52 protein-coding genes and 1 pseudogene (1 of these 53 only partly in view) are annotated in these 57,071 nt (G+C 67.4%); 24 read left to right on the top strand and 29 right to left on the bottom strand.

Annotated features, from left to right (window positions below; all coding sequences use genetic code 11):
* Positions 1-77, top strand: the end of a protein-coding gene (locus ACZ6DL_RS23400) for a carboxylesterase/lipase family protein (protein WP_466054138.1). Its footprint begins 1,531 nt before the window's first position; only the last 77 of its 1,608 coding nucleotides appear in the window; the start codon falls outside the window, past its left edge; its stop codon occupies positions 75-77.
* A 192-nt stretch (positions 78-269) separates the two neighbouring features.
* Here ACZ6DL_RS23400 and ACZ6DL_RS23395 read toward each other — a convergent pair whose 3' ends face one another.
* Positions 270-842 carry a TetR/AcrR family transcriptional regulator gene (locus ACZ6DL_RS23395; RefSeq protein WP_466054137.1) on the bottom strand — a complete coding sequence of 191 codons (573 nt, stop codon included), beginning with the start codon at positions 840-842 and terminating at the stop codon, positions 270-272.
* A 147-nt stretch (positions 843-989) separates the two neighbouring features.
* Here ACZ6DL_RS23395 and ACZ6DL_RS23390 point away from each other — a divergent pair, with 147 nt between their 5' ends.
* Both ACZ6DL_RS23390 and ACZ6DL_RS23385 read left to right on the top strand, forming a co-directional pair.
* Positions 990-3,464, top strand: a complete 2,475-nt coding sequence (locus ACZ6DL_RS23390) for a 2Fe-2S iron-sulfur cluster-binding protein (RefSeq protein WP_466054135.1) — start codon at positions 990-992, stop codon at positions 3,462-3,464.
* A gap of 174 nt (positions 3,465-3,638) precedes the next feature.
* A complete protein-coding gene (locus ACZ6DL_RS23385; RefSeq protein WP_466054134.1) occupies positions 3,639-4,325 on the top strand; it encodes a PAS and ANTAR domain-containing protein in 687 nt (228 codons plus the stop codon).
* Positions 4,326-4,338: 13 nt separating this feature from the next.
* Here ACZ6DL_RS23385 and ACZ6DL_RS23380 read toward each other — a convergent pair whose 3' ends face one another.
* Positions 4,339-5,415: a baeRF2 domain-containing protein gene (locus ACZ6DL_RS23380; protein WP_466054132.1), complete on the bottom strand. Its 1,077-nt coding sequence runs from the start codon at positions 5,413-5,415 to the stop codon at positions 4,339-4,341.
* A gap of 821 nt (positions 5,416-6,236) precedes the next feature.
* On the opposite strand from ACZ6DL_RS23380, the gene ACZ6DL_RS23375 reads away from it, so the two are divergent.
* Positions 6,237-6,395 carry a hypothetical protein gene (locus tag ACZ6DL_RS23375; protein WP_157106603.1) on the top strand — a complete coding sequence of 53 codons (159 nt, stop codon included), beginning with the start codon at positions 6,237-6,239 and terminating at the stop codon, positions 6,393-6,395.
* A gap of 517 nt (positions 6,396-6,912) precedes the next feature.
* Positions 6,913-9,633, top strand: a complete 2,721-nt coding sequence (locus tag ACZ6DL_RS23370; protein ID WP_466054131.1) for a hypothetical protein — start codon at positions 6,913-6,915, stop codon at positions 9,631-9,633.
* Here the strand turns inward: ACZ6DL_RS23370 and ACZ6DL_RS23365 are convergent.
* Positions 9,612-11,087: an MFS transporter gene (locus ACZ6DL_RS23365; RefSeq protein ID WP_466054129.1), complete on the bottom strand. Its 1,476-nt coding sequence runs from the start codon at positions 11,085-11,087 to the stop codon at positions 9,612-9,614. The two genes, ACZ6DL_RS23370 and ACZ6DL_RS23365, sit on opposite strands and share 22 nt — an antisense overlap.
* 111 nt (positions 11,088-11,198) lie before the next feature.
* Here ACZ6DL_RS23365 and ACZ6DL_RS23360 point away from each other — a divergent pair, with 111 nt between their 5' ends.
* A complete protein-coding gene (locus ACZ6DL_RS23360; protein ID WP_466054127.1) occupies positions 11,199-11,855 on the top strand; it encodes a hypothetical protein in 657 nt (218 codons plus the stop codon).
* Between the two features lie 5 nt (positions 11,856-11,860).
* Here the strand turns inward: ACZ6DL_RS23360 and ACZ6DL_RS23355 are convergent, their stop codons facing one another.
* Positions 11,861-12,739 (bottom strand): LysR family transcriptional regulator, encoded by an 879-nt coding sequence (locus tag ACZ6DL_RS23355; protein ID WP_466054125.1) that lies wholly within the window; start codon positions 12,737-12,739, stop codon positions 11,861-11,863.
* Between the two features lie 71 nt (positions 12,740-12,810).
* On the opposite strand from ACZ6DL_RS23355, the gene dapA reads away from it, so the two are divergent.
* Both dapA and ACZ6DL_RS23345 read left to right on the top strand, forming a co-directional pair.
* Positions 12,811-13,746 (top strand): 4-hydroxy-tetrahydrodipicolinate synthase, encoded by a 936-nt coding sequence (gene dapA / locus ACZ6DL_RS23350; protein WP_466054123.1) that lies wholly within the window; start codon positions 12,811-12,813, stop codon positions 13,744-13,746.
* Positions 13,743-15,281 (top strand): DHA2 family efflux MFS transporter permease subunit, encoded by a 1,539-nt coding sequence (locus ACZ6DL_RS23345; protein ID WP_466054121.1) that lies wholly within the window; start codon positions 13,743-13,745, stop codon positions 15,279-15,281. Before dapA ends, ACZ6DL_RS23345 begins: the two co-directional genes overlap by 4 nt.
* A gap of 213 nt (positions 15,282-15,494) precedes the next feature.
* Here the strand turns inward: ACZ6DL_RS23345 and ACZ6DL_RS23340 are convergent, their stop codons facing one another.
* Positions 15,495-16,049 (bottom strand): TetR/AcrR family transcriptional regulator, encoded by a 555-nt coding sequence (locus ACZ6DL_RS23340; protein WP_466054120.1) that lies wholly within the window; start codon positions 16,047-16,049, stop codon positions 15,495-15,497.
* An 85-nt stretch (positions 16,050-16,134) separates the two neighbouring features.
* Between ACZ6DL_RS23340 and ACZ6DL_RS23335 the strand changes: the two genes are divergently transcribed.
* A complete protein-coding gene (locus ACZ6DL_RS23335) occupies positions 16,135-16,851 on the top strand; it encodes an SDR family NAD(P)-dependent oxidoreductase (protein WP_466054118.1) in 717 nt (238 codons plus the stop codon).
* A gap of 9 nt (positions 16,852-16,860) precedes the next feature.
* Here ACZ6DL_RS23335 and ACZ6DL_RS23330 read toward each other — a convergent pair whose 3' ends face one another.
* Positions 16,861-17,292 (bottom strand): type II toxin-antitoxin system Rv0910 family toxin, encoded by a 432-nt coding sequence (locus ACZ6DL_RS23330; protein WP_466054116.1) that lies wholly within the window; start codon positions 17,290-17,292, stop codon positions 16,861-16,863.
* Between the two features lie 564 nt (positions 17,293-17,856).
* Between ACZ6DL_RS23330 and ACZ6DL_RS23325 the strand changes: the two genes are divergently transcribed.
* The 11 genes from ACZ6DL_RS23325 to ACZ6DL_RS23275 all read left to right on the top strand — a co-directional run bounded on the left by ACZ6DL_RS23325 (position 17,857) and on the right by ACZ6DL_RS23275 (position 29,754).
* A complete protein-coding gene (locus tag ACZ6DL_RS23325) occupies positions 17,857-19,227 on the top strand; it encodes an ATP-binding protein (RefSeq protein ID WP_357039499.1) in 1,371 nt (456 codons plus the stop codon).
* The gene (locus ACZ6DL_RS23320; RefSeq protein WP_357039496.1) at positions 19,227-19,652 is read left to right on the top strand and encodes a roadblock/LC7 domain-containing protein; all 426 of its coding nucleotides are present in this window, start codon (positions 19,227-19,229) and stop codon (positions 19,650-19,652) included. The genes ACZ6DL_RS23325 and ACZ6DL_RS23320 overlap by 1 nt, the downstream gene beginning before the upstream one ends.
* 73 nt (positions 19,653-19,725) lie before the next feature.
* Positions 19,726-20,076 (top strand): DUF742 domain-containing protein, encoded by a 351-nt coding sequence (locus ACZ6DL_RS23315; RefSeq protein WP_039805398.1) that lies wholly within the window; start codon positions 19,726-19,728, stop codon positions 20,074-20,076.
* Positions 20,051-20,656 carry a GTP-binding protein gene (locus tag ACZ6DL_RS23310; protein ID WP_040866287.1) on the top strand — a complete coding sequence of 202 codons (606 nt, stop codon included), beginning with the start codon at positions 20,051-20,053 and terminating at the stop codon, positions 20,654-20,656. The genes ACZ6DL_RS23315 and ACZ6DL_RS23310 overlap by 26 nt, the downstream gene beginning before the upstream one ends.
* Positions 20,653-21,924 (top strand): cytochrome P450, encoded by a 1,272-nt coding sequence (locus tag ACZ6DL_RS23305; RefSeq protein ID WP_466054113.1) that lies wholly within the window; start codon positions 20,653-20,655, stop codon positions 21,922-21,924. The genes ACZ6DL_RS23310 and ACZ6DL_RS23305 overlap by 4 nt, the downstream gene beginning before the upstream one ends.
* 14 nt (positions 21,925-21,938) lie before the next feature.
* Positions 21,939-23,168, top strand: coding sequence for a cytochrome P450 family protein (locus tag ACZ6DL_RS23300; RefSeq protein WP_466054111.1), 1,230 nt, complete (start codon positions 21,939-21,941; stop codon positions 23,166-23,168).
* A 292-nt stretch (positions 23,169-23,460) separates the two neighbouring features.
* Positions 23,461-24,753 (top strand): cytochrome P450, encoded by a 1,293-nt coding sequence (locus ACZ6DL_RS23295; protein WP_466054109.1) that lies wholly within the window; start codon positions 23,461-23,463, stop codon positions 24,751-24,753.
* Positions 24,754-24,957: 204 nt separating this feature from the next.
* Positions 24,958-26,220 carry a cytochrome P450 gene (locus tag ACZ6DL_RS23290; RefSeq protein ID WP_466054107.1) on the top strand — a complete coding sequence of 421 codons (1,263 nt, stop codon included), beginning with the start codon at positions 24,958-24,960 and terminating at the stop codon, positions 26,218-26,220.
* A gap of 10 nt (positions 26,221-26,230) precedes the next feature.
* Positions 26,231-27,460, top strand: coding sequence for a cytochrome P450 family protein (locus ACZ6DL_RS23285; RefSeq protein WP_466054105.1), 1,230 nt, complete (start codon positions 26,231-26,233; stop codon positions 27,458-27,460).
* Between the two features lie 123 nt (positions 27,461-27,583).
* Positions 27,584-28,912: an MFS transporter gene (locus ACZ6DL_RS23280; protein ID WP_393235828.1), complete on the top strand. Its 1,329-nt coding sequence runs from the start codon at positions 27,584-27,586 to the stop codon at positions 28,910-28,912.
* 341 nt (positions 28,913-29,253) lie between these two features.
* The gene (locus tag ACZ6DL_RS23275; RefSeq protein ID WP_040866291.1) at positions 29,254-29,754 is read left to right on the top strand and encodes a flavin reductase family protein; all 501 of its coding nucleotides are present in this window, start codon (positions 29,254-29,256) and stop codon (positions 29,752-29,754) included.
* A gap of 32 nt (positions 29,755-29,786) precedes the next feature.
* Here ACZ6DL_RS23275 and ACZ6DL_RS23270 read toward each other — a convergent pair whose 3' ends face one another.
* The 3 genes from ACZ6DL_RS23270 to ACZ6DL_RS23260 all read right to left on the bottom strand — a co-directional run bounded on the left by ACZ6DL_RS23270 (position 29,787) and on the right by ACZ6DL_RS23260 (position 31,988).
* Entirely contained in the window at positions 29,787-30,653 is an 867-nt protein-coding gene (locus tag ACZ6DL_RS23270) for a TIGR03619 family F420-dependent LLM class oxidoreductase (RefSeq protein WP_466054103.1), read from the bottom strand.
* Complete coding sequence (locus ACZ6DL_RS23265; protein ID WP_466054101.1) at positions 30,650-31,024, bottom strand: MerR family transcriptional regulator; 375 nt, start codon at positions 31,022-31,024, stop codon at positions 30,650-30,652. The genes ACZ6DL_RS23270 and ACZ6DL_RS23265 overlap by 4 nt, the downstream gene beginning before the upstream one ends.
* A 94-nt stretch (positions 31,025-31,118) precedes the next feature.
* Complete coding sequence (locus ACZ6DL_RS23260; RefSeq protein WP_466054099.1) at positions 31,119-31,988, bottom strand: alpha/beta fold hydrolase; 870 nt, start codon at positions 31,986-31,988, stop codon at positions 31,119-31,121.
* A gap of 52 nt (positions 31,989-32,040) precedes the next feature.
* On the opposite strand from ACZ6DL_RS23260, the gene ACZ6DL_RS23255 reads away from it, so the two are divergent.
* Positions 32,041-32,637 (top strand): TetR/AcrR family transcriptional regulator, encoded by a 597-nt coding sequence (locus tag ACZ6DL_RS23255; RefSeq protein WP_466054097.1) that lies wholly within the window; start codon positions 32,041-32,043, stop codon positions 32,635-32,637.
* Between the two features lie 63 nt (positions 32,638-32,700).
* Here ACZ6DL_RS23255 and ACZ6DL_RS23250 read toward each other — a convergent pair whose 3' ends face one another.
* From ACZ6DL_RS23250 to ACZ6DL_RS23235, 4 genes are all read right to left on the bottom strand, one after another.
* Positions 32,701-33,741 (bottom strand): 2-hydroxyacid dehydrogenase, encoded by a 1,041-nt coding sequence (locus tag ACZ6DL_RS23250; protein ID WP_466054095.1) that lies wholly within the window; start codon positions 33,739-33,741, stop codon positions 32,701-32,703.
* Positions 33,742-33,743: 2 nt separating this feature from the next.
* Positions 33,744-34,925, bottom strand: a complete 1,182-nt coding sequence (locus tag ACZ6DL_RS23245; RefSeq protein WP_466054093.1) for a pyridoxal phosphate-dependent aminotransferase — start codon at positions 34,923-34,925, stop codon at positions 33,744-33,746.
* Positions 34,926-35,040: 115 nt separating this feature from the next.
* On the bottom strand, positions 35,041-36,456 hold the full coding sequence (locus tag ACZ6DL_RS23240) for an MFS transporter (protein ID WP_466054091.1): 1,416 nt from the start codon (positions 36,454-36,456) through the stop codon (positions 35,041-35,043).
* Positions 36,457-36,675: 219 nt separating this feature from the next.
* Positions 36,676-38,466 (bottom strand): choline/carnitine O-acyltransferase, encoded by a 1,791-nt coding sequence (locus ACZ6DL_RS23235; RefSeq protein ID WP_466054089.1) that lies wholly within the window; start codon positions 38,464-38,466, stop codon positions 36,676-36,678.
* A 734-nt stretch (positions 38,467-39,200) separates the two neighbouring features.
* Between ACZ6DL_RS23235 and ACZ6DL_RS23230 the strand changes: the two genes are divergently transcribed.
* On the top strand, positions 39,201-39,938 hold the full coding sequence (locus ACZ6DL_RS23230) for an IPT/TIG domain-containing protein (RefSeq protein ID WP_466054087.1): 738 nt from the start codon (positions 39,201-39,203) through the stop codon (positions 39,936-39,938).
* Positions 39,939-40,141: 203 nt separating this feature from the next.
* Here ACZ6DL_RS23230 and ACZ6DL_RS23225 read toward each other — a convergent pair whose 3' ends face one another.
* From ACZ6DL_RS23225 to ACZ6DL_RS23210, 4 genes are all read right to left on the bottom strand, one after another.
* Positions 40,142-41,203: an NAD-dependent epimerase/dehydratase family protein gene (locus tag ACZ6DL_RS23225; RefSeq protein ID WP_466054085.1), complete on the bottom strand. Its 1,062-nt coding sequence runs from the start codon at positions 41,201-41,203 to the stop codon at positions 40,142-40,144.
* Between the two features lie 151 nt (positions 41,204-41,354).
* Entirely contained in the window at positions 41,355-41,597 is a 243-nt protein-coding gene (locus tag ACZ6DL_RS23220; RefSeq protein ID WP_062973520.1) for a hypothetical protein, read from the bottom strand.
* A 42-nt stretch (positions 41,598-41,639) separates the two neighbouring features.
* On the bottom strand, positions 41,640-41,966 hold the full coding sequence (locus ACZ6DL_RS23215; protein WP_357039447.1) for a plasmid stabilization protein: 327 nt from the start codon (positions 41,964-41,966) through the stop codon (positions 41,640-41,642).
* A gap of 142 nt (positions 41,967-42,108) precedes the next feature.
* A complete protein-coding gene (locus ACZ6DL_RS23210; RefSeq protein ID WP_466054083.1) occupies positions 42,109-43,305 on the bottom strand; it encodes a lipase family protein in 1,197 nt (398 codons plus the stop codon).
* Between the two features lie 403 nt (positions 43,306-43,708).
* On the opposite strand from ACZ6DL_RS23210, the gene ACZ6DL_RS23205 reads away from it, so the two are divergent.
* The gene (locus ACZ6DL_RS23205; protein ID WP_466054082.1) at positions 43,709-44,125 is read left to right on the top strand and encodes a hypothetical protein; all 417 of its coding nucleotides are present in this window, start codon (positions 43,709-43,711) and stop codon (positions 44,123-44,125) included.
* 251 nt (positions 44,126-44,376) lie between these two features.
* Here ACZ6DL_RS23205 and ACZ6DL_RS23200 read toward each other — a convergent pair whose 3' ends face one another.
* Both ACZ6DL_RS23200 and ACZ6DL_RS23195 read right to left on the bottom strand, forming a co-directional pair.
* Positions 44,377-44,775 (bottom strand): NUDIX hydrolase, encoded by a 399-nt coding sequence (locus ACZ6DL_RS23200; RefSeq protein WP_466054080.1) that lies wholly within the window; start codon positions 44,773-44,775, stop codon positions 44,377-44,379.
* Between the two features lie 62 nt (positions 44,776-44,837).
* Positions 44,838-45,473 carry a TetR/AcrR family transcriptional regulator gene (locus ACZ6DL_RS23195; RefSeq protein WP_466054078.1) on the bottom strand — a complete coding sequence of 212 codons (636 nt, stop codon included), beginning with the start codon at positions 45,471-45,473 and terminating at the stop codon, positions 44,838-44,840.
* 221 nt (positions 45,474-45,694) lie between these two features.
* Between ACZ6DL_RS23195 and ACZ6DL_RS23190 the strand changes: the two genes are divergently transcribed.
* Positions 45,695-46,687 carry an NAD-dependent epimerase/dehydratase family protein gene (locus ACZ6DL_RS23190; protein ID WP_466054076.1) on the top strand — a complete coding sequence of 331 codons (993 nt, stop codon included), beginning with the start codon at positions 45,695-45,697 and terminating at the stop codon, positions 46,685-46,687.
* Between the two features lie 15 nt (positions 46,688-46,702).
* On the opposite strand, the gene ACZ6DL_RS23185 is transcribed toward ACZ6DL_RS23190, so the two are convergent.
* The 10 genes and pseudogenes from ACZ6DL_RS23185 to ACZ6DL_RS23140 all read right to left on the bottom strand — a co-directional run bounded on the left by ACZ6DL_RS23185 (position 46,703) and on the right by ACZ6DL_RS23140 (position 56,842).
* Positions 46,703-46,993 carry an SDR family oxidoreductase gene (locus ACZ6DL_RS23185; protein WP_466054074.1) on the bottom strand — a complete coding sequence of 97 codons (291 nt, stop codon included), beginning with the start codon at positions 46,991-46,993 and terminating at the stop codon, positions 46,703-46,705.
* 213 nt (positions 46,994-47,206) lie between these two features.
* Positions 47,207-48,187, bottom strand: coding sequence for a hypothetical protein (locus ACZ6DL_RS23180; RefSeq protein ID WP_466054072.1), 981 nt, complete (start codon positions 48,185-48,187; stop codon positions 47,207-47,209).
* Positions 48,188-48,526: 339 nt separating this feature from the next.
* Complete coding sequence (locus ACZ6DL_RS23175) at positions 48,527-50,929, bottom strand: hypothetical protein (protein ID WP_466054070.1); 2,403 nt, start codon at positions 50,927-50,929, stop codon at positions 48,527-48,529.
* Between the two features lie 393 nt (positions 50,930-51,322).
* Positions 51,323-51,499, bottom strand: a pseudogene (locus ACZ6DL_RS23170) (transcriptional regulator); the annotation flags it as partial.
* Between the two features lie 27 nt (positions 51,500-51,526).
* Complete coding sequence (locus ACZ6DL_RS23165) at positions 51,527-52,762, bottom strand: cytochrome P450 family protein (protein ID WP_466054068.1); 1,236 nt, start codon at positions 52,760-52,762, stop codon at positions 51,527-51,529.
* Positions 52,759-54,030, bottom strand: a complete 1,272-nt coding sequence (locus ACZ6DL_RS23160) for a cytochrome P450 family protein (protein ID WP_466054066.1) — start codon at positions 54,028-54,030, stop codon at positions 52,759-52,761. The genes ACZ6DL_RS23165 and ACZ6DL_RS23160 overlap by 4 nt, the downstream gene beginning before the upstream one ends.
* Entirely contained in the window at positions 54,027-54,671 is a 645-nt protein-coding gene (locus ACZ6DL_RS23155) for a GTP-binding protein (RefSeq protein WP_466054064.1), read from the bottom strand. The genes ACZ6DL_RS23160 and ACZ6DL_RS23155 overlap by 4 nt, the downstream gene beginning before the upstream one ends.
* On the bottom strand, positions 54,652-55,017 hold the full coding sequence (locus ACZ6DL_RS23150; RefSeq protein ID WP_466054062.1) for a DUF742 domain-containing protein: 366 nt from the start codon (positions 55,015-55,017) through the stop codon (positions 54,652-54,654). The genes ACZ6DL_RS23155 and ACZ6DL_RS23150 overlap by 20 nt, the downstream gene beginning before the upstream one ends.
* Positions 55,014-55,430 (bottom strand): roadblock/LC7 domain-containing protein, encoded by a 417-nt coding sequence (locus ACZ6DL_RS23145; protein WP_040866307.1) that lies wholly within the window; start codon positions 55,428-55,430, stop codon positions 55,014-55,016. Before ACZ6DL_RS23145 ends, ACZ6DL_RS23150 begins: the two co-directional genes overlap by 4 nt.
* Positions 55,427-56,842 carry a sensor histidine kinase gene (locus ACZ6DL_RS23140; protein ID WP_466054060.1) on the bottom strand — a complete coding sequence of 472 codons (1,416 nt, stop codon included), beginning with the start codon at positions 56,840-56,842 and terminating at the stop codon, positions 55,427-55,429. The genes ACZ6DL_RS23145 and ACZ6DL_RS23140 overlap by 4 nt, the downstream gene beginning before the upstream one ends.
* Positions 56,843-57,071: the final 229 nt, after the last annotated feature.

Raw genomic sequence — 57,071 nt, 5'->3', positions numbered from 1 at the left:
GGGCGACCGGCAGCGTCGTGACGGAGGATTTCGCCGCCACGCACGACTGTGCGTTCTGGGCCGAACTCGACCGCTGACCTGTCGCCCGCGCGTCTGCGCCGCTGCTGAGCGGCCCCTGCCTTGGACGGAGTGAGAGCGCGGCTGTTGCTGGACTCGCCGAGTCGACGGCCCAGGGCGCTGCCGCCCGCCCGCAGGCAACGAAGCGCTCTCCGATGGGCGCGGGTCGCTGTGAGACTCGAAAGCGGTGAAGTCTCAGTCGGAATCAGCCGCTAAGCATCCTGCTCCCGGATGACTGCGCGGGCGACCGTGTCGGCTATCTGCTCGTCGGTGAGATTGCTGCGCTGGATGAGTGCGTGCGAGAGCACGGCGCGTACGACGACTTCGGCCGCCTGAACCGGCGACAGCGCGAGTGCCGAATCGTCGCGCGCCGCGATCAAGGGCGCCGCGATGGCGGCGACGGTTTCGACCAGGTTCAGCTCCGACCCGCCGTGCGTGATCGCGACATCGAGCAGACGCGCGGGCTCATGGCGGCGAATGTAGCTGAAAGCGGCGTGTTTCCGCAGGTAACGCAGCGCGAAGAGGGTGCAGGAGCGGGCTACCTCGGCAGCCGGTGCGAAAAGGTCGATCTCGCGGTAGGCGGCGGCGACCATCCGGCCGATCTCGTTACGCCCGACGGCGGAAACCAAGCCGTCTTTGTCGCCGAACTCCCGGTAGGCCGTAGCCCGGGAGACGCCTGCGCGCTCGGCCACCGCGCTGAGCGTCAGGTTGTCCAAGCCGCTGTCCGCGATCAGCGTGACTGCCGCGTCGAGCAGTGTTTCCGACGACCGGGTGGAGGAACTCATGGCTCTTTCTACCTCGATGTGGCAGCGGTCCGGCTTGCCGACTGTCGAACACTGAGACTAATCTAGCAAAAAATCTCAGTCCTCGACGTGATTCGACCACGGTGGCGGCTGCGGAAGACCTGGCACGGACGTCGGAGGGCAGCATCGGTGGTTCATGGACAGTCGGCCGACCACATCGGCCGCGGGCACGCCGTGGTGCTCGGAGCGAGCATGGGAGGGTTGCTCGCCGCGCGGATTCTCAGCGACTGCTTCGGGAAGGTCACGGTCGTCGAGCGCGACGACCTGTCCGCACCCGGCGACCGCCGTGGGGTGCCGCAGGGCAGGCATGTGCACGCGCTGCTCGCCCGCGGCAAGCAGATCTTCGAGGAGCTGTTTCCCGGCATCACGGACGAGCTGCTGGCCGACGGCGCCCTGGAATGCCGGTCGTTGACGGAGATGCGGATGACCGTCGCGGGGTACACCCTCCGGCAATCCGACGGCGGTTACTCGCTGTTGCAAGCCAGCAGGCCGTTGCTCGAATGGCGAGTACGCGAACGCGTACGCGCGCTGCCGAACGTCGAGGTGGCCGACCGTCGCACGGCCCTGGAACTGCTCTTCGACGCGAGCCGGAGCCGGGTGACCGGTGTACGGATCAGGCCGGACGGCGCGCCCGCGGCCGAGGAGCTGCGCGCCGATCTGGTCGTGAGCTGCCTGGGGCGGCACGGGCCGGTCGACCGGTGGCTCACCGATTCGGGTTACGAACGCCCCGTCGAGGAGGGGGTGCGGATCGACATGATGTACGCGAGCCGCCACGTGCGCCTTCCTGCCCGTGCCCTGGGCGAGAAGGAGATCGTGATCGCGAATCAGGATCCCGCGCGCGGATTGGCGCTGTTCGCCGTGGAGAACGGGACACACATCCTCACCCTGATCGGCTACGGCGACGATCGTCCACCGACCGATTCCGACGGCTTCTGGCGGTTCGCCGCCTCGGTCGCACCGCCGGACGTGCGCGCGGCGCTGCTGGACGCCGAACCGCTCAGCGAGGTCGGCACGTACCGATATCCGGCCAATCAGCGTCGCCGCTACGAGCGGCTGTCCCGATTTCCGCAGGGATTGCTGGTCTTCGGCGACGCGGTCTGTAGTTTCAGTCCGGCCTTCGGCCAGGGCATGACGGTCTCCGCGCTGCAGGCCGTGCACTTGCGCCGTGTGCTCGCGCGGGGCGACCACGATCTGGCTCGTCGCTACTTCCGCGCCGCCGCCAGGGCTGTCGACGACCCGTGGACGATCACGAAGCTGTTCGACACGGCCATGCCGCACGTCGACGGGGGAGGGGCGCGGACCCGTGCGCTCGGCGCGCTGGCGCGGCTGGCCATGGCGGTCGGTGCGCAGGACGCGGCGGTCGCACGACAGATCGCACGCATAGCCGGGCTCCTGGACCGCCCGGCGGCGGTGCTGCGTCCGGCCGTGGTGTTCGGTGCGGCCAGGGGGGCTGGGGCCGTCGGCGTCGAACAGTTGCGCGCGTTGGCTCGCGTCGCGGTCGACCCGGCCGGTGCGGAGATGTTCGACCCGATTCCGCACGGGCCCGCGCGCGGCTTTCATCGCCTGGCAGTGCGATCGGTGGTCCGCGGCAGCGCCGACAGCGTCGTGATCGAATTCGATGTCCCGGCCGAACTCGCCGACCGGTATGCCTTCCGGGCCGGCCAGCATGTCGTGGTACGTGGAACGAGTGGGGGCAGGCAGATCCGGCGTAGCTATTCGCTGTGTGACGCGGCGGGATCGGGCAAGGTGCGGATCGGCGTCAAGCGCAGGGACGGTGGAGCATTCTCCGGCTATGCGATCGACCGCCTGACCGCCGGAACGGTATTGCACGTATCCGAGCCGACCGGCCGATTCACCCCGGATCCGGGTCCCGAACGGCCACGGGCCTATGCCGCGGTAGCGGCGGGCAGTGGCATCACGCCCATCGCCTCGATCATCGCCACCATCCTCGAAACGGAACCGCACAGCACGTTCACGCTCCACTACGGCAGCCGGGACAGCGAACACATCATGCTCGCCGATCACCTCGCCGCGCTCACGGACCGATTCGCCGGACGGCTGCGCATCACCCACCACCTGTCGCGCCGGCTACCCGCGACACTGCCTCGCGCGGACTCGGGTGTTGCCTTTCGTCGCGGACGTGTCGGGGCGTCCGAGGTCGCCGAGCAAGATGCCGACCGGTGGTTCCTGTGCGGCCCCGCGGATCTGGTGGCCGACGTGGTGGCGGCGCTCGGCCACCGCGGCGTCGAGCGGTCCCGGATCATGGTCGAACTGTTCGAGACCGAGGAACCCACCGCGGCCGCGCCCGATGCCGACGCCCCGGTCAGCCGCGTCACGCTCACCGGGCACGGCGAAGACCTGCGGTTCGAGATGTCCCAGGGCCGCCCGGTTCTCGAAGCCGCGCTGCGCCATCGCGCGGACCTGCCCTATTCCTGCCTCGGCGGCTCGTGCGGAAGCTGCGTCGCCACGGTCGAGTCCGGTCGCGTCGACATGCCTTCCGATCCGCTGTCGGCCCTCACCGAAGACGAGATCAGCCGGGGCCGGGTGCTGGCCTGCCGCGCCGCCCCGCTCTCGAGCGAAGTGACTCTGCGCTTCGGTGAATGACGGCCGGGCTCGCCCGCCGCGCGAGGGCCGCTCGGGGCGCGATCGGCGAGACCGGGAAACCCGGCTCCCCAGGATTAGGATGATGATGTCACCGCGGGGGGTGCGCGGTCGGGACGTCTGCTTCGATCCGCAGGATCCACGGTGAAACGCCGCAGGTAGGAGCATACTGACGCGATGAACGAATCGGGCGACCGAATCGTGGACACGGCCGAGGGAGCGGTAGCCCGGGTGGTCGGCGCAGGCACACCGCAGACCACGGGGAGCTTCCGATTCTGGTTCGCCGATCAGCGGTGGGAGTGGTCGGACGAGGTCGCCGCGATGCACGGTTACGCGCCCGATTCGGTGACGCCGACGACCGAGTTGCTGCTCGCGCACAAGCACCCCGAGGACCGGGATCATGTCGCGGAGGCGATCGAGAAGTCGGTCCGCAACGCCGAACCGTTCTGCAGCCGCCACCGCATCATCGACACCGCGGGGGTGCTGCACCACGTCCTCGTGCTGGGCGACACCATGACCGACAAGGACGGCACCGTCGTCGGCACCGCGGGCTACTACGTCGACCTGACCACCACCATCGCCGAGGAACGCCAGGATCTGCTCGACGGCACGCTGCCGAAACTGTTCCGGGCGCGCGCGCTGATCGAGCAGGCGAAAGGCGTGCTGATGCGGGTCTACCGGATCAACGCCGAGCAGGCGTTCCACGTCTTGCAGTGGCGTTCGCAGGAGACCAACGTCAAGCTGCGTGACCTGGCCGCCCAGCTCATCGCCGAGATCGACCACCTGCCCCCGGCTCCCCCCGCGGTGCAGACCGCCTTCGACCACATGCTGCTGACACTGCACGAGCGCATCCCGAAATCGTGAGTTCCGCCGCGCCCTAGCGCCCCCGGAGCAGGGCACCGGCTCCATCGCGCAGCGCGGCCACGGCGTCGACCAGGACGATCTCGGCGCCGATCGCCAACGCGGCAACCGGAAGGGCTTCGTCGGCACGGCGCATCTCACCGGCCGCGGCGTTCGCCGCCGGGCCGAGCAACGGGTTCGGAGCGGTCCCGGCCAGCACCAAGCGATCGCCAAGCGCCGAACGGTCGAGCAGCAAGCGCTCCACGGTGGCGGCGCGCAACGCCGCTGTGGTCGCGGCCAGCCCGGCCACCGCCAGGCCGTCCGGACGGTCGATCTCGGCGGCGAAGCGGTCGAGCACCCGGCGGTGGCGCAGTGCCGCCACCCGGTGCAGGATCTTGCGGACTTCCGCGTCGAGCGCCTTCGGGTCCGACCCCGGCATCGGCGTGCCCGCTTCGGCCTCGACCACATCCCGGCCCTTCGCGTCGAACACCGCCCGCAGCTCCGTCCTGGCCCGGGTCTCTCCAGCGAGCACGACGACTTCCGCGTGCACGGTTTCGGCCAGCCGGTCCAGTTCCCCGGCGAACTCGCGGATGTCGCGTCGCGTGGTGTTCTCGACCCGCTCCCGGATCGTGCGATGCGTCCGGTCTTCGCGCCGGATCTCCGGCGCCGGATGGCCGATGTCGCGGAGGGTCTCCTCCGCTTCGCCGCCGTGGCCGTCGATTGCGTAGAGTTCCGAGCTCACCCGGTCCACGAACGCCACGACGTGCGGTATCTTCTCGGCCTGCGCTTCGATCAGCGGCAGCAGGTAGGGCAGGGGTGACACCCGGACGATCTGGGCGTGCGGCGGGCTCGGCAAGCGTTCGTCGGCGAGCACCTCGGTCTCGTCGGCGATGAGCAGCCTGCCGCAGCGCCCGCGCGGCGGGGGATGCAGTTCGATCGCCTGGGCAAGCAGCCGCCGGATCCGCGGGCGGGCTCCGCTGCGGTCCAATTCGGCGTCGATCGAGCGCCAGCGCGACTCGGTGCCACGCGCCGCGTCTTCGGTGTCGAATGAGGTATCGAAACAGACCGAGGCGAAGGGGCCGTGTCTTCGAATTATTCGGCGGAGATCGGCCATCGGTATCACCTGGTTTCCCTGGCTGTGGGCGCCTGCACCGAGACGGGCGGCGATAATCGGGCATCCTCCCGGTCGGAGGGCGTCGGTGCCCGGGTGAGCTCGTCGTGTGTGCCCACAGCTTCGGTTCGGCGAACCATAGTCGGCGGGTACCCGGGTGCCTCGGGCCGAATCAGCCACGACAGATCCTTGCGCGGCCCCTTCCCCGCATCGGCCACACTCATTGCGCGCGAGGGATTTCCGCCCTTTTCCGAGGCCGTTGACGGGCTCGGGCCCGCCGGTCCGCGCCTGATCGTCGCCGTTGTCGATGGTCACCGCACGATATCGACCTCCCCGGCCCGTTCGGAATCGCGCAGCAGGCGTGTTTGCGCGTTACGCGAGGTCGACGAGAGCGATCCGCCGATCCGAGCGCCCGCAGGTGCGGAGGCGCCGCCACACCGGCACCCGCCGGGCCCGGGTGCACAGCCACGGCCGTCGGTGAGAGGGATAGGTGATTTTTCGCTCGCTGGCCTTTTTCGGTTTCTTGTAAGAAAGCCGGTCGAACGCATGTTTTCACTGATCAGGGGGTTGAATTGTAACCAAGCGACCGCTTGGTGTCCGAATCGTGAACCGTAAAGATCGGTTTGTTTCAGGTGTGCTGTGGTAAATGTTGGAGGTATCGGTTCGACAGCGCGGTCGTCCCGATAAAAGGGGCGAGGAACCCGCGCTGCTCGATGTTCAGCCGATTCGACGCGCTCTGGCGCGAAACCACCGGCGCGCACGAACACGAGGGCTCTCCGCAAGTATGTGTGCGGCAACGTGCACCAGCGCAGAGGAACGTCATCGTGATCGAGAAACCCGAAGCGCCCGTCGCGGACGACGAAGAACGAGATCGGATCGTATGGCCCGACCCCAGCCCACTGAGCGGCTGGTGGGCCGAAGTCATGGCTCATCGCCGGATCACCCGGCCCCACACCTCCACCGCCGACCCGCGGCACAACTGACCGGACCGACGGGGTCGCCCGGCCTTCCGTGACATGCGGACGGCCGGACCCCGACGATCCCGTAGGCAACGCCGCCGTCGGCAAGCGCGCCGTAATTGCGGGGCCGTGCGCCGCTTTGCGGCGCCTCCGTTCGAATCGCGCCTGTGCAAAGTGTTTTCCCGGCGCGGCGAACGTGTCGGCGGTGTAAATAGCTTGTTTCGGCGGGTGACTCGCGCGCCGCGAAAATTCGCCGAGCTTTTGCGACAAGCGCTTCGAACCGCGCGAAATCGAAGGTTCGACCCGAGTTCCGCTGTACCGCCGGGATGGAACTCCTCGCCCCGACCTGCTCGCCCGCGAATTCCGGGCCGGTTCAGCGTGTCTGCCGCCGCACGGTTGCGTCCCTTGCCGCTGCCGGTTCGCGCCAAGACTCTCTGACTGCCAACGGGTTTGGCGTCTGCTTCAATGGGTGGTCACATTCGGCGGAGGACACGGGGGCGTGATGTCCGGCACCAGAGCTGTCTCCTTTCGGGGAGTCGATGTGCTCGAAGATCTGCTGCGTTCGTTGGTACGGCGGCCGCCGCGCGGCGAGCGGATGCTGCCGACGGTGGGTCTGTGCGGCGATCTCACCAATGTCGAAGCATGCCTGGACATGTTCGACGCGGCGCTCGGCGGCGCGGTGCACGTGACCGCGAACGTCGACGCTCTCGACCCCTTGCCCGACGGCAGCTCCTTGGTCGAGGACACCACGCCGGGGCTGACCGCACTGCGCCGACTGCTCTACAACCTCTGCAAGGGTTTGTCGGCGGACCGCTTCGGGCGCTTGCGCCCGTTGCCGTTCCGGCGCTATCGGTTGGCCGAGTGGTTGATGGCTCGCAAGCTGAGTTCCGACAACGAACTGGACGAGCTGGCGACATTGTTGCGCAGGGACTTCGGCCGGTGGGGCGAGGAATTGCTCGGTGAAGCCGAGGCCACGGTGGGCCCGGTGCAGCGAATCGTGCTGGGGCTGTTGCGCATCGTGCTGCCCCCGGCCGTGTTCCGGGCGCGCACCGGCGGCAGGATCCCCGGTGTGGGACGGGAGTTCCGGTGGTTCATGCGCCAGCAATACCTGGCCCCGGAACAGTCCAGCCAGTTCGTCGGATTCGCGCACCGTCTCACCGAGGGCGCCAGGCGCCACGAACACGCCGAGCATCTGGCCAAGCTGTTGGTGCACGCCTTCCTCGAAGACCTGCGCATCGCCTACCGCAGGCGCTGGTGGAGTCTCGGCGCGGCACGGCGCACCACCTATCCGGTCGCGATCCTGCGCGCGCTCGACGGCGAAGCCGGTCCCCGGCTGCTCGACCTGATCAACGACGTGCGCAACGAGACCGGCAAGGACGATCCGCTGCTGGTGGTGGCGGGCACCCGGACGCCACCACCGGGCGTCACCGCGCGCCCGGTGCACCGGGTGCGGCGGCTGTACGAGATCTGGGTGGAGGAGTTGCCCGTCGAGCGGCAGCGGCAGCGCCCCCGGGCCTGGCAGCTGTGGTTCGAGGTGCCCGCGACCGGCCCGAACGACGACGAGCCCGACCCGTTCCGGCGCATCCAGCCCCCCGATCCGCCGTGGTGGGCGCGGCGGGCGGTGTCGGCGACCGCGATGTTCCTGGTGGTGGTGCTGGCGGTGGCGGCGGCCGGATTCGCGACATGGCGCCCGTGGCGTGCGAGCGCGCCCGCGTGCGCGCCCGTCGCGGCCGACCGGTGGGTGCGCGTCGTTCCCGGTACGGACGGCAGTTGCGTCGGTTTCAGCGCCTACGATCCGGATGATCCCGCGGCGGGCGGACGGGGCTTCCTGTTCGCGAGCGACGAGCCCGGCAGCCGCCGCCTGGTCGAGGTGCAGCGGCGGGTGTACAAGCAGAATCTGCTGGCCGAGCAGCTGGCCGGGGAGCAGCCGGCGCGTCCGCTGTTCACCCTGGTGTACTTCGGCCAGCTCGCCGGTGTTCCGGGCGACTACCCGGCGCAGAGCGAGGACATCGAGGGCTTGGCGCTGGCGCAGTACGGCGCGCTGGAATCGGTCGCCTCGTCCGACGCCCTCACGCCCGACACCGTCCCGCTGATCCGGCTGCTGCTGGCGAACACCGGTCCGGCCAACCTGCAGGGTCCGCAGGTCGTCGATCTGCTGAGACCGCTGATCCGCGCCGAGCCGGGCATCGTCGGGGCGATCGGACTCGATCAGAGCCGGACGGCGACGCTGAGCATGATCAATTCGCTCACCGGCCTCGGCATTCCGATGGTGGCGCCCAGTCTGTCGGCCGACGAGATGGTGCTGTCCTCGCCGCTGTACTTCCAGATCGCCCCGCCCAACCATGCGATCGCCGACATGATCGAGCAGTACCTGAATTCGCTTCCCGGGGCGGCCGGGCGCGGCGTACGGATCTTCCACCGGCCCGACCCGACCGATCTCTACACCACGAACATGGCCGCCGACCTGCACATCCTCGCCAGGGGCGGGCGAACGATCTGGGATGGCTCCTGGGACGTGCGCGAGGCATTCACCGGGGCGGACAACACCGACGCGTGTGACGAGGTGCTGTTCTTCGCGGGCCGGGATTCGGAATTCCCCGACTTCCTGCAGAGCCTCAACCGAGCATGTGGCGACCAGCGGGTGCTGTTGATCGCGGACGATTCGGTCAACCGGTTCATGGCCAGCGCGGACCGGCGCAGGGCGGCCAACAGCGCGCGCCCGCTGGTCTACGTGGCCAAAGCGAGCCTGGTGACCTGCCGGAACCGAGGCCAGGGCCGACGCAGCCGGGTCGAGTTCTACCATCTCGCCACCACCGTGGATCCGGACATCCCGAGCTGGAACGCGTGCGCCGAAGCCGACAGACCGCTCGGCGAGCGCGTCCAGTTGCATCCGCTGGGGGAGCGGGTCGCGCTGACCTACGACGCGGTCGGATTGTTCGTGCGCGCCGTGCAGTCGCTGGCCCCGGCCGTCTCGGGCGTGTGGACCGAGCCGATCCCGATCAGCGCGGCCGCGGTATGGGCCGCGCTGCGCGACCTACCGCGGCAACCGGCCATCGAATCCAGCAGCGGCGTGCTGGACTTCTCGGTCAGCCAGGGCGCCCACGCGGGGCGGGTGGCGCACGACAAGTGGGTCGGCATGCTCAGTGTGGAGCAGATCTGGGATCCGTCGAGCACCGCCGAGCCCGTGATGACCTACGGCTGTGGCCGGGCCACCGCCGACGACACCGCGCGGTGCCGTCCCTACCCGCTCGGCGGCGGCTGACCGGCCTCGACACGGTTCGGCTCCGAAGTCGCGCTGAGTGGCTCGGCCAACTCCTCCAGCGAACGGCCCTCGGCCCGCACGCCGTAGGCCAGTTCGACCAACCCGGCCGCGAACATGGCGAGCGCGCCGATGGCGAACGCCAAGGCGGTCTTCCCGGGCTCGCCATCCGCGGTCAGTTCGGCGAACACCAACGGCCCCGCGACGCCGCCCGCGACGGTTCCGATCGCGTAGAAGAAGGCGATGGCCATGGCGCGGGTCTCCATCGGGAAGATCTCGCTGACCGTCAGGTAGGCGGCGCTGGCGCCGCACGACGCGACGAACAGCACGGCGGTCCAGCAGGCGGTGAGGGTCGTCGCGGTCAGCTGCCCGCCCGCGAAAAGCCATGCGGTGCCGAGCAACAGCACGGCCGAACCGAGATAGCTGCCCGCGATCATCGGCTTGCGCCCGACCGTGTCGAACAGCTTGCCAAGCAGCAGCGGGCCGAGGAAGTTGCCGAAGCAGAGGACCGCGAAGTAGTAGCCGACCCGGTCGTCGGGGATATCGAAGGATTTGGACAAGATGAGCGCGTAGTTGAACGTGATGGCGTTATAGAGGAATGCCTGCCCGATGAACAGCGACAAACCGAGCACGCCGCGCCGTGGATAGCGCCGCACGATCACCTCGGCGATCTCGCGGAAGGAGATGGTCCGCCGCTGGCGGATCCGGATTCGCTGATCGGAGACGTCCGTCAGCGCGGCGCCCGCGTCGGCTCGGATGCGCTCCTCGATCGCGGTGACGGTGCGCTCCGCGTCGTCTTCGTGACCGTGGATGAACTGCCAGCGCGGACTCTCCGGGACATGCCTGCGCACCAGCAGGATGACCAGTCCGAACACGGCACCGAGCGCGAAGGTCAAGCGCCAGCCGACATCCGGGGCGAAGAGGTCGGTGTCGAGCGCGATTATGGACAGCAGCGCCCCGCCGACGGCGCCGAGCCAGTAGGTGCCGTTGATGACGATGTCGATGCGCCCGCGGTACTGCTTCGGAATCAGCTCGTCGATGGCGGAATTGATGGCCGCGTATTCGCCGCCGATGCCGAATCCGGTGAGGAACCGGAAGAAGACGAACCACCACATCGAGAACGACAGCGCCGTCATCGCGGTCGCGAACAGGTACACCGCCAGGGTGACCAAGAAGAGCTTCTTCCGGCCGAATCTGTCGGTCAGCCAACCGAAGAAGAGCGCGCCGGAGCCCGCGCCCGCGACGTACATGGCCGCGGCGAGACCGGAAACCTGTGCCGCCGTGATGTTCAGGCCACTGCCCGGTTCCGACAGCCGGGCGGCCACGCTGCCGACGACGGTCACTTCGAGCCCGTCGAGGATCCAGACGGAGCCGAGCCCGATCACGATCATCCAGTGCCACCGCGACCAAGGCAGACGATCCAGCCTGGCCGGGATGTCGGTCGATATGGTCCGCACGGATCACCCCTTCGGAAGACTGACGGTCGGATACCCCGAGCCGCCCCGGCCAACCGCGCCATGGACTAGGCTCGGATCCCGAGTGAAACGTGTTCTAGAAAGTGGTCCGCGATGAAGACGATCTACGCGCTGTGGGGCGTGCGCGACCTGCTCGCGGCGGATCCGGCGCCGCGACTGGCGGGGGCCGCGGCGGTGCAGGCGAACATCGCGGACGCGGCGGTCGAGGCGGCGATGTTGCGCATCACGACCTTCGACGCGCCGGTGCATGCCGTCGTCAGCGTCTGGTGGGACGGGACGCCGCGCCCGGACGCGGCGCAGCGAGCGCTGAGCGCCGTGGCCGAGCGGGTGGCGGGCTGGCACGTCGAGGAGGCGACTCCGATTCCGCCGCCGGTCACCGGCGTGGGCGAGCGGGCGCCGGGCCTGTCGAACATCGCCTTCCTACGCAAACCGGATGACCTGTCGCAAGCCGACTGGCTGGACCGCTGGCGCAACCACCACACCGCTGTCGCGATCGAGACCCAGGCGACATTCGGCTACGTCCAGAACGTCGTGACCGGTCCCGCCACGGCCGGTGCGCCGGACATCGCCGGAATCGTGGAGGAGCTGTTCCCGATCGAGGCGCTCACCGATCCGCACGCGTTCTACGGCAGCGGCGGCGACGCGGCGGAGCTGGCACGCCGCATCGAGCGGCTGATGACCAGCGTCGCGACCTTCGGCGGCGACCGCAACCTGGATGTCGTACCCACCAGCCGGTATCGGCTGCGCTGAGCGGTTCAGCGGCCAGGGGAACGTTCGGCCGATTCCCGAAGTGCGACTCGGGCGGCGCGCACGGCGGGATGGTTGCCCGCGCCGCGCCGATAGGCGAGGCGGGTTCGCCGTCGCGTCGGCAGCGCGCCGAGCGTGACGCCCGGCGGGCAATCCCGCGTGCCGAATTCCGGAACGAGGGCGACTCCTTGACCGGCGGCGACGAGCGCGAGGACCGTGCCGAAGTCGTCGGCGTGATGCCGGATCCGGGGCGTGAAGCCCGCCGCCTCGCACGCGCGCACGGTCATCGTGTGGCACAGGGTGCCGGGTGTGCTCGCGATCCAGGCATTTTCGCGGTGCGCGGCGAGTGGTTCGGCCGATCGCGCCGCGAGATAGACGATCTCCTCGAGCAGCGGCTCGCTGTGCAATGCGGGATCGGCGGGGACCGGCACGTAGTCGTACTCCTGGATCAGCGCGACATCGAGGGTCTCGGCGCGCAGCGCGTCGGGCGCCAGCGCCGGATCCAGTTCGGTCACACGCAGTTCCAGCCGGGGGTGCGCACTGCTCAGCGCGACGAGTGCGGGGGAGAGGATGGTCCGCACCGCGGTGGGGAACGCTCCGATGCGCAGCGTTCCGGTGAGCTCGGCGCGGGTCGTGGCCAGCTCGGCGCCGGCCTGTTCGAGCACCGCGAGAATCCGCTCGGTGTGCTGGACCAGGGCCACGGCCGCCGGGGTCAGCGTCACCCGCCGGCCGGTTCGCGTCAGCAGCGCCACGCCCGCCTCCCGTTCCAGGGCGGCGAGCTGCTGCGAGACCGCCGACGGTGTGTAGGCGAGGGCTTCCGCGACCGCGGCGATGGTCTCGCGACGCGACAGTTCCCGCAGCAGACGCAGTTTCCGGACATCGAGCATAAGTCGAGCTTATGGTCTGCGACAGAAACGTGAACTGGATCTGATGGTTCGGCGCGGTCAGGCTGGTCGTCATGACACTCGCAGGTCTTCTCGTCCCCTTGGTCACGCCGTTCACGGCCGACGGCGGGCTCGCCGCAGGCGCGCTGGAGCGGCTCGCGCACGAGGTGCTCGACGACGGAGCGGCCGGCATCGTCGCGCTCGGCACCACCGGGGAGCCCGCGACGCTGACGGCGCGGGAGCGGGCGCGAGTGGTCGACGTGTGCGCAGGCGTCTGCCGGGAACGCGACGCGCCGTTGCTGGTCGGCGTGGGATCGAACTCGACGGCGGCTTCCGTCGAGGCACTCGCCGGTCTCGATCCGGGCAGCACCGCGGCGCTCACCGTGGTCCCGTACTACACGCGACCGTCCGAGGCGGGCGTGCTCGCGCACTTCCGGGAGCTCGCCGCGGCGTCCCCGGTGCCGCTGGTCGTCTATCACATCCCGTATCGGACCGGGCTTTCCCTCGGCGCCGACACCTTGCTCGCGCTCGCGGATATTCCCGAGGTCATCGGCCTGAAGCATGCCGTCGGCGCCATCGATGAGGCAACCATCGCGCTGATGAGCGCGCGACCCGACGACTTCGCCGTGCTGGCGGGCGACGATCTGTTCGCCGCGCCGCTGCTGGCTCTCGGCGCCTCCGGTGCGATCGCGGCCTCGGCCGCCGTGCACACCTCGTCGTTCGCGGCCCTGGTCGCCGCGTGGCGCACCGGTCCGGTCGAGTTGGCGCGGTCGCTCGGTCACCGGCTGGCGGTACTGTCGGCGGCGCTGTTCGCCGAACCCAATCCCGCGGTGATCAAAGCCGTGCTCGCGGCGCAGGGCCGCATACCGAGCGCCGCGGTACGGCTGCCGTTGCTGCCCGCGAGCGAGGGAGCGACCCGGGCCGCCTTGTCCGTGCTCGATGAATTCCCGACATCAGGAACGGGCGATGACTGGTGTTGCGGCCGAGAAGGTGCCACGCTTAAGCGGTGACACAACCTCCGGATACCCAGGCGGCTGGGCCCGACCCGTCGGCCGACAAACTGGACGCGGCCGTCTTCAAGGTCGCGGGCGTGGTCGTGCTCGGCGCGATCATGTCGATTCTCGACATCACCGTCGTCAGCGTCGCGATCCCGACCTTCCAGCGCGAGTTCGACACGAGTTACGCCATCGCGGCGTGGACGATGACCGGCTACACGCTCGCGCTGGCCACCGTGATCCCGCTGACCGGGTGGGCGGCCGACCGCTTCGGCACCAAGCGGCTGTACATCATGGCTCTCACCTTCTTCGTGCTCGGCTCACTGCTGTGCAGCACGGCGTGGAACATCGAATCGCTGATCGCCTTCCGCGTGATCCAGGGCTTGGGCGGCGGCATGCTGATGCCGCTGGGCATGACGATCATGACCCATGCCGCCGGCCCGCAGCGGGTCGGCAGGGTGATGGCGGTGCTCGGCGTGCCGATGCTGCTCGGCCCGATCGGCGGCCCGATCCTGGGCGGCTGGCTGATCGAGAACTTCAGCTGGCACTGGATCTTCTTGATCAACCTGCCGATCGGCGTGGTCGCCTTGGCGCTCGCGATCATCTTGCTGCCCGGCGACAAGCCGGAGCCGTCGGAGTCGTTCGACTTCATCGGCATGCTGCTGGCCTCGCCCGGCCTCGCGCTGTTCCTGTTCGGCGTCTCCTCGATCCCCGGGGAAGGGACCGTGCTGGCGGCGAAGGTGCTGATTCCGGCCGCCGTGGGCGCGCTGCTGATGGCCGCGTTCGTGTTCCACGCGTTGCGCACCGAGCACCCGCTGATCGATCTGCACCTGTTCGGCAACCGGTCGCTGACCTTCGCGGTGCTCACGATGGTGCTGTTCGCCATCGCGTTCTTCGGAGCGGGCCTGCTGCTGCCGACCTATCTGCAACAGGTGCGCGGCGAGTCGGCGCTGCAAGCCGGTCTGCTGATCGCGCCGCAGGGCATCGGCGCGATGCTCAGCATGCCGATCGCGGGCCGTTTCGTGGACAAGATCGGCCCGGGCAAGATCGTGCTCGTCGGTATCGCGCTGATCTCGATCGGAACGGCGTATTTCATCCAGCTCGACGCCGACAGCTCGTACCTCCCCATGATCGGCGCCCTGGTCGTGATGGGCCTCGGCATGGGCTGCACCATGATGCCGATCATGACCGCGGCGATCCAGACCCTGACCCACCAGCAGGTGGCTCGCGGATCGACGCTGATGAACATCGTCAACCAGACCGCCGGTTCGATCGGCACGGCGACGATGTCGGTGGTGCTGACCAACCTGCTGAACAACCAGCCGCTCGCGCGTCCGGCGATCGCGTCGAACTTCGATCCCGGCCTGGCGAGCCAGCTTCCGCCAGGGGCCGTCGACACCGGTCTACAGCAGGCCGCGGAAGCGTTCAGCCACACCTATGTGGTGGCGCTGGTGCTGATCGTGCTCACCTTGATCCCGGCATCCTTCCTGCCACGCACGAAGCCGAAGAACCCGGAGGCGGTCGACGCAGCCACGGTGGTACACGCCTAGGTGTACGCGTCCCGAGATCGCCTGTCCTTCAGGCGATCTCGGGACAATGCCGGCCAGTTGTCGCCCGATCGCCCCGTGCATCCGCGCCGGGACGCGTTTGTGGCAGCCGGTCGGGTCCGGTCGAGGACGATCCGGACGACCGCGCCCCGTCACCCGATAGGCGAGGCGAATCCTGTCCGCTGCCGCTGCGTGCGGCACCTGTGCGCGTTCCGGTCACCGACGGCTTCGAAGGCCGTCGAACACGATCTCCGCGGCACGCCGCCACGACGGCGAGCCGGTGGTCTCCCCGAGCAGCGACAGCGCCCACACCAAGTTGACGACGTCCTCGTCCGTCGCGTCGGAGCGCAGCGCACCGTCTTCCCGGACGCGCGCGAGAACGGCGGACAGCTGCGACATTCCGCGGTGGCAGGCTTCCGCCAGCCGAGCCGCCGCCGGATGATCCCCGGTGAACGCCTCGAGCAACCCGCGATCGGCGGTCAGCCGGATGAGCAGGTCTTCCACGAATACGGTGAACGCCGTCCACGCGTCCGGCTCGGCCGCGGCGCGGGCGGCGATCTCGTCCACGGCCGCCAGGCGTGGCGGCAGGAGGGCGTCGATCAACGTGTCGCGGGTCGGGAAATGGTTGTAGAGCGTTCCGATGCTGACGCCCGCCCGCCGCGCGATCTCCTCCAGAGAGCCCTCGAGGCCCTGCTCGGTGAACACATCGGCCGCGTGCCGCAGCAATTTCTCGCGATTGCGGGCAGCGTCCCGGCGCAGCGGTCTGGTCACGCGGCCATTCTACAAAACTGAGGGAAGCCTCGATTTCATGCTACGGTGATAAATCGAGGGGGCCCTCAGATTCAAGGAGAGCGTTATGGCCGAGCAAGCAACCGCAGTGATCGTCGGCGTCGGGCCCGGCCTCGGGATGTCGATGGCCCGCCGTTTCGGCCGGGAGGGATTTCGCGTCGCGCTGGTCTCGCGCAGCGATGCGAGGCACGCGGCATATCTGGCCGACCTGGCGGCGCGCGGTATCGACGCCACCGCCCACGTCGCGGACGTCACCGATCGCCCGCGGCTCGGCGCGGTACTCGACGACATCCGCCGCGACGGCCCGATCGGAATGGTCTATTACGGGCCGGGGCCGACGCAGCAGCCGGTGCCGATCACCGATATCGACGCCGAGACGGCGCGATCGGCCTTCGAGTGGGTATGGCCTGCGGTGGACGTGGTGAGCGACGTGCTGCCCGGCATGCTCGACCGCGGAGACGGTGCGTTGCTCTTCGCCGGTGGCCTTTCCAGCGTTCGCCCCATGCCCATGCTCGGTCACCTCGCCCTCGCGACCGCCGCGCTGCGCAACTACGCGCTCACCCTCAACGCGGCCCTGGCCGGGCGCAACCTCTACGCGGGCACCCTCACCATCGGCGGTCTCGTGGAGCGCGGGGACATCCACGCCATGGTCACCGCCGACCCCGCGCGCTTCGGCAGCGTGGAAGGCCACACCCTCGATCCGGACGACTTGGCCGAGACCGCGTGGAACATGTATCGCACCCGCGACCGGGCCGAGGAGATCTTCGACGCCCTCGGCGGATGACGCTCCGGCTCAGCCGTAGAGCGCGATGAAGCGGTCCAGGGAGCGCTCGATATCGCCCTTGACCGCGCGGGCCACACCGGATCCGATCGGACCGAACAGCGGCGCGCCGCCGAGTTCGATGTCGACGGTGACCTCCGAACCTGAGCCTTTCGGCGCGACGAGCAGCTGCAGGCCCAGTTTGGTGCCGCCCTTGCCCGCGCCGGTCAGTTGCAGGCGGCGCGGGGGCTCGGCGGCGCGCACCGTCCAGGTGACCCGGTTGCGCAGGCCCTTCACCGAGGCGATGCCGACCAGCCGGGTGCCGACGGTCAACTCGGCGGGAACCGCACCGCGCCATGCTTCGTGCATGGTCAGCCATTTGTCGAGTTCGGCGAGGTTGGAGGTGTGCGTCCAGGCCTCCTCGGGCGAGATCGGGACGTCGACCGAGACCTTCAGCTTTGCCATGGGCGCATGGTATCCGGCCGGTGGCCCACCCGGTCGAATTCGAACACCCGCCAATACGTTTGTGGACAGGCCGGTGAACACCCATTCCGCCTGCTGAGTTCCGGCACCCGGCCGCTGCGGCCGCTGCGCCGCCGGTGCCGTTTCCGGTGCTCATCCCGGGTGCGGGCCCGTACGCGGGGCGAACGTCCGCGGGTTGCACCGCAGCCCAACATTATTGCGCAGCTATGTCGCGATCCCCGGCACGTATCGTCCCAGCTCCGGGAAAATGGAAAGTGTCGATGGGATCGGCAGAGACTTCGTTGGAATGCTGCTAATGTGCGTTTGGTCGGGTTCTGGTTACCGTTCGGATACGATCCGGGCGGTCGGCGATTGACGTGTAATCGCCTGTCCTGCGGGCACTGTGCGGTAGGCACTCTCGGTGAGTGCCGGTGCCGTCGCGGGGTTCCGGTACTCCGACGCGGACCCCACCGACCGGTCCGTTCATGGTCGGCAGGCGAGGGAAGGCGAGCGAAGCAGGATGGCAGTGGGCCGATTCCTCGAGACCAGTCAACGACGAAAGAACTGATGAATCAAGATATCGCCGTGGTGCTTTCATGGATCCTCGCCGCCGCTTTGGTGATCGCCGTAGCGGGGGCGTTGTACGCAGTGCAGTATGCCAGGGCTCAACGGGCCAAGCTCGAGGCTGTGAGCAGGGAACAGCGCGCGACGGAGGACACGCTCGAGCGGTTCGCCGCCACCACGCTGCCCGCGGTGGCCGAGTCGATCCGCCGGTTCGAGTCGCAGGTGCCCCCGGTCGAAGTCCAGGCGGGCATGGAGAATTCACGGCTCGCGCAGATCCTGCGGTGGATCTCCGAGCGGTACGCCGACGATCTGAGCCTGATGCGCTCGGAGACCAGGGACCTGACCAACAACGAGGCGCAGCAGGCGATCAAGGCCGCCGAGGAGTCCGCGCGCACCGAGGTCGCCTCGGCGTCGCGCCAGGCGACCAGCGCCGCGGTGCGCTCGTTCGGTACCTCCGTGGTCAGCCTCGGCGCGGATGTCAGCCAGGTGGTGAGCGCCGCGCTGCGTGAGCATCGCGACGACGCGGTGTACGAAACCCTCACCCGCATCGACCACACCGTGCAGCAGATGATCCGTCAGGCGCAGTCCTATGTGATCGTCTGCGGTGGTCTGCCCGGCCGTCGCTGGCCCGCGCAGACGCTGACCGACGTGGTCGGCGGCGCCATCGGCCGCGTCCGCGAATACCTGCGGGTGCGGCCCAACCAGCTCGATCGCGTCGTGATCAGCCGCGCGGTGGAACCGCTCGTGCACACGCTGGCGACCCTGCTGGACAACGCGTTGCGGTACTCCCCGCCGACTTCCTACGTGGACGTCAACTTCCAGGAGGGCCATCACGGCGTCACCGTCATCATCGATGACGCGGGCGTGCGGATGAACGCCGAGCAGATGGAGGAGGCCCGCCAGGTGCTCGCGCACGAGCGGCCCGTCGACATCCACCAGCTCGGCCCGTCGCCGAAGGTCGGCTTCCCGGGTATCGCCGCGCTGGCCCGTCGCTACGGTTTCACCGTCTACATCGACGGCCCGAACGTCTACGGCGGCATGCGCGCGATGGTCTACATCCCGGAGTCGCTGCTGGTCACCCCGCAGAACGTCCAGGAGGTCGCGCCCGTGGCCGAGGCCAAACCGGAGCCGGTGACGGTTCCCGCGCAGGACGCGCCGAGCGAGCAGCCCGGCGAGGACGAGCACTCGCTGACGGTGAGTGAGATCACCAGCGGCGGGTTACCCAAGCGACGACGCAGGACGGTCGCGCTCGCCCCGGTCGGGCCGCGCACCGAACCGGGCCTCGCTCGCCCCGAGGTCGCAGCAGCTTGGCATACCGGCTCCAAGAGCGGCCGCGCCGCCGCATCTGATGACACGGAAGGGATGACATCCTGATGGCCACACCCGTGACCGACAGCAGCAACAAACTGGGCTGGCTACTCGAAGATCTCAGCATCACGGGTGTGCGGTTCGCGGTGTTGCTGTCCGACGACGGCCTGCGGATCGCGCACTCCACGGGGATCGCGCGCGACGAGGCGGAGCGCTTCGCCGCGGCGGCCTCCGGCCTGCGCTCGCTCGGCAAGGCGCTCGGCGAGTTCTGTGGCGATTCCGCGAATGGCGTCCGGCAGAACATGACCGAGTACGACCAGGGGATGATCCTCATCACCGCGGCGGGCGAGGGGGCGTTACTCGGCGTCGCGACCACCAACGAGATCGATGTGGGCCTCGTCGCCCACCGGATGAACGAGTTGGCCGGCCGGGTCGGACGCGAGCTCGGCAGCCAGCCGCGTAGGCGCGTAGACGGCAGCGAAATGCCATGATCGAGCGCAGCGAGCGAGTCAAAGGTACTGCGCCGCTGCGCATCACGGAGCCGAGCGAAAGCGAGGCGACGTCATGAGCAAGCCGCGGCGCGATCCGGACCTGGTCCGGGCCTATGTGCGCACCGGAGGGCGTACGCGTCCCACTCGCGAGCTGGACCTGGTTACTTTGGTCCTGACCGCCAAAGATCCACTCCCCGGCGCGTCGCCCGATGCGCGCCGGGTCATGGCCCTGTGCAGCCGTCGGGGTGCGCTGTCGATCGCCGAGATCGCGGCGTATCTCGACCTCCCGCCGTCCGTCGTGAAGATCGTCGCGTCCGATCTCATGGACGGCGGGCACCTGGTCACTCCCACCCCGGCCGAGTCCCTGCCGGAGATCGCTCTGCTGGAGGAGGTACTCAATGGGCTCCGTGCTCTCGCCGTCTGATCGCGCCGTCGACTACGTGCCGGAGACCGTGACCCGCTCGGTGAAACTGCTGGTGGCCGGCAATTTCGGCGTCGGCAAGACCACGTTCGTGAGCAGCGTCTCGGAGATCAAGCCGCTGCGCACCGAGGAGACCATCACCGAAGCCAGCGTCGGCGTGGACGACATGGCCGGACTGCCCGGCAAATCGCAGACCACGGTCGCGATGGACTTCGGCCGCATCACCCTCAGTCCCAAACTCGCGCTCTACCTGTTCGGCACTCCGGGCCAGCAGCGTTTCGTCCCCTTGTGGGAGGAGCTGGCCCGCGGTGCCCTCGGCGCGCTCGTGCTGGTGGACACCCGCCGCATCGAGAAGTCCGACGAGGTCCTCTCGGTGCTCGAGGAACGCGGCGTTCCCTATTCCGTGGCGGTCAATCAGTTCGAAGGCGCGCGGCCTTACCCGTTGGAAGAGGTGCGCGATGCCCTCGACCTGGAACCCGGCACCCCGCTGACGTTACTGGACGCGCGTGATCGCGGCACATGCCTGCGTTCACTGATCACGCTTGTCGAATTCTTGTTCCACCGTTTGGAGTCGCGCATTTGACCACGCCACAGTCCTCGACCTACCCCTCACACCTGGCCACCGGCGCCTGCCCGGTCGCGCACGGATCGCCGATCGACGCCGACGGTCCCAGATTCCCGCTCTACGCGGAGGATTTCGCGGCCGACCCGCACGGGACCTACCGGGAGATGCGCAGGCGCCACGGATCGCTGGTCCCGATCGAGCTGTCGCCCGGTGTGCCCGCCACGCTGGTGATCGGCTATCAGGAAGCCGTGCGGATCCTCAACGATCCCGAGCACTTTCCCGCCGATCCCCGCGCCTGGCAGAAGAACATCCCCGAGGACTCGCCCATCCGTCCGATGATGGAGTGGTACCCGAACGCCCTGCGCAACAGCGGCGCCGCGCATGCCCGCTACCGGGGCGCCTACACCACGAGCATCGATGCCATCGACCTGCACGAGGTGCACTCGATGGTCGAGCGCATCGCGATTCCGCTGATCAATACCTTCATCGAGGTGGGATCCGCTGATCTGGTGACCCAGTACGCGTTCCCGCTCGTCTTCGAAGTGCTGAACCGGATCGTCGGCTGCTCGACGGAACTGGGTCAGCGGGTCGCCACCGGCATGGCGATGCTCTTCGACACCGTGGAGGCGGCCAAGGGGATGCAGATGCTCTCGGAGGCCTTGATGGAGTTGATCCACCAGCGCCGCGCGGAGCCGGGCGACGACGTCACGTCCGGGCTGGCGCATCACCCGGCCAATCTGAACGACGAGGAGATGCTCTCCAACCTGATCAGCCTCTACGGCGCCGGAATCGAGCCGCAGCAGAACCTGATCACCAACACGCTGCTGCTGATGCTCACCGACGACCGTTTCGGCGGCGACGTCCTCGGCGGCAGCCTGTCGACGCGCGACGCGCTGGACGAGGTGTTGTTCAACGACCCGCCGATGGCGAACTTCTGCATCACCTATCCGCGCCAGCCCATCCTGATCGACAACACCTGGTTGCCCGCGAATCAGCCGGTCATGGTCAGCCTGGCCGCCTGCAACAACGACCCGGCGATCCGCGGCGGTGACCGCACCGGCAACCGTTCGCACCTGGCGTGGGCCGTCGGACCGCACGCCTGTCCCGCCAAGTCGGTGGCGTCGGTGGTTGTCCAAGAAGCCATCGACCAGCTCCTCGACGCGCTTCCCGAAATGCAGTTGGCCGTACCCGCGGATCAAGTGGTCTGGCGGCCCGGCCCGTTCCACCGGGCGTTGGCGGCTTTGCCGGTCGTCTTCCCGAAGTCCCCTCCCTTGAACATCGTGTAAGGAGAAGCGTCCCGATGTCGCAAGAGCCGATAGTCTTGGATCTGACCGGTTCCGATATCCAAGGCGAGGCCGCGCGGCTGCGCGAGCGTGGGCCGGTGGCCCTGGTGGAATTGCCCGGCGGGGTGCCCGCGTGGTCGATCACCGATGCCGTCGTGCTCAAGACCCTGTTGGCCGACGCGCGCGTGTCGAAGGATCCCCGGCAGCACTGGGCGGCGTACATGAACGGCGAGATCACCCAGGAGTGGCCGCTGCACCCGTGGGTGGCGGTCGACAACATGTTCACCGCCTACGGAACCGAACATCGGCGGCTGCGCAAGCTGGTCGCACCGGCGTTCACGCACCGCCGCACGGTGGCGCTTCGACCGCGCATCGAAGCGATCACCGCCGACCTGCTCGACGGGCTGGCGGCGACTCCACGCGGTGCGGCCGTCGACCTGCGCGAGGGCTACGCCTATCCGGTGCCGATCCAAGTCATCACCGAGCTGATGGGCGTGCCCGACCATTTGGGCCCCGGCGTGCGGAAATGTGTCGACGGATTCTTCGACACCTCCTTCGGGCCGGAGGAGGCCCAGGCCAACTATCTCGAGATGTACCGGCTGATCAGCGAACTCGTGGCCTATCGGCGGGAGACGCCCGGCGATGACATCACCAGCGTGCTGATCGCCAGCCGGGACGAGGAGGACGGCTCACGGCTGACCGAGAAGGAACTCGTCGACACCCTGATGCTGGTCATCAACGCCGGGCACGAGACGACGGTGAACCTGCTCGACCAGGCCATCTTCGCGTTGCTCACCCACGCGGACCAGCGCGCCGACGTGTTGGCGGGCCGGATTCCGTGGTCGGACGTGGTGGAGGAGTCGCTGCGCTTCGAGGCGCCGGTGGCGCACCTGCCGCTGCGCTACGCCGTCGAGGACATCGACATCGCCGGTGTCCGTATTCCCAAGGGTGAGGCGATCCTGGCCTCCTATGTGGCGGCCAACCGCGATCCGAAACTGCACGGCGCCACCGCGGGCGAGTTCGACCTGCGGCGATCGACCAAGGAGCATCTGGCCTTCGGTTACGGCGCCCATCACTGCCTGGGCGCGCCGCTGGCCCGGCTGGAAGCCGAGATCGCCCTGCCTGCCATCTTCCGGCGCTTCCCCGACATGCGCCTCGCGACCGACCCGTCCGAGCTGGGCACCGTTCTCAGCTTCATCTCCAACGGTCATTCGGAGCTGCCGGTATTCCTGGAGGCAACGGAGTAGTCCGGTCCGCACCGATATCTCGATGACACCCGCCGGCATCGGGGCAGGCCGTCCCGTATCCGGACGCGGCGACCCGCGTATCCCCCGGGGATACGCGGGCGGAGGTGTTTCGGCGCCTGCTGATGCGAGACGCGATCGCGCCGACGTGGCGCACGAGATATGCTCTGCCCCGGCGAGATTCGGCGTTGTGTCGAATTCGCCACGCCTGCACGGCAATTCGCCTCCCCGCGACCCGGGGCACGTGTCGTGCGCACGCCCTGCTCGTCGAACGTTCCGACTTTGGAGTCACGGTTTGACCCACCCGCAGTCCTCATCATCGTCCTCCTCCAGCGGCTGCCCGGTCCGGCACGGTTCACCGGTCGGCGCCGACGGCCCCCGGGTCGCGCTGTACTCGGACGATTTCGCGGCGGACCCACATCACGCCTACCGGGAAATGCGCCCGCGGTACGGTTCGCTCGTTCCGATAGAACTGTCCCCCGGTGTACCCGCGACGCTGGTGATCGGATATCACACCGCGCTGCGCATCCTGAACGATCCCGACCATTTTCCCGCCGATTCGCGGACGTGGCAGAAGACCGTGCCCAGTGACTGCCCAGTCCTGCCGCTGCTCGAGTGGCGTCCGGCCGCGATCCGCAATTCCGGCCTCGAGCATGCCAGGTACCGGCAGGCCACGGTCGCGGCCATCGATGAGATCGACCAATTCGCACTGCACAACACGGTGGAGCAGATCGCCGTTCCCCTGATCAACACCTTCTGCGGCGACGGCTCCGCCGACCTGATCGCGCAGTACGCGTTTCCGCTGGCGTTCGCGGTGATCAACGCGATGCTCGGCTGCCCGGCGGACATCGGGCAGCGGGCCGCGATGGGACTGGCCGCGATGTTCGAAGGTGTGGAGGCCGAGAAGGGCAACGCGATGTTCAACGACGCGATGGCGGATCTGGTGGCACTGAAACGGTCCCAGCCCGGCGACGACATCGTCACCCGCATATTGCAGCACCCCGTCGACTTCGACGACACCGAGATGGTCCAGCAGGTGCTGATGCTGTACGGCGCGGGCATCGAGCCGCAGCAGAACCTGATCATCAACACCCTGCGGCTGATGCTCACCGACCAGCGGTTCGCGGGCGGCATCCTCGGTGGCAGCCTGTCGACCCGGGACGCGCTGGACGAGGTGTTGTTCACCGACCCACCGTTGTCGAATTACTGTGTCACCTTCCCGCGTCAGCCGATTCTGATCGACGGCGTCTGGCTACCGGCGCACCAGCCGGTGGTGATCAGCATGGCCGGATGCAACAACGACCCGGCGATCAGCACGGGGAAGTACACCGACAACCGGGCTCATCTGGCGTGGAGTGTCGGACCGCACGCCTGCCCGGCCCGGTCGGTGGCCTATATGATCGCCCAGGATGCCATCGACCAGCTGCTCGATGCGCTGCCCGAGATGCGGCTGGCCGTTCCCGCCGAGGAGCTGACCTGGCGACCGGGTCCGTTCCATCGATCGCTGACCGCCCTGCCGGTCCTCTTCCCGGAATCCCCGCCGCTCCCGGTCTTTTCGCATCAGCCGGAGGGAAGTTCGGCGTCGTAGCCGCGCTCCGTTCGGCGAGTTGACCCTGCCGCGTTCCGTCCCGAAGGAGGTTGCCGCTCAGAGGTCGTCGTGCACACAGCTGATGAGGGTGTGCGCCGGCCTGTCACCGATTTCCCCCCGCATAACGTCGACCTACGCCGTCGCGGCGCGCACGCGCCGGGCGATCGCCTGCGTCGAAATGTTCGTCCCTCTGGAGTTTCGTCTTTGACCACGCCACATTTCCCGCCGTCCACATTCGCGAACGGGTGCCCCGTCACGCACAGCTCGCCGATCGATAGCAGCGGCCCTCGCTACCCGTTGTATTCGCAGGAATACGCCGAGGATCCGCATCAGGCCTACCGCGAGATGCGGCGGCAGTACGGTCCGCTCGTCCCGGTCGAACTGTCGCCGAACCTGCCCGCCACGCTGGTGATCGGCTACCACACCGCGCTGCGTATCTTGAACGATCCCGACCACTTCCCGGCCGATCCGCGCACCTGGCAGAAGGACGTTCCCGGCGAGTGCCCGGTCCTGCCGATGCTGGAGTGGCGGCCGAACGCGCTGCGCAGTTCCGGCCTGGAACATCTGCGCTACCGGCAGGCGAACGTGGCGAGCATCGCCGGGGTCGATCTGCACGCGCTGCACGGAACCATCGAGCAGATCGCCATCCCGTTGATCAACGCGTTCTGCGAGGACGGTGCCGCCGATCTGATCAGCCAGTACGCGTTCCCGCTCAGCTTCGCGGTGCTCAACGCCATGATCGGCTGCCCGGCGGACATCGGCCAGCAGGTCGCGACCGGCATGGCCGCCATCTTCGAGGGCGTGAACGCGGACAAGGGCAACGCGATGCTCACCGACGCGCTGTTCGAACTCGTGCAGATGAAGCGCAAAGACCCCGGCGACGACATCACCTCGCGGCTGTTGCGGCACGAGGCGGGCCTGGACGACGTGGAGATGATCCACCAGCTGGTCACGCTCTACGGCGCCGGTATCGAACCGATGCAGAACCTGATCGTCAACACGCTGCTGCTGATGCTCACCGACGAACGGTTCGCGGGAGACTTTCTCGGTGGGAGCCTTTCGACCCGCGATGCCCTCGACGAGGTGTTGTTCAACGACCCGCCGATGGCGAACTACTGCGTCAGCTATCCCAAGCAGCCGATCCTCATCGATGATGTCTGGCTGCCGGCCCACCAGCCGGTGGTGATCAGCATGGCGGGCTGCAACAACGATCCCGCGATCGGTGTCGGTCAGCGCACCGACAGCCGCGCGCATCTGGCGTGGAGCGTGGGGCCGCATGCCTGCCCCGCCCGATCGGCCGCGTACCTGGTGGTCCAGGACGCTATCGATCAGATCCTCGACGCGTTGCCCGAGCTGCGCTTGGCCGTGCCGCCCAGCCAGTTGAACTGGCGGCCGGGCCCGTTCCACCGCGCGCTGGTGTCGCTGCCCGTGGTCTTTCCGAAATCCCCTCCGCTGACCGTCTTCTAAGGAGTTCCCGATGGACACACAGCCCCTAGTTCTCGACCCGACAGGCGCCGACATCCAGGGTGAATCCGCGCGAATCCGCGCGCGCGGGCCCGTGGCCCTCGTCGAATTGCCGGGCGGTGTGCGGGCGTGGTCGGTCACCGACGCCGATCTGCTCAAGCGGTTGCTGGCCGATCCCAGGGTGTCGAAAGACGGCAAGCAGCACTGGCCCGCGCTCGTCAACGGCGAGATACCCCAGGACTGGCCGCTGTTGCCGTGGGTCGCGGTGGACAACATGTTCACCGCGTACGGCGCGAACCACCGCAGACTGCGCAAACTCGTGGCGCCCGCGTTCACCCACCGCCGCACCCAGGCGATGCGCGCCATGATCGAGCAGATCACCGCGGACCTGCTGAGCGAACTGGCGGCCACACCCGCGGGCGAAGCGGTGGACCTCAGGGAAGGCTTCGCCTACCCGCTGCCGATCCAGGTGATCAGCGCGCTGATGGGCGTCCCGGAGTCCCTGAACGCCGGTCTGCGTACGTGCGTCGACGGTATCTTCGACACTTCGCTCGGGCCCGAACAGTCGCAGGCGAACTATCTGGAGATGTACCGGATCCTCGGTGAGCTCGTCGCCTACCGGCGTGAAACCCCCGGTGACGACATGACCAGCCTGCTGATCTCGCACCGGGACGAGGACGACGGCTCGCAGCTGGCCGAGCAGGAGTTGATCGACACGCTGCTGCTCGTCATCAGCGCCGGGCACGAAACCACGGTGAACCTGTTGGATCAGGCGGTTTTCGCCTTGCTGACCCACCCCGACCAGCTCGCCGAGGTGACCGACGGGCGGGCGACCTGGACCGACCTGATCGAGGAGGCGTTGCGCTACGAGGCGCCCGTGGCGCATCTTCCGCTGCGCTTCGCCGCCGACGACATCGAGATCGACGGACTGCGCATCGCCAAGGGCGAGCCGATTCTCGCGTCCTACGCCGGGGCCAACCGCGATCCGAAGCTGCACGGCGCCACCGCGGGCGAGTTCGACGTGCGGCGAGCGACCAAGGAGCACATGTCCTTCGGGTACGGGGCGCATCACTGCCTGGGTGCGCCGCTGGCCCGGTTGGAAGCCGAAATCGCCCTGCCCGCGCTCTTCCAGCGCTTCCCGAACATGCGCTTGGCGGCCGGACCCGATGAACTCGGCACCGTGTCCAGCTTCATCTCCAACGGACACGCCAGGCTCCCGGTGTACCTGGAGCCGGCCGAGTAGCGGCGGACACGCGCCCCCGGTCGCGGCCGGGGGCGCGCGGCGGCCGGTCTCGCGTGCTCGCGCGAGAGCGGTTCTCCCGCGGCGCACTTGACGAATCGGTGGTCCGGGGCCGAGAGTGCGCTGATGGTTTCCACCACCGAGGTGGCCGGCGCTACGCTGCGTAAGGTCACGATTCGCCTGGTGCCCTTTCTCGGGCTGCTGTACTTCGTCAACTACCTGGACCGGGTCAACATCGGGTTCGCCGGGCCCAGCGGTATGAAGGCCGACCTCGGTCTCACCGAGACCGCCTTCGGATTCGCCTCTGGCATCTTCTTCGTCGGATACCTCCTGCTCGAGGTGCCGAGCAACTTGGCGCTGCACCGGTTCGGCGCCCGGCGCTGGATCGCCCGGATCATGGTCACCTGGGGTCTGGTGGCCACGGCGATGGCGTTCGTGCCAGACGCCACCGTGCTGTACATCCTGCGGTTCCTGCTGGGTGTGGTGGAGGCGGGCTTCTTTCCCGGCATCCTGCTCTATCTGACCTACTGGTTCCCGCAGGCGCAACGGGCGCGGATCGTGGCGTTGTTCATGACCGCGGTGCCCATCTCCACCGCGCTGGGCGCGACGGTGTCGAGCCTGATCATCCAGTACGGCGACGGGGTCTTCGGGCTCAGCGGTTGGCGGTTCATGTTCTTGGTCGAGGGTCTGCCGGCCATCGCGCTGGCGGTGGTGACGTGGTTCTACCTGACCGACCGTCCCGAGCGGGCGACCTGGCTGGCCCCCGCGGAAAGGGAATGGCTCGCGGGCGAACTCGCCGCCGAGCAGGCCGCGCTGCGGAGCGCCGAGCACTGGACTCTGCGTCGTGCGCTGACCCATCCGCGGGTGCTCGGGCTCGCCTTGGTCTACGGCGGCATCGTCTACGGCCTCTACGCGCTCGGCTTCTTCCTGCCGACGATCATCGACGGCTTCCAGCAGCAGTACGGCACCCGGTATTCGGTGGTGCAGCGCGGGCTGATCAACGCGGTGCCCTACCTGATCGGGGCGATGGTGATGGTGTGGTGGGGGCGGCACGCCGACCGGACCGGCGAGCGCGTCTGGCACGTCGCGCTGCCCGCGCTGCTCGGCGGCCTCGCCATTCCGGCGGCCCTGTATCTCGGCGATCCGTTCGCCGCCATGATCGCGGTGACCGTCTGCGCGGTGGGCGTGCTCGCGGCGCTGCCGACGTTCTGGGCCCTGCCCGGCACCTTCCTGACGGGTGCCGCCGCGGCGGGCGGCATCGCGCTGATCAACTCGATCGGCAACGTCAGTGGTTTCGTGGCGCCGTACGTCACCGGTGGGCTGAGGGACGCGACGGGAAGCCAGCGCGCCGGGCTCTGGGTGGTGGGGCTGTGCATGATCGCCGCCGCCGCAGGCGTACTGACACTGCGAGGACGCGCAGGCGACGTTCCGGTGCGCCGGAAGCCGGAGCCATGATCTGCCGACAGCGGTGCTCACTGCCGGGTCCGGTACTGCTGAACCGGGGGCGACGGGGCATGTCGACCCCCGAGTGCACCGGTGCGCTCGCAATGTGGCGACCGCCACCATGCGTTTTCAGTGTCGGCGCGTAAGTCGTTGTGGTGGACTATCATCCACGGCATGTAGACCGGAATGAGCCGATCTACACGGGCCGTCACCCGGGCTTCCCACCCTTCCGGCTTCGCCGTCTCAGACGACCGGCCGCCGCGGTTGTAGGGTGAGCGCTGCCCGGTCCGGCATGTTTGCGCGACGGTCGCGCGGGCATCCGGGGAAGACGTTGCATCACGCTGGGAGGACCGATGGCTACCGAAGACCGGACCGCAGTGTTCGACGCGGTGGTCGCGGCGGCAGACTATCCCGTGCTGCTGGTCACCGCGCAGGCGGATGGCCGGCGCGCCGGTTGTCTCGTCGGATTCGCGACGCAGGTCAGCATCGAGCCGCGCCGGTTCCTGATCGGCCTGTCCAAGAAGAACCACACCTACCGGGTCGCGCAGCGCGCCGAGCGGCTCGCGGTACATTTGCTCGGCAGCGAACAGCTGTCGCTGGCGCGGCTTTTCGGCGGTGAGACCGGCGACGACATCGACAAGTTCGTGCACTGCGACTGGCACGCCGGTCCCGATGGCATTCCGGTGCTCAGCACGGTGCCCAGTTGGTTCAGCGCCCGCATCCGCGAGCGCTACGACTTCGGTGATCACGTCGGAATGCTGCTGGAACCCGAGGACGGCGACGTGCGGCGACCCGCCGCCGAGACCCTGCATTATCACTCGGTGGCGGATCTGGTTGCGGGCCACGCCGTCTGAGGAGGTTTCCGGCGCCCACGAGTGCGCGGTCGCTACGTCCGTGCGTTCGCAAGATCGAAGCGCGCTGCGAAGGCGGACAACTCGTCGCGGGCGCGCTCCGGGTCGCCCGTACTCGCGCTCACGACGATGCGCGTGACGCCCTGTTCGGCCATTCCCTCGACCCGCTCGGCGGGCATGTCGATCGATCCCCAGCGGGTGTATTCGAACGTGCCGGGGTCCCGGCCCGCCGCACCGGCCGCGGCATGGGCGATCTCCAGCTGGGTGGCGCGTTCGACCGGCCCGAGCACCCCGCCCGGGAAGTAGCCGTCGCCGCGGGATCCGGCCCGGCGCGCGGCGGCGCGGCTCGATCCGCCGACGTGGATCGGCAAAGTTCCGCCTCCGGTGGGTTTCGGGTAACTGCACAGGTTCTCGAACCGGAAGAACTCGCCTTCGAAGCTCACCCCGTCCGCGCCGCCGGACCACAGGAGCCGGAGCACGTCGATGGCCTCGTCGGCACGGCGGCCCCGGGTGGCGAAATCGACGCCCACGGCCCGCGCCTCGCCGGGCAGCGTGCCCAGGCCCACCGTGAGCAGGCGCATCCGTCCTCTGGACAGGACGTCGATCGTCGCCAGGCGTTTGGCGAGCACCACCGGATGGTGATAGGGCAGCAGCAGCACCGCGGTGCCGAGCAGAATCCGATCCGTTGCGGCGGCCACGAAACTCAGCGCGTCGAGCGGGTCGGCGAACGGCACCGTCGGCGTGAGTTCCATCGGCCCGATCGTCGCACCCGGGTACAGCGCGACGTGCTCGGGCAGGTAGATCGCCTCGAATCCACAGTGTTCGGCGTGCTGGGCGTAGGCGATCAGCCGATCCGGGTCGACGCCGAAGAAGGGGGTGCTGTAGCTGACCGCGAATCTCACTTCGGCTGCTCGATCCGGTCGAACTCGCAGGCCGCCGCGAGCCGGTCGTTCAGATGACGACGCACCTGCGCCAGCCGTTCCATATACGAATCGACCTCGGCCAGCTTGCGCCGCAACGTGGAGACCGAGTCCGGGCAGACGTCTCCGGAGCCATTGCCCGCGCGCAAGCAGGTGACGAACGGACGGATGTCGTCGAGGTCGAACCCGGCGCCGAGCAGTTCACGGATCTTCGCCACGATCCGCAACTCCGCGTCGTCGTAGGAGCGGTACCCGTTGGCCGCGCGGCGCGGCCGCACCAAACCGTGTTCCTCGTAGTACCGCAGGGCCCGGGTGCTCGTGCCCGCCCGCTGCGCCAGTTCGCCGATGCGCATCCGTCCTCCTTCGCCGCCGTCACCGCCACGCTAAACCTTCTCGTCGACGTCAAGGCAAGCGGCCGAGAGCGCTGCCCGGCGGGTCGCCCGAGCGCTACCGCGGTCCGCGAGTGTTCCGCTCCGGCGTGGTGTGGCGCTCGACCAGGAACGCCGACATCGCCTCGGCGACCGCGGCGGGCTGGTCGAGCATCGAGAGGACGTAGGCGTCATCGATTTCGACCAGACTCGCGCCGGGGATGAGTTCGGCGAGCCTGCGGCCGTGCTCGCGCGGCATCACCTTGCCCGCCGACGACCACAGGATCAGCGCGTCGCCCTGGAAGTCGCGCAGTGCCTCGGTATTCGCGATCAATTCCGGCTTGCGGAACCCCGACTTGGTGTAGGCGAGCAGGTCGCGCCGAATCGCGGCATCCCGCAGCCCCGGTTCGGTCCAGTCGCGCACCAGCGCGTCGGACAGGGGGCGCCGCGCCATCCAGCCGAACAGCAGCGGCGAGCGACGCAGCCATCGAACGCGTAATTGCCGCAGCGCCAGTGAAACACCGCCGGGCAGATAGGTGGCGACGGTGGCCATCTTGCCCGGCAGGCCGGGCGGGAAATTGTCGAACGCCTCGCACGGCAGCACGATGAGCCTGCCGACGCGTTCATCGAGCCCGTAGGCGGTGAGGAACAGCGCACCACCCCAATCGCTGTGCACGAGCGTGACATCCCGCAGATCCAATGCGGCGAGAAGATCGGCGACGAGTTGATTCAGGCCGCGCAAGCTCAGGTCCACACCCGGCCGCAGCGGTAGGGGATGTGCGCCGAGCGGCAGGTCCGGCAGCACGTACCGGAAGCCGTCGGGCAGGGCGTCGATGACCTCGTCCCACACCGTGTGGTTCATCAGCAGACCGTGCAGCAGAACGACCGGCGGTCCTTCGCCGCGCTCGACGTAGTGCACCCGGCCCACCGGTAGTTCGACAACGGGCATGTCCGCCTCCATTCGAGCGATCACTCTAGAGTAGTTGCTCTAGTCTGGAACGGTGACCGAAAAGATGTCAACCAGCACCCGGGAACGCCTCGTCACCGCGATGGCCGAGCTGATGCGGACGCAGGGCTACGCGGGCACCAGCGTCAAGCAGCTCACCGTCGCCGCGAGCGCGCCGATGGGGTCGCTCTATCACCACTTCCCCGAGGGGAAACCGCAGATCGCCGCCGCGGCGCTGCGCACGTCCGGAGCCGCGTACCTGCAGTTGCTCCCCCTGCTGTTCGACGCCGACGAAGACCTGTGCGAGGCGATCCCCGCCGCGTTCGCGTCGGCGGCCGAGCAGATCGAACAGACCGGCTGGATGAACATGTGCCCGGTCGGCACCGTCGCGGGTGAGGTCGCCGACAGCGAACCCGAGCTGCGCGAAGTCGCCGCCGAGGTCATCGCCTCTTGGATCGACGAGGGCGCCGACTACTTCGCCCGCCGCGGCTTGCCCGCACCGGACGCCCGCGAGCTGATCCTCGCCGTCCTCGCGGCGCTCGAGGGCGCTTTCGTGCTCAGCCGCACCCTTCGCTCGACCGAACCCTTGCACGCGGCCGGCCGGTCGTTGCGCGCCCGTATCGAGCAGATGCTGAACGGGGCGGGCGAATAGGGGATCAACAGTCCGCCATCATCCGAGTACCTCGCGGCGAATCCGGCGCGAACTGATTCGACATCATCGACGCGAGGGCCTGCGGCGCGCAGACGACCAACGGGCGTGATCGCGGAAGCCCGGGTTGACGACTCGCGGGTCTTCTCCGGTCTCGAGAATGTTCCCGATGGACTCGACATTAGCCGTGAGCATCGCGCGGAAGGACTCCTCGGTAGCGCCCGCCGCGTGCGGCGTGACGAGAAACCTGTTGTCGCCCAATGCCATCAACCCGAGGGGATCGTCTTCCGCGGAAGGCGCGGGCACGATGTAATAGCCGTCCATGGCAGCGGCCGCGAGGCGGCCGTCGAGCAGCGCGGCTCGCAACGCCGCTGGATCCACGAGCTCCGCTTCGGAAGTGTTGAGCAGAATCGCACCCGGCTTGACGGCAGCCAGTTGCGCGTCACCGATCATCCGGGCCGTCTGCGGGCCGTATGAAGCATGGAGACTGATGACATCGGACTCGGCGAGCAGTTCGGCCAGCTCGACCCGTCGAGCGGGGATGTGCTGTTCCAGTTCCGGTTTCGCTGTTCGGCTCACGTAGACCACGCGCATCCCGAACCCATCGGCCGCCATCCGGGCGACGATGGCGCCGATGGTCCCCATTCCGACGACGCCGAGCGTCTTCGCATGAAGGTTGCGTCCCTCGCTCCCGGGCCATCGGCCGGCCTTCGTTTCCCTCGTCAGGTCCGTGATCCGGCGCCACGCGTCGAGCATGAGACCGATCGTGAATTCCGCGACCGCACGTGCGTTGGCTCCTGGCGCGTTGGTCACCGCGATTCCTGCCGCGGTCGCCGCCGCGGTATCGACGTATGGCTGATACCCGACACCCATGAACGCTATGACTTCGAGGTCGTCGGCAGTGGACAACGCGGCGGCGGTCGCACGCTCTACGCCACCGAGAATGTATGCGTCCTTGCCGACCAGGGCGCGCGCCAATTCGGCTTCGGAGAGGTCGTAGCGACGAACATCGACTTCGAGATTCCGCCGACGCAACCATTCGATATCGGCCGGTGTCGGGTCGGCCCCGGTCAGCAAGGTGCGATAGCGGCTCGATCGAGCGCTCATCGTCATGCTTCTTTCGCGGTGAGCCGGGTGGCGGTGTCTCGCAGCAGCCGCGCGCCCTCCAGCACCAGCCGCGGGTCGCGGGCCAAGGCGACGCGGATGAACTCTCGCCCGCGCTCCGGCTGATTCCAGTAGAAGTTCGTTCCGGGTAGAACGTGGACCCCCTCCCGAATCGCCTCGTGGACGAAGCGCTCGCAATCGCATCCCTCCCGCAGGCGCAGCCAGTCCACCGAAACAGGCGACCGCAAGTCGGTGAGGAATTCTAATTCACCGTCCGGCAGAATCGACCGGAGGATATCGCGGTTCTGTAGTACGGAAGGAAGGATGCTACGCTCCACGCCATTCTTGCAGCTGTCCTCGATGAATTCCGTGAGCACCCGGAGATGGAAAGGGGAGACGCTCTGCAACAGGTCGTCGTGCAGCCGGTACATGTCTTTGTGCATATCCGGACTGCATGCCGTCAGTCCTACCTTGATTTCGCTGGTCGGCCAGGTCTTGCCCGTGTCTTCGAGGACGATATAAGAGATTCCCGATTCCTCCAGGATCTCGTACTGCGACCAACCGATGGGTTGAGGCGAGAAGAAGCGGAAGGAGGCGTCGAGGACCAGGGTGCAACGACGGTCGGCGCAACACTGGACCAGCGTTCTGAACTCCGCTTGCGACAGTGTCCATCCGGTGGGATTGTTGGGCGAGACCAACCAGATCACCGCAGGTTCGAGCCGGGCCATCGCCGCGGGCAGGCGTTCGACGGTGCAATCTTGTTCCGGCAGCGGTACGAGCTCGACATTCTCTCTGCGCAAGATCGATGAAATATTGTCGAAGACCGGCTCGATCAGGGCGACTCGCTTGCCCGCGCGAGCGCAATGACTTACCACCATCGTTATGGCGGACGATGCGGAATACGACAGCATATATCTGGACGCATCTCCGTGCATCGGCTCGCCGGCCAGACGCAGGAAAGCGGCGAGGAACGTTTCCTCCAGCTCGGATTGCGATTGCTCGCGCGCCTCGTGGAACAGCTCTGGGAACCGCTCGACGATGTTGTTCTGCGAGGCCGTCAGCGGTTGACGGCAATGGGCATCCGAAAGGTTTACGGCTCGATCGAGACTGCGTCGCTCATATGTAGTGCTGGTAGTGTGCCCGAGCGGGTTCGGTAGATTCGAACAGTGCGTACGAATAGATGTCACGGTTGATAAACCTTCGAGATGGTAGTTGCATGCGGGACGTGTAGTTTTTGGGCCGTATCGGATGCTCACTCGGCTGAAAGAAATCCGGACAGCCGGCAGTTGGCAAGTCCCGGAGTTAAACCGGGCGCCCGCTCCATGGCGAGTCTTTTCGCTCGTGCAGTGACGGAGTTTCGGTCCAAGGTGTCGGGAAGCGTTGCCCGGTCCGGACGGCGTCGACGGCTTCGGAATCCATGGATGGTACGGCCGCGATCTCCGTTCGGTTTCGGTGTCCGGGAACGGGAGGGTCCGCATTCTTCTCGGAGGTGTCGTTTCCGCCGGGCCGGGCGTCGAGGGAACCGTAGATATCGTCGCCGAGGACGGCGTCCACTATCCGCCTTGTCGTGGTGACGATGAGTTCTCGGCTCACTTCGTCGGGCGCCCCGGGCGTGGGCGCGGCACGCGCCGCGATCCGGCCCAGCCCGATCCCCGCCCCGATACCGATCGCGGTCGCGGAGAGGAAGCCGCCTGATGAACCGGCAAAGTCGACGGACTGGCTCGCCAGAATGCTTCCCATGGCCACGCCCACCCACATCAGGCTGAAATGAAAGCCGAGGGCTTCACCGAGTGCATCCTGGGAGACAACGGCATTCATCCGATCGGTGCTGGCCGGGAACACGGCACCGGCCAGCACACCGACGATGAAAACGGCTATGGCCAGCGAAACCGGCCCGGTTGCGAGGGCGCACGGCACCACGCCGATTCCGAGGCCCACCAGCAGGACATACGGCGAGATGGTTCTGGAGATCGCGCCGTAACCGTACCCACCGACCACCGCACCGGCTGCGCCTATGGCCAGCACCAGCCCGATCGACTTCTTGGCGTGGAAATCGTGCATGGACGTGATGACACTCAGTTCCTCCGCACACAGGACTGCGGCGGCCGCGGCGTATCCGATATTCGGCGCCACGAACCCGATCTGCAACCAGAATCGCTGCGGGGTACGGCGTGACACCCGGCTCGGACCGGTTCGCAGCGGTGGATTCTGTCGCAACAGCACGACCCCGCAACCCACGGCCACCAATCGGACCACGAGCAGCACTATGCCCGTGTCGCAGATACTCATCGCCGCGACACCCAGCGGCGGCCCGACCAGTAGCGAGATATCCGCGGTCACCTCGTACGCGGCGAGCGCCGGTCGCCGTTCGCGTTCGGTCGTGGCGACCGTAATGGCCTGTTTCGCGACGTTGATGATCGGTAGCTCGAACCATGCCGCCAACGCCGCCAGCAGCAGCAACAGCGGAAACGGGGCGAATGGTGCGACCAGCCAACAGATCCCGTTCACCACGATCGCGGGCGCCAGGGTGGGCCGCAGGCCCGAGCGATCCAGCCGCGGGCCGCGCTGTAGCTCGGTGCCCGCCATGCACAGGTAGACCACGGTGCTCAGGAGGCCCGCAGCGCCGTAGGAAAGATCCAACGTGTGCCGCACATGCATGACCAGCAACAGCGATTGGGAGTTGAGAACAGTCCGGAACAGCAGACTGAGCAAAATCATATTGCATACTGTTCGATTTGCCAGAAGCTCTCGGTAGGCTCTCACCCCCACTCACCTTTCGGGGCGGGAATCCTACTCTTGGAGGTGATCGGCACGGTTTCGCTCGGGCGAACGCTCTTCCCGTGTTCGCCACCACGCCTTCGTGATCTATACGCACCACGTCTTCGATTGTCGTGCGAGAACTGCCATATTCGACAAGTCATTCATCGACACGCAATGCTAGGCGACGGATGTCGTCTCGAGCAGATCGCACAACTCCGGGATGGCGACAGAGACAGCGTGCGCGAATCGGCGCAATGACTGTGCGGTGCCCTCGGCTGCGCTGAGGTGGATGTCGACACCGCCGGGTTGCACGAGGTAGCCGATTCCGATGCATCGATCGGCGGTCGGCCCGAAACCGAAGAATCGAACATTGACCGATGACACGGCACTTGTGCTGAGATAGTCATCGCGCAGAATTCGCCAACCGGGAGATTCGTGCAGCGCCAGCGGCTCACCGCCGTGGTGTCGCTGGATTCGCAGTAGCTCCGCGAGGTGCCGTTCGGGAGCACGCCCCGCCTGGCAGTCTCTGGTGTGAGCGACGTGTACCGCCGCGGCGGTGCGCAGCGCTTCGGCCCGAGCGGTGGCCGTGGCGGTCTCGTCGTTCATCAACGCGACGAAGCGAACGACTTCGGGGGTGACCACGCGGAGGGCTTCTGTGCGGCCGTGGCGGTAATGCCGCACGGCAACGGATTCATAGGTGGTGCCGAGCGATCCCCTGGAACGCTGATGAGCGAGTTGGTAAGCCATCTGTACCAACGCATCCGGTGATATTCCGAGCCGTTTGGCCGTGTCCGAGCCGAAGCCGTCGAGCGTGACAACCTCCGTGGCGGTCTCGCCCGCTTGCTCGGCGAAGTCGGCCGAGGCTTGCCGAATATTCTGCCGGACAGCCTCGTCGAGACGGAATTCGATCGGTGAGATCGCGGGCGCCTGTCCCGGCTTGTCCGCCGAGATGGCTGTCGCGCTCGTCAGAACCGCGTCGCACAAGCCGGCCACGGTGGTTCCGTCCAGGCCGGACTCCTCGATGTTGACGCCTGCGCGACCATCGGCGAACACGATGAATGTCAACGCTTTGTCGTACCAGCGGTTCCCGCCGTCGCCGTGCATGAGCTGGTTACAGGCAGCGAGTTCGTCTCGGGGCGCGAAGTCGTCCAGCGCGAGGCAGAACAGCGCCGTTTCGATCGTCTCGAATGCGGCGACGTTGTCCGGATCTTCCATAAGGGCATGGCGAGCCCTCGCCCAAGTGGTGCGTGGTCCGGTTGTCAGCGCACCCGGCGACACTTCCCCGGCCGGATCGGCTCTTCTGATCGCGTCCAACCCGGCGATCAGGTCCTCGATGGAATGCGGGGTGCCGTCCGCCGCGACGACGTCCATTCGGAACGCATGGCTTCGGAAGAAGACGACGATGTGCCGGGCCGTCGACGGGCCGGGCTCGGCGGCACTGTAGGCGGAGCGCACGGTGTCGCACTCGATGCCGGGGATTCTGGTGGTGGAGAACAGGCGCCTGTTCTGATGCATGGACAGTGGCCGGCCGCGCAGCAGCACAGGCGACACCGTCTCGGCGTCGAGTTCGAATTTGTACGCGGCGGTACGGAAGATCAGTTCGGCGGCACGTTCGAGTTGCCCATGTTCCGAGTCCGGGAACAAGAAGAAGGAATTCGCGTTGTACGCGATACTGTCCCGGTAGCCGAGATGGCGAGAGTTCCAGAATGCGTCGAGCCAACTATGGACGCCGGGTGTCCGATCGAATCGCTCGATTTCGCTTTGCCATGTCCGTGCCGCACTGTCCGGCGCGAGGAACTGCTCCACGGCCGCTTTCGTGGCAATGAGTTCCTCGTCGGTCAGCAACGGCGAGCACCTCTCGAGAAACAGTTCGCACGTTTCCTCCAACGTCGGGATCGGAAGCCGTGGCAATTGCTCGTCGTAATCGTATGTGCTGACGGGCATCTCGGTGGCGAGTTTCTCGGTCACCGTGAGAGTGTCTCATCGCCACCGCGGCGGCTGACTCCAACGGTGGGAATGCCGGAGGAGGCTTTTCCGCGGAAGGTACGCGGATCTTCGAGCTGGACTCACCGCGGTCGACCGGCTCGGCTCGAGCATCGAACCCTGATCCCCGCGCAGCCGCTGACCAGTGCGAACGCCACCGCAATGACCACCTTCGGCTCGTCGGTCGTTGCGGTGCCGCCGCCTTGCGAGCGCGGAGCGAACCTGCGGTGGCGGTGGCTCGGCCGGTGTCTGCAACCCTGCCGGTTCCCACCCTCGGGACAGCTCGGCGACTGCCACGAGACATGCTGCAGCACAACGAATCACGGTTGAGGTCACGAACCTGCCGGCACCGATGCCGGTAGCTGTCCATCGGCGGCGCGAACCATGTCGAGGGCCACCTCCTGGTCACGTATGCCGAAGCAGTTTGTCCGACAAGAAGATTCACACTATCGGATGGCTCGAATTGCGCGCTCCCCGCGAGTGGGAGCGCAACGGGCTGTTGTCTGCCTGCTTCCCGGGCAGCCGACATGGGACACAGTCTTATCGTTGTGTAGTCGAGCCGGTCATAAACCGGACGGAAGCGGACTAAAACAGACGAAAACGGATCGCGATATGCATTGCCGCAGCGCCTCTTTGGGCGCCTTAATGGTTACAGCCGGGCAACCAGCAGGTCGAGCACCCCCCGGTGCAGGTAATCAATTCTGAAAAGGGGTAATGCCATGCCTACTATCACTTCGGTATCGCCGACCACGGGCCCGACTTCGGGGGGTAACAGTGTGGTTATTACCGGATCCGGATTCACCGGGCCGACCACGGTGCGATTCGGCGCGACCGCAACGACTTTCACCCTGGATTCCGATACGCAGATCACGGCGATCGCTCCGCCCGGAGTCGGCACCGTGCAGGTCACCGTCGCCAATGCGGGCGGAACCAGCAATGGTTTTCCTTACACCTATTTCGTGCAGCCACCTGTGGTGGCCGCGGTGATTCCGAATTCCGGGCCGTCGACCGGTGGAACCCTGGTTTTGATCGTCGGAACCGGCTTCACCGGAGTTACTTCGGTCAATTTCGGTGCCACGCCGGCCACGTTCTTCTTCGGAGTCTCCAGCACGCTGATCATCGCGATCGCTCCGCCGGGAACGGGTACGGTGCCGGTCACCGTCACCACTCCGGCCGGTACAAGTCCGGGAGTGCCGTACACGTATGTCTCGGTGCCGACGCTGATTTCGGTCACGCCGAATACCGGGCCGGTGACCGGCGGTACCGCGGTCACGATCACCGGCACCGGATTCACCGGCGCCACCGGCGTGTTCTTCGGTTTCCTTCCGGCAGTGTCGTTCACGGTGAATTCCGACACGCAGATCACCGCGATCACCCCGGTGGGCTTCGGTCCGGTGCCGGTGACGGTCACCGGTCCGGGTGGCATCGCCACCGGCGTGTTCTTCATCTACAGCTGACGCCGCCGCCCGCAGGTGCCGAGCCTGAGGCGGTAGTACTGCGCAAGTGGCGGCATCCGAAGGCCGGAGGGGTCGACCCTGATGCACGGGTCGGCCCCTCCGGTCGTGGTGACGTCGACTCGGGGTCGTCGGACGACTCGAGTGTCGGCGGGCCGGAGACACCGGTACGGCGACCGCTGCGGCAACGCAGAGCGGCAGGCGAGCTAGCCGACACCCAGCTCTCGGCCACCCACCCCGGATGCGAATTCCCGCCAGCGCCAGGCCCCGCCCGCGTCGCGAGCCAGGGGTGGGGTGTCTTCCCCCGCGCCGGCGCGCAAACCGGAGAGCAGATGCCGGATGGCGTCGACCGCGGTGAATCGCGGCGTCCAGCCCAGCTCCGCCCGCGCGCGGCCGGTGTCCAGGATCGGTAGCCGCATCACCGCGTCGAACAGGTCCGGGGCCGCGGGCAGGGTCCGCGCGTGCCACCCCATGGCGAGTGCGGCGCGGACGAGTCCGGGCGGCACGGACACCACCCGGGCACCGAACAGCTCGGCCAGCCGGTCGCGGTCGATCACCGGTTCCGCGGCCAGATTGAACGGCCCACGCGCGTCGGTCGCGATAGCGAGGGCGTAGGCGCGACCCACGTCGTCACTGTGTACCGCTTGGAAGCGCAGGCCACGCGGAAGTGGCAAGATCGGCGGGAGGCCCGGCCGGATCAGGCGATTCGGCAGCAGCGGCCCGGCGAACAGCCGCCGCTGCTGGCTGGCGGTCTCCCGGCGGAAGATGAATGCCGGGCGCATCCGGACCACGCGGCGGTCCGGATTCTCGGCCTCGAACCGATCCAGCAGCCGTTCGACATAGGCCTTCTCACGGGTGTACGCGGCAGGCGGCCAGCCATCGGTCGGCCAGCTCTCCGGCACCGGCTCGTCGTCGTGGCACGGGGAGTAGGCGCCGACCGACGAGGCGTAGATGAAAGCCGGGACCTGCGCGGCGGCCACGGCACGCAGCACGCGCTCCGTGCCGCCCACATTCGCGCGCCAAGTGACCATGGGCTGATGGCTGGGCTGGAACAGCCATGCCAAATGCACCACCGCGTCGGCGCCGTGGAAGTGGGATTCCAGGTCGTCGGTTCGCACGTCCGCCCGCACCCATTCGACGCCATCCCAAGACTTGCTCGGGACGCGTCGCGCGATTCCCACGATCGAACCGACCCCCGCTTCGGCCGACAGGGTCTCCAGCAAGCTCGTCCCCACGTTTCCGGTGGCACCGACCACGACTACGCGCATATTTGCTCCTCGGCTCGGCGGCGAGATTCGAGAGCGATGTACCCAGCCTCCGGACGGCGACACCCGGCCATCCGTTCCAGCTGGATAAAGATGAAAACAGTCGGGGAGGACGGCCGCGCGGCCGTCCTCCCCGACTGTCGTCGGGAAAAGCTCAGATATCGGATTTGGCGAGGCGCTGGGACAGCAGCTCTTTACCCATCCGACCGCCTTTACGGCTGTCGGCCTGCGCCTTGCGGAAGAATTCCACCAGCTCGCTGTCTCCGTCGCGTTCCGCGTCCCGGATGAACGTATCCAGGCGCAGAGCATTCTCCAGGGACGCTTCGACGAACCAGATCAGGTTGTAATCCTTGTCCCTGGTGCCGGTAACGGTGCCCGTTTCCTGCTGCTCGGCCATCTCCACTCCTCTCGCTTCTTCGTCGTCGAGCGGCGCGCCTGCTCAGTCCCGTCCGAGCGCGTGCGCCAGCTCCTTCTTCGTCATCTTCGAGCGGCCTTCGACATTGCGTTTCTTGGCCTCGTTGTACAGCTGGTCGCGCGTCGGACCTTGTGCGCCGCTGTGCGAACGCTGTCCGCCGCGCTGTTGCGGCGACTTGTCGTCGGTCGAGGACTTGCTCGCGGTCTTGGACTGCCCGGACTGGGCGCGGTTCTTGTTGACCGTGCGAGCGGCGATCTCCTTCGCGCGATCGGTGCTCGCGCCGCGGGTTTTCGCGGAGTCCTTGATGTGCTCGTATTGGCGTTCCTGCTTGTCCGACCAAGCTTTCGGCATGTGATCACCTCCTGTGATGGCGGGTTACCCCGCAGATCGCCGCGCAATCCGGCTCGGGTCGGCCGCTTGCTGCCTCCGCTCCCCGAGCGCTCGACGTCTGCCGTGGTCGTAGCGACCGGCGGTCATCGAGCTGCTCGATTCGTCAGCAGTTGGAGGGCGCGGGCTCTCCGCGAACCCGGCCTTCGAGCCATGCCGCCACCGCAGGAGCGCCCACGGCCGCCGCGGACAGATGGTCGATCGCGGGCACGTGCACCATCTGAACCGGTACCCCGGCCCCGCACCACCGTCGGGCGGTGTTGTCGATGGCACTGATCGGAATCAGCGGGTCGGTCGGCGAATGCCATTCGAAGATCGGAGTTTCCGGAGCGCTGCCGTAGAGCTCGACGCTGTTCTCCTCCACCACCGACCAGGCCTCGGGCATGTTGAAGACCGAGGTGCTGTCGGTCATCTCGCGCGCGCTGCCGCCGGCGCCGATGGCAAGGATTTCGTTGGTGCAGCTGTTGGCCATGGCGTCACGGAGCGCGCGGCCGCGCCCGTTGAGATTCGAGCTGATCACCACGCGATCCGGGTACTCCCGCTCCAGGCCGATCGCCGCCGCCATGGCCAGACCGAAGGCCGGGTGCGGATTCAAACCCAGCCCCTCCGCCATCGCCACCAGGTTCATCGGAGCGCCGCCGAAGGCCGCGCCTGCCAGCCGCACGTCAGGTGCGTAGGACGGTTGGAGCGCGGCCGCCCAGGCCGTGGCGAGGCCGCCGCCGGAGTAGCCGGCCAGCGCCACTGGGCTCTGCTGAACGGCGAGTTCGGGCACTTGTCTCGCCGCCCGGATGCCGTCCAACGTGATCTGGCCGCCCAAACGTCCGGCTCCGAGTGCGAACTGCGGTCCGAGATGGTCCGGCAGCGCCAGGCTCCAGCCCTGTTGGACCAACACGTTCAGCATCGGCGTCGCCATCGTCAAATTGAAATCGTTCTCGTAGAGCAGGTGCGATACCGCGCAACCGGTACCGAGCGAATTGATGAAGTGCTGGTACGACAACAGTGGCATGCCGGGCCGCTGGAAGGCGGGGGTGACGATCGTGGTGGTGGCCGCGATCGGCACGCCGTGCGAATTGGTGGAACGGAACTCGACCAGCCGGACGGCGGCGCCCGGGAAGGACGCCAGCGGCGGCAAGGGCCGCACCGCGAGCACGTCACCTGGTCGGTGTGCCGCCAGATCGGCTGGGGCGGCGTAGAACGGGTCCGGATCGGGCAGCGGATATATCGGCTCCGCGGTTGCCGTCGTCGACAGCAGCAGGGTGAGTGCCATGCCGCCGACCGCACCGAGGGCACGGACCGAACCCATGCGCCCGCTGCCCAGGATACGAAGAAATGGACGAGTCACGACCGTTGACCTCCAAGGGTAGTTCGCCGCATTCGTCGATCAGCCGGCTGGGTTGATGTACCGCCAGCAAATTACCAGCGACACAGGGGGGTGAAACCGGAATCGGTTAGAAAGGCCGTTTTACGGGCGGTCGAACTCCGAATTCTTCGGATCTAACGCGGGTATTGTGATGCCCAGCAATCTGTTGGCCATTCTGGTTCGTCGCGTCGATTCGAAGTCGCCCGCGACATCCGCTCGACCGCGGCGCGCCCTGCGCGCGGTCGAGCGGCCCCGGCGAACGCCCGGGGGTTGCGACGAGGGGCGAGCACGGCTTGGCTGGATCACATACACAGTGACGAGGTGCAGGACGAAGGAAGGAGCGGTCATGTCCAAGACAGCAACCGAGAAGGTCCGCGCATCCGGCTCCCAGGCGCGGGAGACGGCACCGCCGGTGCCCGGCACCGAGACCGAATCGAAGGCCGAATCGAAGACCGGGTCGCGCCCCGCGCCCACCGCGCGCGTCAGGTTGCGCGTGCCGGTTCCCACGGTCGGCATGCGGATGGCCCGCATTCCGCTTCCGCCCGGGCCGCGCACCGTCGCGACCGGAGTTTCGTCGGCGACCACGGCGGTGCGCAATCGGGTACCGGATCGGGAGTCGTTGCTCTATTTCGGCGGGCTCGGGGCGGCGGCGGTCACCGGGCTGGTGTCGTGGCCGGTCGCCGGGGCGATCGGCGTCGGGGTCTGGGTGGCCGAGCATGCTCGTCGTGCTCCGGAGACCGTGCGGAGTGGGAGCGAAGGGTGATCTGATCGCGGCATCGCTCGCCGCGGCTCCCCGGCTTCGTCGTGCCGCCCGAGTGTGGCGGTTTGCGCGGTCCGGCCGCCGGATTGCGTAACCCGGTGCACGTCACGTCGTCGTGTGGCCGAATCCGGTTCCGCCACAGGACGCCCCGCTCTGCGTGACGAACGGAGCCGTCCGGCGCTACGGACGTAAGACTGTCGTTCACCACGAGCGCCAGCGGTGCAAGGACAGCGCCCCGGGCGGAGTTCGCGAGGCTACCAGTCGACCACGCCGAGCTCGTGGAGCTTGCGGAAGACCAGCATCGAACCGGGTGCCACGTGGTCCATCGCGGCGTACTCGCTCACGGTGAAGTAGCGCAGTTCGGCGATCTCGCTGGTGGGGCGCGGGTCGCCGTCGAGTTGCGCGGTGAAGCAGGTCATGTGCAGGCGGGTGCCGGGGGAGTGGCCGTACGCCTCGGCGTGGAACACCCCGAGTTCGTCGCAGGAGACCACGCCGACACCGAGTTCTTCGCGCACTTCGCGGTGCAGTGCCGCCTCGGGCGTTTCGCCGGGGTCGATCTTGCCGCCCGCCATGTAGAAGACGTCTTTGCCTGCCGAGCGCGCCTGCAGCAGGCGGCGATCCCGGATATGGGCCAGCGCGGACGTGCGAATCACCGGCCCACTGTACTGAGCGGCCCGGAGGGGACGTCAACCGGATTTCGCGCGGACCGGCCGGTTCAGCGCTCGTGGACGGCGCGGTGCAGCAGTTCGCCGATGCGCCGGTGGATCAGCGCGGTGTCGTCCCCGTCGGCGACGAACTCCAGGAACAGCGCCGCACCCGCCGCCAGTGCGATGACGGCCCTGGCGTCGAGTTCGGCCTGCCCGCGGGGTTCGGTGGCGCCCGGCCGGGCGGTCCCGCCACGGCGTCCGGCCGTGTCGCCCGCGGCGAAGAGCGCGGCCGCCGGTGTGCTGAACCCGGCCCACAGCCGGTGGCGCAAGTGCGGGTCGTGATCGAGCGCGGTCAACAGCCCCGGGACGGCGGCGCGAACATCGGCGCGCGCGAACAGTTCCCGGCTGCCGCGCAGCACCCACTCGATCCACCCGTACTGGTCGGTGCCCTCGAACGGGCCCAGGTCGGGTGTCTCACCCAGAACGGCGTGCAGCACCAGCTCCGCCTTCGATTGCCAGCGGCGACCGATGGAAGCCCGGCCGACTCCGGCGCGTGCCGCCACCGCCCGGACGCTCAACTCGTCCCATCCGACTTCGGCCAACATCTCCCGGACGGTCGCCAGCACACGCTGCTCGACCGACTCGTCCCGAGGCCGGCCGACGCTCCGGGGCCCCGACCGCGGGTCCTGTGCCGTTTCGCCCATGCCGCTTCCCGCCTTCTATTACGATGCCACTGGCATCGAATTTATGCCGATGCTCCGGGCAATTGTCGCGGCGCGCCGAAGTCGCCCCGTGGCCGACCCGGACAGGTGAGCTCAGGGTGACGAAGGAATGAGATGGGCGGACGAAACGGTCGACCGTGGACGGCGGCGCGGGGAACGGAAACGCGGGAGCGGTCGACCGGGAACGACAAGGGGTAGCCGGGATGCGAATCGCGGTCACCGGCGGCACCGGCTACCTGGGCGCGCATACCGTTTCCGCACTGCTGCGCGCGGGGCACAGCGTCGTGCTGCTGGTCCATCCGAGCGAATCGGTCCCAGCGGCGGTCGGCATGTTCGATGCCGGGCCCGAAGCGCTGTCGGTGCTGCCGGGCGACATCCGGGATCCGAAGGTGGTCGAGGCGTTGCTCGACGGATGCGACGCCGCCCTGCACGCGGCGGGCGTGGTCGGCACCGACAACCGGCGCGAGCAGTTGATGTGGGAGGTCAACGCCGACGCGACGGCCACCGTGCTGGCCCGCGCGACAGCGCTCGGACTGGACCCGATCGTGCACGTCGCCAGCTACAGCGCGCTTTTCCCCAGCCCCGATCCGGTCATCACGCCCGACAGCCCGACCGCGCCCGGCCGCAGCGCCTACGGCCGCACCAAGTCGGCCGCCGATCGGATCGCCCGGGCGTTGCAGGCCGCGGGTGCGCCGATCGTCATCACCTACCCCTCCAGCGTCGTCGGCCCTGGTCTCGGCGCGCAGGCCGGGATCACCTCCGACGGCTGGGGCGCGATTCTGCGGGCCCGGATCGCGCCGCGGATTCGCGGCGGGATGCAGATGATCGACGTCCGGGACGTGGCCGCCGTGCACGCCGCCGTCATGCGTCCCGGTCTCGGACCGCGGCGCTATCTGTGCGGCGGTCACCTGGTGGCGTTCGACGAGATCGTGGACATCCTGGAAAGCGCTGCCGGACAGCGGATCCGGCGGGTCCCGGTGCCGAAGGCCGCGCTGCTGGGACTCGGTCGGCTCACCGACGCGGCCGCCCGCTTCCTGCCGATCAGCGCCGGGCTCGGCTACGAGGCCGCGTGGTTGCTGACCACCGCCACGCCGACCGACGATTCCCGGACCCTGGCCGAGCTCGATCTGCGATGGCGGCCCATCCGGGACGCCATCGTCGAATCCGTGCGGCGCGAGAACGGTTCGCGCACGTGAGGGACCGCGAGCCGGTCAGATCAGCTCGCGGGATACGGCGGCGACGAGACCGCCGTCGATGATCAGATCCTGGCCGTTGACGTAGGACGCCTCGGCGGACGCGAGGAATGCCACGGCGTCGGCCACGTCGTCGGCGGTACCCAACCGGCGGCTCGCCACTTCGGCCAGCACGGCGGTGTGCGCGTCGGGGCTGACGTTGTCGTGGAACATCGGAGTCTCGATGTACCCGGGGCTCACGGAATTGACCCGGATTCCGCTGGGTCCCAGCTCCGCCGCGAGGGTACGGGCCAGGTTCACGCTCTGCATCGAATCCACGGTATCCCTCCGATTCAGGGCGGTCGGTCTACGAAGCACGAAGTCCGGGAAAGTCCGGGAAAAGTCCGGGTGCCGACATTGTTACGACCGGGGCTGTCACGTGAGGCTGATCACGGCACGCGCCGCCGGGTTGATCCGGTGCCCTCATCGCTCCCCGGCGGCGGGTGCACACCAGTACATCGAGCAGGGGAGGCGTTAGTGATTTCATCTGGACAGCTTGGGCATACACCGCTGTCTGCGTGTCATTTCTACCGGCAACCGAATGTCCTCCGGCAGGTCCGGGCCAGTGAGAAAGGTCCAGTGCTGCGAGCGCGGGTGTGTCAGTACCGGCCCGGTCTGCTGGCCGTGCTGGTGCATCCACGTTTTGACTTTCGAGCCGACGAACGCGGGCATCATCACCCCGCACACCCGCCCCGCCCGCATCGTGATCCGCCCCAGATGCGGCGGCTGGACCTCAGCGGGCAGATCGCATACCTTTCCGGCCTGATTACTCGATCCCGGTGGGAAACGGTAGCCGGTGAGAAGATTCCGGATAAAGTCCGCGAAGACCTGCGAAACATGGCATGTGATTTCGGTGACAAATTCCAGCACGTGATCATTTCTCGCGCTGACGCACTCCGTGCAATGCAACTCGGCCGGTCGCTGGTATCTCAGCAATTGGAGCTGATCCGGCCGTACGAGTTGAATCGCGCCGACCGAGCGCGGGAGCGGCTGGCGAAGATCCGCGAGATAGTGCGGGCGCAAGAGCGAGCCGAGAAATTCCGGAAGATGCAACAGTTCCGGGAAGCCGCCGCGCGCGGCCGGGCGGATGCCCCGCAGCAGGTCGAACGCGACCGGCAGGCCCGCGAGCAAGCCGAACGAGCCAGGCAAGCAGGCCGAACGCCGGAAACCGAGCAGGCGCGGGCGGAGCGGGAGGCAGCCGAACGGGTGGCACAGGAATTCCCGCCACCCAGTCAGTACCCCCAGCGGGAGGCCGCCGACGCTGGAGAACAAGCAGCCCGAGAAGCGGCCGACGCCGCCAGAGCGGAGCGGGGAGCAGCCGAGGCACGCACGGCAGCGAAAGAACGTGAAGCCGCCGCCTTGCAGGCCCTGAACGCGGCGCGGAACGCGGCGTTCAAGGAGCTGGACGAGAAAGGGCGTCTGTCGGAGGTCGAAAAAATCCTCTGGCTGGGGCAGGCGCAGCATCCACTAGCAGCGGTGAGACAGCCGCCTGGTTCTGCGCCGAGCGTTGAGCGTGGCGGCACCGGACAAGGACAGGAACGCTCACGCGGACTATCCCGCGAGCAATAGCCATCCGCGCTCGCTCGGCTCACCGTGCGGTCGGCCCATGGTTGGGGGTGGGGTTCGGGTCGCACGCTGGGTTGTGCGGCAGCAGCGCCAGCCCTTCGCGTCCGCTCGTCCTAGGGTGCAAAGGTGCATTTGGAATGGGGGTGGAACACGATCCACCCCCATTCCCAATCAGCCGGCATCAGTTCGCAGTCCTGCCACACCCCCAAATCGGAATCCTGCAGCTGTAGGGCTAGTTTAGCGCTTCAGCCGCCGCTCCGCCGCGCGAATTACACTCCTCTTAACTGTCTCAAGGGACCTACTCCATTCCTGACGGACCGCGGTCCACGAAAACGCAAGGGGCTCGTCGTCGAACGGCCAACAATCACCGAGGTAATCCATAAAAGACTCCGCGCGTACTATTCTGTCTGCAATATCTTGTACGTCGCGAATCTCGGCTCTCCTCGCTGGATCCACGATAGGTGTATCAACAACTACGGCATCAATGTAAGGAAAGTTGCTTACTAGGACTTTGTGCAAATATCCGCCAGCGGCGGTTACGCGAGCAAGACTGCCAGAGTCGCCATGGTCGACCATTTCGGCCAGATCAGCCCGAATGGCACGGTCTATGTGAAATGCGATCTGATTCGGCGTGTACCCCAGTCGCTGCAGTTGATCATAAAGATTACTAAGATCAGTAAATCCGCCGGATTGGCGCTCACCTCCGGATTGAATAACAGCCAGCAATATCGGGAGAAGGAAGTGCTCTCGAGGATCATTCGAAGATAGCGAGAACATGTTCGGAACGGGAGAGGTCTGGGGATCGTAATACTTATGGTCTCCGTAGAGAATTGCACGCACGAACTCGTGGATAGGAATAATGTAAGATCGACCCGACCTGTGCGCATCCAAAATTCTAGATGTTTGAACGTAGCCGCTGCCGACGAAGGTTGAGACAAAGTTGAGTGCGCGTCGAGTGTTTCCCGAGCTGAGATTATCGACAAGCTCGATCAATTGTATGTTGTTCTCGAATGCATCAATCAGGACGTCGATATATACAAGCAGGCTCTCAGAATCCAAAGTCAGACCTTCTGGAAACCCTGGCAGTCGCCCGAATTCCACTAACTCTTTCCGCGCAAATTCTAGCCGCTTAATGACTACTTGATCACTTCGTGGTGGCGAAACAGTAAATACTCGCGGTTGATAAGCCGCCAACGCACCAGACCGACGAGATTCATGAAATGTATCTGGCCTAAGTGACATAAAAACCGTAGTCGGCCAGGTCTCCGCCAGGGACTGTCCAGCGACGAAGATCTGCTCTTGAAAGGTAGACTGATGCTGGTCGACATTATCCAGGGCAATAACAAAGCTGTACCCTCGAGAGGACTGCAGGAACCCCAGGGACCGCTTCACGTGCTCGTACTCATTTGCCACGTGCTTATGTATCATCTCGATCTCGTGCCGACGATAATCCGCCGGGTCGTCCTGCTCCAGAGACCCGTAGATGCCGTTCCGGAATCGGTTGATTTCACGATTGTAGACAGATCTTACAAATTGACGTTCATTGATATCAACGTCATGGTCATCTTGCAAGCTTTCGGTAATTACACTGACAATACGATCCGGCACGTCATCAATGAGTCCTGAGTGCTGTAGAAAGTCAATATAGAATACAATCGTCTTTTTTAGAAGATCCTTCACGTCAATGCGGAATAAATGCTTCAGGAAAATGCTTTTGCCCACCCCCACATCGCCCAGCAGAATTATTGGGCGCTTAGTCATGGCGCTTGCAATCATATCGTCTTTAAGCTTGGGGTTGGTACCGCGCTTATCGGTGACGGATTCGGTTCGAACCTGTTCGCTGAGAATTGAATAGCGAGTCTTCAGGATTTCCCTGCTGACAACCGCGTACTGTGAAAGTGCACCACTAGAACAGTAGCATTCTGTCAGAAATTCGTCCGTGATACTCTCTTCGCGTACTACATCCTGAATGAATAGGTCGCCAAGTATTTTTAGATCCGTCTCCATTTCGGATCCGATTCTATATCCAGGGTAACCAACGATCCGGCTGGATAGAGGTAGCGGGGGAGGAGGGGCTGATCGGGCGGATGTCAGAGCAATTGTGAGATTTCCGCGGGCTGCTCCTTCCCTGGAGAAATAGTCCCAGAACTCGCCGATGTTACTCAAGACATCATCCAGACTGGCGTATAGCATCGCCTTTCCGTCTATCGGCTTCTTTCCGTCGGACCGACTGCCCAGAAAGCCAAGAAATTGGTGGCCATTGGACAAGAGTGCTATACCGATGCCAGCGGATTGACAGTATCGTAGAACTTGATCAATGGCCTCGCGATTCTGCTGCGAGTGATTTCGAACGGTAGAAATATCCACCTTACCGCTTAGAACGCCGGCAGGTACTTCAAAAATCTTACTACTTCGTTTTGCTTCGACAACTATCCGTCGCTCGGGCATCCCTAGGACGTAGTCGAGATAGTCGCCGTCGACATGTTCTTCGCAGTTTATTTGGTCGCTGGGCCAGTTTAGTACCTCATTCAGAACTACGTCTATCAGTCTAAGTCGCGTAGTTGCCTCATTTTCGTCAAGATTTATTCGCTCCGCGATAAGTAACTCAAGAGTCTTCTTCGCGCGCTCGAAAATTGTCATGAATCCGATCCCCGACCCTCGGCCCGACGTGTTCCGGATCGGAGAGAAGAGGGTCGATGCGATGATCCTATGGCGCAGCAGTCCGTCATTTGCTTTCCTGTCCTAACAGCGACCCGCCGAGTATCGACAATCGTGCAGTCTTCTTGTTGAAGCTTAAAATCCTACAGGATGTTGGACTTGTTCCCGTGCAATTTACCAGCGATCGGCCGCTTTTTTCCGTCGTCCGTCCGACCGAGAGCCAAACGCAGGGCCCCGGACACCCTCTACCCGGAAACTCCTATTTGTCTGCCGGGCCGGCGTGTCTGTCGCCCCCACCGCCACGTCTAGAGTGCTGCCGCTGCATCCATGCGAGATTGCTTGCCAGCGGACACTGTCGGATACGTTGAGGAGCGCGTACCGACACGTGACTCCGGCGAGCATCGCGACCTCCTCCCGGCGCAGGCCGGGTGTCCGCCGCCGGCCCACCGCGGCCAGGCCGACGTCGTGCGGGGTGAGCCGGGCCCTGCGGGTGCGGAGGAAGTCACGGAGCTGGGCGCGCCGGTGCGGCGCCGCCGAAGTTTCGCCGGTCATAGGCACGGCAACAACCGGCGGAACGGATCAGTTCCCGAGATACACCGGGAATGCTTCGAGGTCGTTCTGGGTGAGCACGGGGAGGTTGCGGATCTCTTCGACCGGCACGGCGAAGCGCAGGCCGGGGAAGCGGGCGAACAGGGCAGGCAGCGCGATCCCGGCTTCCAGGCGGGCAAGGGCCGCGCCGGGGCAGATATGCGGGCCGTATCCGAAAGCCAAGTGGCGGTTGGCGGTCGCTCGGGAGGCGTCGAAGTCGTCGGCGTCCGGGCCGTGCACGGCGAAATCCCGGCCGATCGCGCGGTAGGACATGACCACGCCCTCGCCCTTCTCGATGACGGTGTCGCCCACGGCGATGTCCTCGGTGGCGAAACGCATCAGCAAGTGCGTCACCGGGCTGTCCCAGCGCAGGGTCTCCTCCACCGCGGCCTCCCAGGTGAGGTCACCGGCGCGGATGGCGCTCAACTGTTCGGGCCGCCCCAGCAGGGCGCGCACGGCGTTGAGGATGAGGCCGATGGTGGTCTCGTGCCCGGCGGCCACCAGTGCCTTCAGGTTGCCCACCACCTCTTCTTCGGTGAGCGGCTCGGTGCCGTCGCCGCCGACGATGAAAGCGCTGGTCAGGTCGTCGGCCGGGTCGGCGGTCTTCTTGCGCACGAGGTCGGTGAAATAGAGGTCCAGCTCGTCGATCACCCGCAGTCGCTCCTCCTGCGGGGTCAGCAGGGAGAAGAACGCTTTGTACCGGTCGAGCAGCATCGGATGGTCGGCACGGTCCACGCCCATCAGCTCGCTGATGACCCGCATGGGCAGCGGATAGGCGAACACCGTCTTGAGGTCGGCCACCGCGCCCTCGCGGCCGGCCTCGGCGAGATCGTCGAGCAGCTCGGCGGTCATCCGCTCGATCGTCGGCCGCAGCGCGTCGAGCCTGCGCTTGGTCAGCGCCTGGGTGGTCTTGATCCGCAGCCTGCGGTGCTCGGCGCCGTCGACGGTGAACATGGAGCGGCCCGCGTCGATCATGCCGATCAGCGGCCACTGCCTGGTCACCGCGCCGGACTGCCACAGCGACCACGCGTTGATGTCCTTGACCAGCCGGGTGTCGACGAGCAGCTGCCTGGCGAGCGTGTGCTGGGTGACGGTCCAGGCGGGCACGCCGAGCAGTTCGATCCGGGCGAGCGGGCCTTCGGCGCGGAGCCGGCTGGTCTCCGCGCCCAGGTCGCCGACCATCGGATCGATGACAAGGGTGGCTGCGTGCGGGCATTCGGTGCTCACGGGGTACCTCCGACGGCGCGAACGGGTGTGAAGCGGACGGGCAGGGATGTCATGCCGCGCAGGAAGGCCGACGGTCGCCGGACCAGATTCCGGGCGGGTACCGCCAGATCGAGGTCGGGCAGCCGGTCGAGCAGGACCTCGATGCCGGTGCGCGCGATGACTTCGGCGATCTCCTGCGCGGGAAAGGGGCAGCGGTATTCGCCGTAGCTGAACGCGAAATGCGCGCTGTTGCCGGTGTGCGCGGGCTCGGCGCCGTCGGAGACGTGCTGGCGCACATGCGGATCGGCATTGGCCGCGGCCAGGCCGAGCAGCAGCATGTCCCCGGCGCGGATCACCTTGTCGCCCAGGCGCGTGTCGCGGGCGGCCCAGCGCCCGGCGAGGATCTGGGTCGGCGTGTCCTCCCACAGGACTTCGTTCATCGCCTGGCCAACGCTGTGGCGGCCGCCGCCGAGGGCGGCTGCGAACCGGTCGTCGGTGAGCATCAGCCGCACCGAGTTCCCGATCCAGTCGGCCGTGGGCAGATACCCCGCGGCGGTGATCGCCATCAGGTCGAGGACGTATTCCTGGTCGGTGAACGGACCGGGATGCGCGAGCATCCAGGACACCAGATCGGCGCCCCGCGCGGACTTCTTGCTCGCAAGCAGGCGCTGCATGTGCTCGGCGAACTGCTGATGCGCGGCCTGCGCATCGGACCCGCCGTCGGCGAGGGTCTTCATCGTCCACGCCACCTGCGGTCCGTCCTCGTCGGGGAAACCGAGGATCCGCGCGAGCGCGAGCACCGGCAGCGGCTCGGCGAAATCGGCGACCAGTTCCGCTTCACCCCGGCCGCAGAACGCGTCGATCAAGCGGTCGGCCAAATCCTCACAGGCGCGGCGCAATCCGAAGGTGTCGACCGCCTCCAGCGCCGGCTCCACCATCGCCACGTGCCTGCGGTGCTCCGCGCCCGCGGTGAAATAGATCGATGGCATCGGCTGCCCGACCATCGGCAGCAGCGGCCAGTCCGGCGGGATGTTCGGCCACTGGTTCCATCGGCCGACATCGCGCGGGAACAGTTCGGGATCGCTGGTCACCTGGTGCACTTCCCGGTAGCCGATGACCAGCCACGCGGGGACGCCGCCGGGCAACTCGACGGCGACCACCGGGCCGTGCTCGCGGCGCATCTCGTGGTAGAGCTGGTGCGGATCGGTATGGAAACGCGGGCCGCTCAACGTCACCGGGGCGGTGTGAACGGGGCAGCTGTCGGTGGAACTCGGCGCGGGCGTGGTCATGACGCGGCCTCCGGAGTCGGGAGCAGGGGGCGCCGGCCCGCCGGGGGCGGGGCGAGGGAGTAGAGGTGCTCGACGAGGGTGATGAGAACGCCCTTGCCGGACCCGCGGGAGCGGGCGTCGCAGTCGATCACCGGCACGTGCGGATCCAGGTCGAGCGCGTCGCGGACCTCGTCGGGGCGGTGGCCGCCGCCGAAGTCGTTGCAGGCGACGACGAACGGCGTCTTCTGGTGTTCCAGCCGGTCGACGGCGTACCAGGAATCGGCGATCCGGTGTGGGTCGACCAGCACGATCGCGCCGAGCGCCCCGGTGAACAGCCGGTCCCAGAGGAACCGGAACCGCTCCTGCCCCGGTGCGCCGAAGAGGTACAGCACGTGTTCGTCGTCGATGGTGATCCGGCCGAAGTCGAAGGCGACGGTCGTCGTCGACTTGCCGGGCGCGCCACTGGGATCGTCGATGCCAAGCCCCTCGTCGGTCATGATCGCCTCGGTGTCCAGCGGCCGGATCTCGCTGACCGCCCGGACCATCGTCGTCTTGCCCACGCCGAAACCGCCGACGATGACGATCTTCAGTCCCCGCGTGGTCGCACGATGCAGGGGCGCGTCGGCGCGGGCCGGGCGCGGGTCAGAGTTTGCGAAGTCCAACGAGCACCTTCTCCAGCGTCGTGGTGTCGGGCAGGGAGTGCCAGGGTGAGCCGGGCGGACCGGCCAGCGGCGGACGCACGGTGATCTTGCCCGCGTGCAGCAGGTCCGACAGCAGGATGGTGGCGATGCCGACCGGAATCCGCAGCTCCGCGGCGATTTCCACGACGGCGGTCGGGGCGCGGCACAGATCGAGGATCGCCACGTGCTCGGACTGCATGCCCGCGGTCGGCGCGCATTCGCTGACCACCAGGGTGACCAGATCGAAGGTGTCGGAGTCCGGCATGCTGCGGCCACCGGTCAGCGTGTAGAGCCGATCGGGGTCGTCGTCGCGGCCCGGCCTGGTCACGACACTCCCGCTCCCGGGAAGCGCGGCGCGGCCGCCAAATACTCACCCAGTTGCTCCACCAGTTCGCGCATGTTGTGGCCGACCAGTCCCGCGTCCGCGTCCTCGGCGGCGACGACCGCGATGTGCGCGCCCAGCCCGGCTTCGACGATGAACAGGATGCCGCCGTAGAACTCCGTCATCGACTGGCGCACCCCGGCCCGGCCGTCGCCGAACTCCACCGACGCGCCGTGTGAGAGGCTCTGGATGCCCGCCGCGATGGCGGCGAGCTGGTCGGCCCCGTCCACGGTGAGTTCGGGCGTGTGGCAGATCTTCAACCCGTCGCTGGACAGCAGCAGGGCATGCCTGGTGCGCGGGGTGCGGGTGAGCAGCTGTTCCAACAACCAGCTCAGCCGAGCGGTCTCGGAGGTCGTCATAGTTCGTTCTCCACGGAGCCGGAAGGGGCGGGGGTAGGGGTGGCGGTACGGCCGGTCGCGGGCCCGCTCACCGCGCGCTGGAACGCGCCGAGCGAGTCGGGGCGTGCCGCGGGGGGAGTCGGCGCGGCGGGCTCCGGTGCGGCGAGCCCGCCGGGATGGACGGCGGCCAGCGTGCTACCTCGGCGGCGCTTGGGCAGCGCGGGGCTCGCGCCGGCCGGAGCGTTCTCGGCGGTGGACGGCCGTGCCGAGGCGGATCGCGCGGGCGCCGGATCGGCGTTCGTGTGCTCCGGCGGCGCGGTGTTGCGGGTACGCGCGACGGGCAGCGTGCCGGTGACGGTGGACGCCTGCGGCCGCTGCGCGCGGGTGGTGAGATCCCGCGGGATGACCACGACCACGGCGGTGCCGCCGATGGCGGAGGGCCGGTAGGAGACAGTGAGCCCGTGCTTGCGCGCGAGGTTGCCCACCACGGCGAGGCCGAGCCGGGTCCCGGTCAGCGACGACAGGTCGACTCCGGCGCCGCGTGCGTCCGGACCGGTGGCCGCCACCGCCGCCTCGGCGCGGCGCAGCGCCGACTCGCTCATGACCAATCCGCTGTCCTCGATGGTGATGATGACGCCCGCCGGGACCTCGGCGGCGTAGACGTGCACCTCGGTGGTGGGCGGGGAGAAGTTGCAGGCGTTGTCGAGCAGCTCCGCCAGCGCGTGCATGACGCCTTCCGCGGCGTGGCCGGAGATCGCGATGTCGGCGACGGCGCGCAGCCGTACCCGTTGATAACCCGCCACGCGCCCCATCGCGCCGCGCAGAATCGATTCCATGGCAATCGGTTTGGCCCACCGGCGGCCGGATCGCGCGCCGCTGAGCACGGCGATGCTGTCGGCCAGCCTGCCCGCCTGGGCGGTGTGGTGATCCAGTTGCAGCAGATCGGCGAGCACGGTGGGATCGCCGTGCCGGTGCTCCATCTCGCGCAGCTCCGCGAGCATGCTGGTGGTCATCGCCTGCATGCGGCCCGCCGCGCCCGCGAACGCCGCCATGGCCGCGGCGCGGCGGTTCTCGCTGCTCTCGGCTCTGGCGTCGGACGCGGCGACCGCCTCGGTCGCGGCGGTGACCTCGGCTTGCGCGCCCGCGGCGGCGAGCGCGCGCCCGTCGCGGGCGCGGCGGGCATCCCGCCGGGCGTGCCGGGCTTCCCCGCGGAAGTGGACCGCCGCCGTCACGGCGGCGCACAGGGCGACGGCCGCGGCCGTGGCGCCCGCGGCGAGTGTTATCCGGAATTCGACGGGTGCGTAGTACACCGCCGCCGCGACGACGGCTGCGGTCGCGATAACGCAGGCCGACAATGTCGCGTACGGCGGTTTCGGTCGGCGAACAGGGTCTTCGCCGGACTCATTCGCCGCCGCATTCAACAACTCTGACAAGTTCAGTACTTCCGCGCTCGCGCTCACCGCCGGGAAATGGCATCGTTGCCCCCTACTGCGTGCCCCATCCCCCAAATACGCAGACCGACAAGCATTTTCGAAACTTCGCGGCCCGAGCATAGCGGGAGGGGCGGTGCGGCGCCACTCGGATGGATTCCGGGAGGCACGCGGTAAGAGCGTGAATTCGCGCTGCCGTGCCGATGCTCGGATTGCGCTGGCGACGGCCGAA

Source organism: Nocardia sp. NPDC041819 (genome assembly GCF_055590505.1).
Note: the sequence above shows the minus strand (reverse complement) of the source record. Positions and strands in the feature narration are given on the sequence as shown.

Coding starts and splice junctions, on each gene's coding strand:
- ACZ6DL_RS23300 (WP_466054111.1), top strand. CDS start 21,939: ATGTCGCAAGAGCCGATAGTCTTGGATCTGACCGGTTCCGATATCCAA.
- ACZ6DL_RS23335 (WP_466054118.1), top strand. CDS start 16,135: ATGGCCGAGCAAGCAACCGCAGTGATCGTCGGCGTCGGGCCCGGCCTC.
- ACZ6DL_RS23175 (WP_466054070.1), bottom strand. CDS start 50,929: ATGACAATTTTCGAGCGCGCGAAGAAGACTCTTGAGTTACTTATCGCG.
- ACZ6DL_RS23355 (WP_466054125.1), bottom strand. CDS start 12,739: ATGCTCGATGTCCGGAAACTGCGTCTGCTGCGGGAACTGTCGCGTCGC.
- ACZ6DL_RS23380 (WP_466054132.1), bottom strand. CDS start 5,415: ATGGCCGATCTCCGCCGAATAATTCGAAGACACGGCCCCTTCGCCTCG.
- ACZ6DL_RS23260 (WP_466054099.1), bottom strand. CDS start 31,988: ATGCCCGTTGTCGAACTACCGGTGGGCCGGGTGCACTACGTCGAGCGC.
- ACZ6DL_RS23210 (WP_466054083.1), bottom strand. CDS start 43,305: ATGGGTTCGGTCCGTGCCCTCGGTGCGGTCGGCGGCATGGCACTCACC.
- ACZ6DL_RS23160 (WP_466054066.1), bottom strand. CDS start 54,030: ATGACCACGCCCGCGCCGAGTTCCACCGACAGCTGCCCCGTTCACACC.
- ACZ6DL_RS23285 (WP_466054105.1), top strand. CDS start 26,231: ATGGACACACAGCCCCTAGTTCTCGACCCGACAGGCGCCGACATCCAG.
- ACZ6DL_RS23280 (WP_393235828.1), top strand. CDS start 27,584: ATGGTTTCCACCACCGAGGTGGCCGGCGCTACGCTGCGTAAGGTCACG.
- ACZ6DL_RS23320 (WP_357039496.1), top strand. CDS start 19,227: ATGGCCACACCCGTGACCGACAGCAGCAACAAACTGGGCTGGCTACTC.
- ACZ6DL_RS23240 (WP_466054091.1), bottom strand. CDS start 36,456: ATGATTTTGCTCAGTCTGCTGTTCCGGACTGTTCTCAACTCCCAATCG.
- ACZ6DL_RS23360 (WP_466054127.1), top strand. CDS start 11,199: ATGAAGACGATCTACGCGCTGTGGGGCGTGCGCGACCTGCTCGCGGCG.
- ACZ6DL_RS23310 (WP_040866287.1), top strand. CDS start 20,051: ATGGGCTCCGTGCTCTCGCCGTCTGATCGCGCCGTCGACTACGTGCCG.
- ACZ6DL_RS23265 (WP_466054101.1), bottom strand. CDS start 31,024: ATGCGCATCGGCGAACTGGCGCAGCGGGCGGGCACGAGCACCCGGGCC.
- ACZ6DL_RS23215 (WP_357039447.1), bottom strand. CDS start 41,966: ATGCCGAAAGCTTGGTCGGACAAGCAGGAACGCCAATACGAGCACATC.
- dapA (WP_466054123.1), top strand. CDS start 12,811: ATGACACTCGCAGGTCTTCTCGTCCCCTTGGTCACGCCGTTCACGGCC.
- ACZ6DL_RS23330 (WP_466054116.1), bottom strand. CDS start 17,292: ATGGCAAAGCTGAAGGTCTCGGTCGACGTCCCGATCTCGCCCGAGGAG.
- ACZ6DL_RS23315 (WP_039805398.1), top strand. CDS start 19,726: ATGAGCAAGCCGCGGCGCGATCCGGACCTGGTCCGGGCCTATGTGCGC.
- ACZ6DL_RS23250 (WP_466054095.1), bottom strand. CDS start 33,741: ATGAGCGCTCGATCGAGCCGCTATCGCACCTTGCTGACCGGGGCCGAC.
- ACZ6DL_RS23230 (WP_466054087.1), top strand. CDS start 39,201: ATGCCTACTATCACTTCGGTATCGCCGACCACGGGCCCGACTTCGGGG.
- ACZ6DL_RS23205 (WP_466054082.1), top strand. CDS start 43,709: ATGTCCAAGACAGCAACCGAGAAGGTCCGCGCATCCGGCTCCCAGGCG.
- ACZ6DL_RS23220 (WP_062973520.1), bottom strand. CDS start 41,597: ATGGCCGAGCAGCAGGAAACGGGCACCGTTACCGGCACCAGGGACAAG.
- ACZ6DL_RS23185 (WP_466054074.1), bottom strand. CDS start 46,993: ATGCAGAGCGTGAACCTGGCCCGTACCCTCGCGGCGGAGCTGGGACCC.
- ACZ6DL_RS23275 (WP_040866291.1), top strand. CDS start 29,254: ATGGCTACCGAAGACCGGACCGCAGTGTTCGACGCGGTGGTCGCGGCG.
- ACZ6DL_RS23190 (WP_466054076.1), top strand. CDS start 45,695: ATGCGAATCGCGGTCACCGGCGGCACCGGCTACCTGGGCGCGCATACC.
- ACZ6DL_RS23225 (WP_466054085.1), bottom strand. CDS start 41,203: ATGCGCGTAGTCGTGGTCGGTGCCACCGGAAACGTGGGGACGAGCTTG.
- ACZ6DL_RS23145 (WP_040866307.1), bottom strand. CDS start 55,430: ATGACGACCTCCGAGACCGCTCGGCTGAGCTGGTTGTTGGAACAGCTG.
- ACZ6DL_RS23325 (WP_357039499.1), top strand. CDS start 17,857: ATGAATCAAGATATCGCCGTGGTGCTTTCATGGATCCTCGCCGCCGCT.
- ACZ6DL_RS23385 (WP_466054134.1), top strand. CDS start 3,639: ATGAACGAATCGGGCGACCGAATCGTGGACACGGCCGAGGGAGCGGTA.
- ACZ6DL_RS23195 (WP_466054078.1), bottom strand. CDS start 45,473: ATGGGCGAAACGGCACAGGACCCGCGGTCGGGGCCCCGGAGCGTCGGC.
- ACZ6DL_RS23180 (WP_466054072.1), bottom strand. CDS start 48,187: ATGCTGCGCCTGCCCCAGCCAGAGGATTTTTTCGACCTCCGACAGACG.
- ACZ6DL_RS23395 (WP_466054137.1), bottom strand. CDS start 842: ATGAGTTCCTCCACCCGGTCGTCGGAAACACTGCTCGACGCGGCAGTC.